We start from the raw sequence: 41,809 nt of genomic DNA on the forward strand, positions 1-41,809 counted from the left end.
CACCGTCCCGCTCATAGGCTTCCTTCCGGCGAGCAAGAAAATGGTTGTACACAAACCGGCAGCACCCGATGGTGCGCCGGATGTGCTGTTCCTGTTCTTTTGTCGGATGGAGACGGAAGGAATAGGCTTTGTGCATATCGTTCACCCGCGCTTTTTCTGAGCTTCGACGTACCGGCGGATTGTATCACTGGATACATTTCCTGCCGTACTCACAAAGAAGGAACGTGTCCATAAACTGGGAAGGTGTCTTAGATGCGGGAATTCGTCCCGCAACCGCTTTGATGTGATCCCATTGATCGTCGCCATCATTCCGGAAGGCGAATTCGCGGGGAGACAATTGAGAAACAAATGAACATGGTCTGGCATGACTTCCATTGCGAGAATCAGCCAATCGTTTTGGACGCAAATCTCGCTTACCAGTTCTTTGAACCGCGATTCCACTTGACCAACGAGAACTTTCCGCCGATATCGCGGACAGAACACGAAATGATAGTTGATGAGCGATACGGTTGTTTTCGTATGACGATATTTTTGTCTCATACCATGATTGTATTAGTTCAAATAAACTGTAACGAGTAGAAACGCACCTGTCAAGGAACAGGCTGGTCGCTCAGAAAGATTCTGACGGTGGAACCCGGGGGAACTTTCGTTCCCGCCGCCGGCGCTTGCGCCACAATGTGTTTTCCTTCCCCGACCGTTTCAACGCGCAGACTGGAGCTGCTCTGGATCATAACCTTCTGGGCTTCTTCAACCGGAAGGCCGGCCAATTGCGGAACCTCCACCGGGCGGATGTCCCCATATTGATATTCGCGGGCGATGCCGTTTTTCCTTGCCGGTACGTTCAGATAATGGAGCGAATCCGCCAGAATGTTTCCGACCACCGGCGCGGCAATGGTACCCCCGAAGATCAAACTCCCTTTCGGATTGTCCACGGCAACATACGCTACCAGTTGCGGATCGTCCGCCGGCGCCATCCCGACAAACGACACAATATAATGTCCCTGCTTGTAACCGCCCCCCGGAGCGGCAACCTGCGCCGTCCCCGTCTTTCCGGCGATGCGGTATCCTTCGCGGAATGCGTTCTTACCGGTTCCCTGCGCCACCACGCTTTCCAGCGTCTCGCGGACCGTCTTCGCCGTCTGTTCCGAGACCACCCGGTGCTTCACCTTCGGTTGGACGGTCTCGATCACCTTCCCGGTTTCCGGGTCGATCCACTCTTTGGCGACATGCGGCTCCATCAGAAGGCCGCCGTTCGCGATTGCGGACACGCCCATCACCTGCTGGATCGGCGTCACGGAAACACCCTGTCCGAAGGAAGTGGTCGCCAATTCCAAAGGGCCGACTCTGTTTAATTTAAACATGATGCCTTTTCCTTCCCCCGGTATGTCGATGCCGGTTTTCTGCCCAAATCCGAACTTGAAAATGTATTCGAACAATTTCTCCTTGCCAAGCCGCTGCCCCATCAGCATAAACCCGGGGTTGCAGGAGTTCTCCACCACCTCGAGAAACGTCTCCGAGCCGTGGCCGCCCGCTTTCCAGCAGCGGATTCTCCGGCCGGCCACCTCATAATAGCCGGGATCGAAAAACCTGTCTTGCAAATTGACCTTCTTTTCCTCCAAAGCGGCCGCCAACGTCACGATCTTGAAAGTCGATCCCGGTTCAAACGTTTTCCAGATCGCCAGATTGCGGTTGTAGACTTCCTGCGGATATTCCTTGTAATTTTCCGGCTTGAACGTCGGGTAATTCTCCATCGCCAGGATTTCTCCCGTTTTGGGGTCGGCTACGATCGCCATCACCCCGTCCGGATTGTACTTCACCACCACATTTTCGATCTCCCGCCGTACGAATGTGGAGATTTCTTTGTCGATTGTCAGCTTCAGATGCTGCCCGTTTTGCGGAGGGGTGTACGAATCGTTCTCATTTGGCATCGGTTCGCCTCTGGCGTTGGCAAAAAACGAAATGCTGCCGGGTTTTCCCCTCAGCCGCTCGTCATACCATTGTTCGAGCCCCGTCAGCCCCTGGTTGTCAATACCCGAAAATCCGAGAATATGAGCGGACAGCGATGCAAACGGATAATAACGCTTTCCCTCTTCCGTGATGTATATCCCCGGAAGCTTCAAGGCCCGGACTTCTTTCGCCTTTTGTTCGTCGATCTTCCGCCCGCCCGGCATCACATAGACCAGAAGGGTGCGCTTGCTGATCCTTGCAAACAGATCTTCCGCTTTCACGTCCAGCACTTTGGCCAGTTTTTCGGCCGTTCCCTGCTTGTCTTTAATCTGGGCGGGAATCGCAACGACCGTCGGGGCGCTTCCGTTATAAGCGAGCACCTCCCCGTTGCGGTCCATGATCGTCCCCCTTTTGGGTTCAACCGGAATGTTTCGCCGCCAGAGATCTTCCGCTTTTTCCGTCAACCACGGAGCCTGAATCAACTGAATATACGCCAGACGGCCAATTAACGCGAGCAAGACCGCGCCCAGCCCGAAAAGTATGACCACCAGCCGCTTCCGAAGAATCCCGTTGCCAGTGCGCACAGTAGAGCCTCCTCCCGTCGCCACAAATTCACTACCCATCATACGCTTGTCATGCTTGGGCTAGAATCGGAAAGCGGACGGCTGGAAGATTCCAGGCCGTCCGCTTTGCAACGCGAAGAGAGCTGCCGCAATTAATTGCCGCCGAAATTCAGTTTGATCTTCGTTCCCGCCGGTACGAACGACCCGCCTTTTGGTTCCTGGCCGACCACAAGCCCCACCCCCGGTTGATCGACACCGAGGTCGAGCATCGACAGAATCTCAACCGCTTCTCCCAAGGTTTTCCCGGTTAAATCGGGGACCTGGACGTTGCCCTGCGCGTCTTTGCTGTTGCCAGTGATCACGATGGCGGAAGTGCCTCCCGGCACCTTACTGCCAGGCTTGGGCCACTGTGCGGAAACTTTGTCTCCGCCGCCGATGACTTGCAACCGCAACCGGTTGGCGGATGCTGCCTGCAGCGCCTGATTGCGGTCCATGCCCGACCAATTGGGGACGATCGCGTATTTGAAAAGATTGTTGGTTCCGGTTTCCACCACCTTGCCGTCTTCCGCCTTCAGGCCGATGTGGGGCAGCACGTTCGCGAATACCTGTCTGGCAAACGGTGTGGCCACAATGTTGCCGAATTGCAGATCGTTATTCGGCGAGTCGACGGTGACATACACAAGAATCTTGGGTTTGTCGGCCGGCGCGAATCCGATAAACGAACAGATATAGCGGTTGCTTTCATATCCGCCCGTCGCCTTGGCGATCTGGGCCGTACCGGTTTTTCCGGCGATCCGGTATCCCTCGATGTAACCCGCTTTCGTCGTGTCGTTCTTGACGACCCCTTCCATCACATCCCGCACCGTCGCCATCACTTCCGGCGTCGCGACTTCACTGATAACGTGCGGCTTCTGTTCTTGAATCGTCGCCTCCGCTTTCGGATCGCGGATTTCCTTCATGACAAACGGCCGCATCACCTTGCCGCCGTTCGCCACCGCCGAGACGGCTGCCACCTGCTGCATCGGCGTCACGGATATCCCTTGCCCGAAGGAAGTGGTCGCCAAGTCCAAGTCACTCATCTTGTCCGGGTTGAACAGCACCGACTCTCCTTCCCCGGGGAGATCGACGCCCGTTTTTTGGTTGAACCCGAATTTGTAAATGTAATCATACAGCGTTTTCTTGCCGAGCCGTTGGCCGAGAATCACCATACCGACGTTGCTGGAATGTTCCACTCCCTGCCGGAACGTGATGCTTCCCCATCCGGTATAGTTCCAGTCGTGGATGGAAATGCCCTGTACGGCAATGCTGCCGGAAGCGAAATATTCGTTCAGATTGACCTTGCGTTCGTTCAACGCCGCCGTCAGGGTCACGATTTTAAAAGTCGATCCCGGCTCAAACGCGGCGTTCACCGCCCGATTGTTGTCAAGCACCTTTTGTTCCGATTCGTAAAACTTGTTGGGATTGAAAGTCGGCCGGTTCGCCAGCGCCAGGATCTCCCCGGTGTTCGGGTCGACGACCACGATCGAGGCGTTTTCCGGGTTGTATTTTTTGACCAGATTATCCAGCGCGTCTTCCGCGTAATGCTGGATCGTCTCATCGATCGTCAGCCATACGTCCTTGCCGTCGACCGCTGGTTTTTCTTCCGCTTTCTCGTAGGGCAGGGGATTGCCGCGGACATCCCGCAGATATCTGCGCGAGCCGTTTTCGCCGCGAAGCACGTCGTCATACTGCAACTCGATTCCGGCCGCGCCCTTAAGCGCTCCTTTTTCGTCCTTGGTGACAAATCCCAGGAGATGGGCGGCAAGCGAACCGTTCGGGTAATGGCGGGTGGTCGTTTTTGTCAAAAAGACGCCCTTCAACCCGAGCTTTTGGATTTTTTCCGCCGTATCCGCGTCGATCGTTTGTTTCAGCGGAACCCCGACCCGGTTTTCCTTTGGATCCGGCGTCAGTTTCCGATAAATCTCCGCTTCCGGCATTTGCAGCAGAGGGGCCAACTTCTGCGCGTAAATTTGCGGATCGCCACGTCCCGGGTCAAGTTCCTGCGGATTCTTGTTTTTCGGGTCTTCCCATGCTTTTTGGGCCGCTTTGATGATGTTGAGGTCAGCGTCCACATTGTAGGCGACTGTTGTATAGGCCAGCTTTTTCCCGTTGCGGTCGTAGATCGTGCCGCGAACGGCCTGGATCGTGTCGCTTTCCCGCCAGATTTTTTCCGCCGCCTTGGCCCAGGCTTCGCTTTTGAACAGTTGGATGTAGCCAAGCCTTACAACCAGAACCGCCATGCCTATCAACAGAAAAAGCCGCAGCCATCCGGATCGGACTCTGACTGTGTGATCGGCCATCCGCGATCACTCCTTGCCCGCCTTGGCAACAGCACCCGAGGTTGTCGACACCATCCCCATCTCGCGCGCTTTCGCAATGATACGCGCGGGAGAAGACAATTCGTTGACACGGTCATTCAGTTTTTGGTTTTTTTCCAGTTGCTCTTCAACCTGCTGTTTCATCCGTTCCACTTCGATGTTCTTCCGCGCGATTTCGGAGAATTGCCAGATAATCCCGCTCAGGATTCCCGTACAAAACAGGATGGTCGCGATCCATTTCAAACGTTCCCAGCTCGTCTTCTCTCTCGCCGCTTGTTGCACGCCCGGGCGGGAGATTTCAGCCTGCTTTTTCCAAGCCTTCGCTGTCGCAGTCGTGGTGTGTAAGGGTCTTGCTGCCAGCATGATGTAACTCCTCTCCAATTCCGTTATGTACGCATTCTTTTATGGACGTGCCTTATATTCGCTCCGCGATCCTCAACTTGGCGGACCGCGCCCGCGGGTTTTGCTCCAATTCTTCCCGCGAAGGCAAAATCGGTTTCCGCGTCAGAATCTTCACCTTCGGTTGATTGTTGCATTGGCAGACCGGCAGCTCGGGCGGGCAGAGGCAGCCTCTCGCCGCTTCTTGCAGAACGATCTTCGCGATACGGTCCTCCAGCGAATGAAAGGTGATCACCGCTATCCTGCCGCCTGGCTTTAAACAATCGATAGCGCCGCGAAACGCTTCTTCAAACACTTTCAATTCATCGTTGACCGCGATCCGAAACGCCTGGAACGTGCGTTTCGCGGGGTGCGGACCTTCCCGCCGGGCCGCCGCCGGGATGGCGGCCTTGATAATGTCCACCAGCTCTCCCGTGGTTCGAATCGGCCCTTTTTTTCTCGCTTTGACGATGAACTCGGCGATCCGTTTGCCCCAACGCTCCTCGCCGTATTGAAAAATCGCGTCGGCGATCGCTTTCTCGCTCCACGTATTGACAAGATCATACGCGCTGAACGATTGGGTCGTGTCCATCCGCATGTCGAGCGGGGCGTCCTGCATATAGCTGAATCCGCGCTCTTTTTCGTCCAACTGCGGCGAGCTTACACCGAGATCGAACAGGACCCCGTCAACGCCACCCGGCGCGTATTGTTCGACTATCTGAGTCAAGTGGCGGAAGTTTGCATGCACCAGTCGATACCGCCCTTCGAAACCGGCCAGCACCTTTTGCGCGTTCTCAATCGCCCGCATGTCTTGGTCGATCGCGATCAACTTTCCGTTCGGAGACGTGCGTTCCAAAATCCGTTTACTGTGTCCCGCTCCGCCAAGGGTGCAATCGACATAGACACCGCCGGCCCGTGGCACCAATCCCGCAACCGCTTCTTCGGCAAATACGGACACATGATGAAAATCAGGCATACGACACCCCACCATAACGCGCCGGAATCAGAAGTTGAGATCGGTGAGCTTTTCCGCGATAGAGGCGAATGAATCGGCCGCATTCCGGCTGTACGATTCCCAAGTTTCTTTCGCCCAGATCTCGACCCGGTTGGAGACGCCGATGACGACGCAGTCTCGAACCAGTTTCGCATACTCCCGAAGTGGTCCCGGGATGACGATTCGCCCCTGCTTGTCCAGTTCGCATTCGCCCGCCCCGGAAAAGAAAAAGCGGACAAACGCGCGGGCATCGGCGCTGGTTAATGGAAGACTTTTCAATTTCGCTTCTAGCGTCTCCCACTCCTTGCGGGGATATACGAACAGGCAGTTGTCAAGGCCACGGGTAACGACGAAGCCGGACCCCAATTCTTCCCGAAACTTGGCAGGAATGATCAGGCGCCCTTTTTCATCGACGCTATGCTGATATTCACCCATGAACACCCTGCGTCACCACCTCGAGGGAATATCCACCACTTTCCACCACTTCCCTCCACTTTCTGTATCTACAAATTCGTTGCCTAGAAACAGATTCCTGCTATCCACAGGGGAAATTTTTTGAAAAAGTTGTTCCAACGGGGAATTTAAGGAATAAAGACCTATTGATCCACAGGTTATCCACAGCCGCAATAGGTCTATTGTCCTGTTTTCGTTCGGTGGGGGAAAGCGGGGGAAACAGCGTGTGGGAAACAAAAAACCGGCGCAGCCTGCAAAAGGCAAACGCCGGTTTCAACTTCACTTGTTTTAAGGCGATCTTCACTTTGGTGGGATGCTCTTAGTATCCCATTCGATAGACGCCGGGCAGTTCCATTTCCGCCCCGAGCGTCAGAGCCGCTGTCTTGGCCCAGTGCGGGTCGCGCAGCAGTCCGCGCCCGACCGCCACCAGATCGGCCCGCCCGCTTTGCACCGCCTGTTCTGCCAATTGCGGGCTTTCCATCCGCCCGACGGCGATCACAGGGATCTCCACCTCTTTCCGAATCCGTTCCGCAAACGCCAGTTGATAGCCGGGATACTGCTTCGGCGCGACCGGAACGTTGCCGCCCGACGAAACATCCATCATGTCAACGCCCGCTTCCTTGAATTGCCTGACCATCCCGGCCATGTCATCGACCGTATAACCTTCCGGCGAGTACTCGTATGCTGAGACTCTCATCAATAATGGCATGCCAGCGGGAAGTTCCCGTTTCACCCGCCGGATCACTTCCAGAGCGAAACGCAAGCGGTTGGCCTGGCTGCCCCCGTATTCATCCGTCCGTTTGTTCGTGATCGGCGACAAAAATTCGTTGATCAGATAGCCGTGCGCCCCGTGAATCTCGACCGCGTCAAAGCCGGCTTCCACCGCCCGCCGAGCCGCCTGTCCGAAGGCTTCGACAATCTGTTGAATCTCCTCGACCGTCAATTCCTTCGGCACGCGATATTTTTCCGAAAATGCGATCGCGCTCGGCGCGACATTCGGTTCTTCCGCCACTTCCGACTTGCGCCCGGCATGCGCCAACTGAATGGCCACCTTTGCACCGTATGTATGGCAAAAATCGACGATCCGCTTCAGCCCCGGGATATGGCCATCGGAAAAAATGCCGATGTCCCGCGACGTAATGCGCCCCCGGCTTTCCACCCCGGACGCTTCCACCATCACCAGACCGACTCCGCCTACAGCCCGCGAACCGTAATGAACGTAATGCCAATCCGCCACGCTCCCGTCCCCGTTTGCCTGGTATTGGCACATCGGGGACATCATGATCCGGTTTCTAACCTGCAGGCCTTTGAGTTCGAAAGGATCAAACAACGACGGCAATTGGATCGCCTCCCCGAAAGTGATTTCCAAAAACTATCGTATCGGTTTTGGAAACGGAAGTAAAGTAAGCTCGATTACAGTAGGCAACGCAAAACTTCGCGGTCAGTTTCCTCTCTTTTCGCACAACACCATCCACTCGTCGACTTGCATGGTCCATGATCAAGTCGCCTCCTCACAAACACCCGCCAATATTCGCAACCCGGCGTGCCAGTTCCCGGTTGACCGGTGTTTCCACCGACAGTTCCTGTCCCAAACGTACCACGGCTCCGTTTAAAGAATCAATTTCCGTGCGCCGGCCCTTTTCCACATCCTGCAGCATGGAGGAACGATTGGCGGCCGTCTGTTCACATACCTGCAGCATCCGGCCGACTCCTTCCGCCGCCTCCGCTTCGTCAAGAACCCCGAGCGCTTGCGCCACGCGTCCCGCCTCTTTTACCGCCGCAACCGCCGTCTTCCGCAACTCCGGCCGCTCCAGCACTTCGCCGTTTGTCACCCGGTAAATCGCGGTCACCGGATTGATCCCGATGTTGACAAGCGCTTTTTTCCACACTTCTTTCCGCATATCCTCCCCGATCCGCACTTTCCAGCCCGCCTCCGCAAAAAGGGCCGACAGCTTGCCCGCCGCCGGGTGGTTCCCGCCATGCCCGCCCAGGACGAATTCCCCTTCGCCCCTTGCAGCGACTTCATGATCGGACAGGGAAGTCGCTCCGTAAGTGGCAAGCCCCAGCAATACCCGCTCCACCCCGAGTACGGAAGCGAGCGTCTCGCCGTTTCCAAGGCCGTTTTGCAGCGACAGAACGGCGGGAGTTCCCGGCATTCGGGCGATCTGCCGGGCGGCTTGTTCCGTATCGAAACTTTTGACTGCAAGGATCACGAGGTCGACGCTGTCTGCGGGCATATCGGTTGTGACCGCGACCGGCAAAACAATTTTTTCGCCGTCCGGGCGGATCAGAACCAACCCGTTGTCCCGCAGGCTCCGGGCCTGTTCCGGACGGTGCGCAAGCAACCGGACTGCACAGCCCGCCCGAAGCAAGCCGGCCGTCACCAATTTTCCGATCGCTCCCGCTCCCATCACGACAATTCGGCGCATGTCGGCGCTTTTCACGGAATCACCTCCATCTGTCAAAACTACACATCTACGCAATCGTCTGTCCGTTCATCCCTGTCTTTGCCGCCGCTTCTCCCGGGTTGCAAACGTCCCGCCCGCCGGGCGGCGTCCCGCAACAGGTATTCGATATGGGAATTCACGCTTCGAAATTCGTCGGCCGCCCAGCGCTCCAGCGCTTCGTATAGCGCGGCATCGATCCGGAGGGGAAACTGTTTCTTCTTCGCCATGGGAACCAACCGCTTAATAGATGGTTCCCGTATTGATCACAGGCTGCGAGGAACGTTCCGAGACAATCGCCACCATCAGGTTGTTGATCATCGTCGCTTTCCGTTCTTCATCAAGTTCGACAACACCCTCCTGCTGCAGTTTGTCGATCGCCATCTGCACCATGCCGACCGCTCCCTCCACTATTTTTCGGCGGGCGGCCAGAATGGCGGATGCCTGCTGACGCTGCAGCATTGCCCCCGCAATTTCGGTTGCGTAAGCCAGGTGGGTGAGCCGGGCTTCCATCACTTCCACCCCGGCAACAGACAGCCGATGTTGCAGATCGCTTTTCAGTTCCGCCGCAACTTCTTCTGTGTTCCCGCGAAGCGAATAACCCTCCTGTTCAAACAGATCGTACGGATATTGGCTTGCAATATGGCGCAACGCCGTTTCGCTCTGAATCTCCACAAATTGTTCATAGTTGTCGACCTGAAACAGCGCCTGCGCCGAATCCACCACTTTAAACACCACCACGGCGGCGATTTCGATCGGGTTGCCTTCCACATCGTTGACTTTCAGCTTCGCACTGTTAAAATTGCGCACTCGTAAGGACACAGTCCGGCGCCACGCGAGAGGAACCGACCACCAGAGGCCGCTTTCCCGCACATTGCCAAGGTAGCGTCCAAAGAAGGTCAGAGCGACCGCCTGATTCGGCTGCACCACAAAAATCCCGGTGGCAGCCAGCACCGCAAGAAGAATGGCGATAATGCCAACCAGTTCCCCGCCGAAGATATTGTAAACGCCCAATCCCAACAGCAGCGTTACGGCAAGGACTCCAACAAATCCGTTGATCGCCGGAGCTTTTCTTTCGTTCATAGAAAAATCACCTCTGTGGTTTGATACTAAAATGATATCATTTTGAAATGATTCTTGCAAATCTACCCCGCCCGCCGGCTTTTGTGGAGCGCGGCGACCAACAGGGTCACACCTGCCACGGCCAGAGCGCCCCAGACATATCTTCCGGCCAGTCGGGACAACCCCGCATCCTCGGCGAGAATTCGTCCCGCCGTCCAGGCGAGAATCGCCGAGCCGATCACCATCAACTGCGGGAACCGCTCCAAAACCGTACAGATTCCCGCACTTGCCAGCAACATAAACGCCATGCTGATCATCAGGCCGGTTGCAAGCAGCAGCAGATTTCCTTGCGCCATGCCGGCGATCGCCGCCACATTGTCGACGCTCATCGTCAAGTCCGCCAGCAGAATCGTACCTGCGGCCGGGAGCAGACCGCCTGCCTTGAAACCTCCTGACACAGTCGCCTGATCCTCTTCGTCCACAACCATCTTCAAGGCAATCATCCCCAACAGCAGGGCACCAAACGCACGCACATAAGGAACGGCCATGACTTCGGCAGCCAGGCCGGTTAACGCCACCCGGATGATTAAAGCGCCCAGGATGCCGAAGAGCATTGCCAGACGCCTCTGGCGACGCGGCAGTCCCGACGTCGTCATCGCAATCAGCAAGGCGTTGTCGCCAGAAAGCACAAGATTTACCAGCACAATCTCGCTTACTTGCAGCCAATCTCCCACCACCGCGATCGACTCCTCAAAATTTTATCGCCCTGTCTGAAGATATGCCATATGGCAGGACGAGTATGACCGCACCAAATTCAACCCCTTAGAAACAAAAAGCCGGTCCCGAAAAGGACGCTCGGCAAACCGTCATAAAAATTTCCAGATGGAGAAGAATAAACATCAAACTTCCAATTTTCGGACATTCCGCAAATGGGGAAAGGGGGGGGCACAGTTGATTCGAAAGTTGCTCAGGCGGCAAAGACACCCGATTAAACCGCAACCGACGGAACAACAACTGCCTGATCGACAGACGCCTCTTTCCGCGGACATCAACCGGAATATCAAAGATCTTCGCGCCGTCTACACAAACTGTTACGATGTGGTCTTCCGCCCTTTTCTGATCGGAGGGCGGACCAGGGCGTTTCTAATATATATCGACGGCCTGTCCGACATCGCGGAAATCGACAAGAACGTGCTTTCTCCTCTTATGCGGGAAGCGGCGGAATCGACCGACCCGAATCTGCTCTTTGAAAAAACGACGTCCGTTTCGAAAGTCACACCGGTACAGACGTTGGCGGATGCGGTCGACCAAATCTCCCAGGGAAACCCGGTCATCCTGATTGATGGGGAACAGCGCGGGATTTCCTTCGGACTGCCGAAGTGGAAGCAGCGGTCAATCGAGGAACCGGTTGCCGAATCGGTCGTCCGGGGTCCGCGGGAAGGATTTACCGAATCGTTGGCGGTCAACACATCCTTGCTGCGGCGGAAAATCAGGAGTCCCGGTCTGAAGATGCAATCGCTCACCGTCGGCCGGCAGACGCAAACCACAGTCGTCATCGCTTATATGGAGGAAATCGCCGACAAAACCCTGATCGAAGAAGTCACTAACCGGCTCAAGCGAATCGACATCGACGGCGTCTTGGAAAGCGGGTACATCGAAGAATTGATCGAGGACAACCCTTATTCCCCGTTCCCCCAGCTTCTGAACACAGAACGGCCCGACGTGGCCGCCGCCGGCCTGCTGGAAGGGCGGGTGGTCATTCTGGTGGACGGATCGCCTGTTTCCCTGATCGCGCCGATTACCTTTTTTTCCCTGTTGCAGGCGCCGGAGGACTATTACCAGCGGTCCCTTATCGGTTCTGCCATCCGTTTAATGCGCTATCTTTTCGTAGGTCTCTCACTTCTGCTCCCTTCGCTTTACGTCGCGATTCTTACATTCCATCAGGAGATGGTGCCCACTCCCCTGCTGGTCACCATATCCGCTTCCCGGGAAGGGGTACCGTTTCCCGCGCTCGTGGAAGCGCTGATCATGGAGGTGACATTCGAGGCGCTGCGGGAAGCGGGTGTCAGACTGCCCAAGCAGGTGGGTTCTGCCGTCAGCATTGTGGGAGCCTTGGTGATTGGTCAAGCCGCAGTGGCGGCTGGCATTGTATCGGCACCGATGGTCATGGTGGTGGCCATTACGGGCATCGCTTCTTTTATGATTCCCCGTTATACCGCCGGAATCGCGCTGAGGCTGTTGCGCTTTCCGTCCATTCTGCTGGCGGGGACGTTGGGTTTGCTCGGCATCATGCTTCTCATCATCTTGGTCGTCGTACACTTTTGCAGTTTGCGTTCCTTCGGGGTTCCATACCTGACACCGCTGGCCCCGTTAAAAATAAGCGAAATGAAAGACACGACCATTCGGGCTCCCTGGTGGTTGATGAACACTAGGCTGCACTTAACTGGGGAATCCAACAAATACAGACAATCTCCCGGTCAGAAACCGGGTCCCGCCAGAGAGGACGAACAGTAGGGGAAGAGGTGGCGACCGATGATCGAAAAAGGCAGAATCTCCGCATTTCAGATGGGAGTCATGATGTATCCGACAATCTTAGGAACCGCAATCCTGATCGTGCCGAGCATTTCGGGCAAATACGCGGGGCGCGACTTGTGGCTGTCGCCGGTTTGGGCTTCCACCGTTGGCTTTCTGGTCATGTATGTTGTACACAAACTGCACCAACGATATCCGGGACAAACGATCATTCAGTACGGCGAACAAATTCTCGGCGTGATTCCGGGAAAGGTGCTCGGATTTGTCTATTTGTTCTTTTTGCTGCACACGTCCGGCATCATCCTCAGGGAGTATGCCGACTTTGTTGCCATTGCTTTTCTCAACAAAACCCCGCCGATCGTTCTGATCGGGTCCCTTGTATCGGTCTGCGCCGTCGCGGTGCGCGGAGGGGTAGAGGTGCTGGGAAGAGCCGCCGAAGTGTTCTTTCCGCTTTTTGTCTTTCCCCTTTTGGTAATGATTCTAATGCTTACTCCCGAATTGAAGGTGAACAAAATGCTGCCCGTGCTGGAGAACGGAGTCGTGCCCTCTCTGCTGGGAGCCATCACACCGCAAGCCTGGTTCAGCGAATTTTTGCTCGCCTCGTTCCTGTTTCCCTGCTTGTCCGATCGTGAAAAAGGGCTAAAGTGGGGGATGCTGTCGGTAGCAGCCGTGCTGGTCACTTTAACAACCGTCAATCTGGTCATCCTTTTCCTGCTTGGAGAAAACTCCAAAAATTTTGTTTATCCGGTCCTGATCGCCGCTCGATACGTCAGCATCGCCGACTTTCTCGAACACCTGGAGTCGTTTGTGATGGCGATTTGGGTGACGGGCGTTTTTGTCAAAGTCACGGTCTTCTATTATGCGCTTGCGCTCGGTCTGGCGCAATGGATCAATCTGTCGGACTACCGGTCGACGGTCTTTCCGCTCGGACTGCTTTTGACGGCGTTCGCTTTCTGGTCCATTCCCAACCTGCCTGAACTGGCCCATTTTCTCGGCACGATACTGCCTTTTTACGCAACGCTGGTGTTCATGGTGATCCCCGCGCTGCTGTTGCTGCTTGCTATGATCCGAAAAGGGAAGTGCGAAAACGACAAGGGGAACATCCCATCACAACGCTAAGGCATCTTTGTGCGCCGAGAAGGGAGGAAAACGGTTGAACGGCACTTGGGCACGCAAGCTGGCAAAAGTGGTTGGCATCCTGTCCCTTTGCGCATGGACTCCGTTCCTGTCCGGCTGCTGGGACCGGATCGAACTGAATGATATGGCGTTAATTCTAGGGGCAGCCATTGATCAAGGAAAGGACCAACAGGTCAAGCTATCGGTGCAGCTCATTGTGCCGGAAACCATTTCGGGCGGACAAGCGATGGGCGGGGGAGGAGGAAGCGGCGGCAACGCCCCAAAAACCGTAACGCGATCGGCAAGCGGAATTACAATGGCAGATGCGCTGACGAACCTTCAGAAAAAGATACCCCGCCGTCTATTCTGGGGACACACAAAGATCTTTATTATTGGCGAAGAACTGGCCGAAAAAGGCATTCGCGACGAAATCGAGTTCCTGTCGCGCCATCCGCAGCCCCGTGAGCATGCGTATATGTTCGTCAGCAAAGGCAAAGCGTCGGATGTTTTGGAACTGAACCCGTTTGTCGAGCGCAGTTCGGCGGAAGCGCTCCGGGAAATGGCGAGATCCCGTCTTCTCTTGAGCGTAACGTTGAAAGAATTGCAGGAAATGCTAAAGAGCGAGACGGAAGCGGCAGCCATTCCCCGGATCGAAATACTGCCGCAGCGACCGGGCGAAGATCCCAAACGAACCCTTGCCTACATTAACGGAACCGCCGTCCTGAAGAAAGGGAAACTGGTCGGCCAGGTTGACGACAGTACGACACGGGGAATCCAATGGCTGCGAAACGAGATCAAAACGGCCACCATTACAATCTCTCCCGGGCAGGCGAAAGGTTTTGTGTCAGCGAATATGCTTCGGGCCAATACGCAACTGATTCCGCAAATTGAAAACGGAAAATGGAAAATGAAGGTAAAAGTGGTAACGGAGGACGATGTGGTGCAAAACGCGACCAATCTGAAATTGGCCGATCCGGAAGTGGTGAAAGGATTGGAAAAACAACTGGCACAACGGGTTCAGGACTATGTAAACTTGGCGCTGGACCGGGTGCAAAAAGAGATGGGGGCCGATGTCTTCAACTTCTCGGATGCCTTTCACCGCAAATATCCGGAACAGTGGAAAAGCGCGAAAGACCGCTGGGATGAAATCTTTCCCCGGATCGAAGTGTCGGTCGATGTCAGAACTTACATACGCAGGCCCGGTTTGACCACTTAACCGCCAACCCTGCCGGAAAAAGAGGTGAAGAAAAAGTGAAATGGGGAGCCGTACTGGGCATCACCTTACTCGTAGCTCTGATCATCTTCTACGAATGGCCGAAAATCAACCCGAACCAGCGAAGAGAGAAAGTCGCTTTTGCCGCATTGACCGCAATCGCGTGGGTGCTCGCCGTTTTGCTCGTCTTTTTTCCGGATATGCCGGGGCCGAGTCAGGCGGTGGAAATCCTGTTCAAGCCTTTCGGCAAGCTGCTGGAAAAATAACTGCAAGGGGATTTGTCGTTAATCCCCTCAGTTATGCACCAAAACGGGCAATCTGTTCGAACCACGCCAATTTTTCACGCAAACGCACCACTTCGCCGATGACAATGACGGCGGGATTTTGAAACCCGGCCGCTGCCGCCTTCCCGGAAATATCTGTCAACGTGCCTGTCAATGTCTCCTGCTTGTCGCTGTAGGTTCCCCAGCGGATGAGAGCGACGGGGGTGGCGGCCGGTTTGCCGTGCCGCAGCAAGTTCTCCGCAATCATCGCCAAATTGCCGATTCCCATCAGGACGACCAGTGTCTCGTCGCTCGCCGCATACCGCTTCCAGTCGATGGAGGAAACGTTTTTTTCCGGATTCTCGCAGCCGGTGATAACGGCAAAAGACGATGCAATCCCCCTGCAGGTTACCGGAATTCCCGCATAAGCGGGAACGGCGACCGCGGAAGTGACGCCCGGTATGATCTCGTATTCGATTCCGTGTTCCGCGAGAACCGCCGCTTCTTCACCGCCGCGGCCGAACACGAAGGGGTCGCCGCCTTTCAGGCGGGTCACAATTTTCCCCTGTAACGCCTTGCCGACAAGCAGCTTGTTGATCTCTTCCTGGCGAAGGGTATGCTTGTCCGGAAACTTTCCCGCGAAGATCCGTTCCGCCTTTGCGGGAGCATACTCCAGCAACGCCGGCGACACAAGCCGGTCGTAGACGATGACGTCGGCCCGTTGAATGCTTTCAAGACCTTTGACCGTAATCAACTTGGGATCGCCGGGACCCGCCCCCGTCAAATACACTTTTCCTTTTGCCATTTCTCTCCCTCCTCCCGCTTCCCGAGCATCCCCCCGTCAGTCCCCGCAGACAGGTTCCACACTCTTGCCGGAAACCGTATCGTCCCAGCGGAAGCCCGCGACCTCACCCTGCCGTTTCAAAAACCGGTGGAATCGTTCCTTCGGATGGGCGCTGGCCCGATACTCGTCGACGATCCGCTGCACATTTGCCGCCAGTTCTTCCGGCGGAATCCCTTCCGCCGCTTTTTGGCCCGCGTGCGGTGCGCAGCCGCCGCGTTTGCCGCCCAGATACAGCTCAAAAAAACCCCTGCGGTAGACGACGCCGATATCCTCCATCACCGCTCCATAGCAGGCCATCGCGCATCCGTTAAAGCCGATTTTCAACTCATGCGGCGTCTCGACGCCGTGCAGAAGCTGGTGCAGTTCTTCCGCGTACGGAATCGCCTCCGTTTTTTCGCCGTCGCAAAAATCGCAAGCCACGATCTGCGCTCGCAAGCCGACCGGGGAAATCAGAAGACCCATCTCGCGCAAACGCCGGCTGACCGTTTCCGGATCGCCGCCCGGAATCTTCAACACCATCTCGTGACTCGGCGTGTAAGCGAGACTCCCGTCCTCCCCCACCAGTTCAGCCATGCCGGCGAGTTGGGCGGGAGTGAAGTCTTTGTTGGCCACGCCGGGCGAAACTGCAACCTCCAGGACGGGAACGGTATCCGGGTATGCAGGAACCGCCGGATTGCTCCGAAACGATTCGTTTTTCACCCCGCTGCCAACCGGAACGGCGGCGTCCAGCGACCAGGGGCTCGGCAGCAAGCTCCGCGGCTGCTCCTCCGTCCTGCCGCCTTCTCGCGAAAGCGTGTATTTCCGCTGGTAGCCCCGGGGGGTCACGATCAAATCGTGATGGGTAAACGTTGAGGAATTTCCAATGATCACCGTCGTCAACATGCCGATTTCATGATTCAGCATGTCTTTAAGCGTTGTGACCGTCACCTGTTGCGCTTCCCGGTACGCGCTCTTGACCAATCCGACCGGCGTTTCCGGCGAACGGTACTTGAGCAGAATCTTTTGCGTCTCCACGATCTGGCGGGTGCGTCTGCCGCTTTTCGGATTGTACAGCACCACGACGAAATCGCCCATGCCGGCCGCTTCCACCCGTTTGGCAATCATCTCCCACGGGGTTAAATGGTCGGACAGCGAAATCGCCACAAAATCATGCATCAAAGGAGCCCCCAGCAAAGAGGCGCAGGAGGCAAGCGCCGGAACCCCGGGCACCACCTCGACCTCCGGATCGTCGCCCGGCTTCCACCCCTGTTCGATCAAAACTTCGTACACGAGTCCGGCCATCCCGTAAATTCCCGATTCGCCGGACGAAATCACCGCGACCGTGCGGCCCGACTTCGCTTGCTTGACCGCTTCCTGTGCCCGGGAGACTTCTTCCGTCATGCCCGTCCGCACAATCTGCTTGTCGGTAAGCAACCCGCTCACAATGTCGACATAGGTCTTGTATCCGATTACGATCTCGCTGTGCCCGATCGCGTATCTGGCCCGCTCCGTCATCTGCTCGTAGGCGCCGGGTCCAAAGCCGACCACAAAAATTTTTCCCATCCGGTTTCTCTCCTCCCTGTGCTATCGGTTCTTTGGCCTGACGACCGCATCGCTTCCATCCTCGTTACGGTTCTGCGAATCACCGTGAACGCCATGGCTGTGACCGTGATGTTGATGATAAGGGCCATGGTCATGCTGGTGATCATGGCGGTGATGATCATGGTGATGGTGAACCGCTTGCAGTCTGTATTTGCACAGATCGCAGTTCATCGTCGCCCCGCCGGCCGCGACTTCGTCAATCCGGTCCGCCACAATGCCGACCAGCTTGACATGGTATCCGAAATAATCGGCCATAACGAAGGAAACGGCCGGAAATTCCCGCGCGAGTTCCCTGAGCATCGATTCCATCCGTTTGATGAGAACGCCGGTGAACAGAAAATACGGCAGCACGACCACCCGCGACATCCCCATTTTGGCCGCCCGCCGGACGCCTGTTGGAAAATCGGGAAACGTCACCCCGATAAAGCAGGTTTCGATGCCCGCCACTCCGGTTCGCTCCCACAAGATCCGCGCCAATTTGTACAAGTCTCCGTTGGCGTCGGGGTCGCTTGAGCCGCGACCGACCAGAAGGATGGCCGTATCCTGGCGGTCCGCGGTTTTCCCTTCCGCCTGTTTCAGCCGTTCCTCCAGAATCCGCATGATCTCCTCATGCAACCCCAGATGTCTGCCGTACCGAATCCGCAATTGCGGATGCCGCTCGCGGGCCTCGTCCAGGATATGGGGAATCTCCACTTTCACATGCCCGGCAGCCAGCAAAATAACGGGGACAGCCGTGATGCGCGTCGCTCCTTCCGCCGCCAGCCGGTCAATCGTCTCGTCAATGGTCGGACGGGCCAACTCCAAATAGGCGAATTCAATGCGGGTGTCCGGTTTTTGACCGCGCACCCGTTCCACAAACGCTTCGAACTGCCGGTTTCCTTCCTCGTCGCGACTGCCGTGCCCGATCAGCAACACCGCTTCACTCACTTGCATCCCCTCCCTTGTTCTCTCAATTTTTGTGCCTGGATTCTTTGTATCTTTCGCACCGCTTAATCAGAGAGCGCACCATATCCGGATTGGACCCGAAATGCAGATGGGTGTAGCTGGCCAAAAGGTTCCCGTTGGCATACCCTTCCGGGGTCTCTCCTTTACGCCCGGACAATCGCCATGCCCACGGATAATCGTCTTCGTCAGGTGTCAACACGGAGTAATGGAACTCGTGGCCCCTTGCGCTTTCCCCTCTTGCCAGCAAGAGGTGATCGGTCGCGGCCGTCGCCTCCCGGTACCCCAAAGCCGCCAACCGGCGTTGCATCCGGACTCCGGCAGGAACCAAACCCGCCATCGGGAATTCAAATCCCTGCCGGTCCGTTAAACTGCGGCACAGAAACATCAGCCCGCCGCACTCGGCATAGATCGGCATTCCCGCCTGATGTGCGCGACGAATCTCATCGAACAGCGCCTTCTTGGCGGATAACTCCGCCGCAAACTCTTCCGGAAATCCCCCGCCGAGATAGAGGCCGTCAACGCCGGACGGGAGCCGATCGTCGTGCAGGGGAGAAAAAAACACCAACTCCGCCCCATAAGCCTCCAGCAGTTCCAAGTTTTCCGGATAGTAAAAGTTGAAAGCGGAGTCCCGCGCCACTCCAATCCGCACGCGCAAATCGGCTTTCTTTGCGGGAAAAACGGAGGTTTCCGGCGGGAGCACGTCGGGAGCCGCCTCCGCGATCTGCAGCAGCCGGTCGAGATCGATTGCGGAACTCACTTTGTCCGCCAAAAGCTCAAACAGGCCTTTTAACTCCCCGCGCTCCACAGCCGGGACCAAGCCGAGATGGCGCTCCGGCATCGTCAATGCCTCGTCCCGTTCGAGATATCCGAGGCAGGGGACGCCGCATTCCTGCTCAATGGCCGCTTTCACGATCGCAAAATGCCCTTTCGAACCGACTTTGTTCGCGATCACGCCGGAGATCCGCACGGCAGGGTCCAATTTTTGAAATCCAAGAACGACAGCCGCCGCTGAACGGGCCATGGAATGCGCATTGATGACAAGCACGACGGGGGATTCGAGCAGTTTCGCGATTTCCGCGGTACTGCCCTGATCGCCAAGCGGGTTTTTCCCGTCGTAAAGCCCCATAACCCCCTCGACAATCGCCAGATCCGCGCCGGCGGCTCCCCGCAGGAAGCATTCGCGCATCGCGTCGCGGGTTAACATCCATGTATCCAGGTTGCGGGATTGTCTCCCGGTCACGGCGGTATGGTAGGAAGGGTCGATGTAATCGGGGCCTGCCTTGTAGCCTTGAACCGTATACCCTTTGCGTTGAAAAGCGGCCATCAGCCCGACGCTTACCGTGGTTTTCCCCGTGCCCGAACCTGTGCCGGCGATGACCAGCCGCGGAATCCGGCTCATGCGGTCACCCCCTCGGTTCCGGCGGATACTTCCTTACCCGACGGCGATTTACCGCTCGCCGGGGACGCTTCCGCCGCCGGCAGGTCCGCACCCGTTTTTTTCCGGAAATCGATCCGCGCCAAGGCGATTGTCACATTGCCGCTCGCAGTCTTCTCCAGCAGAAGGCGGTCGGTGCAGGCCGCCAACAGGGCTGCCGGTTCGCTGACACCGTATGCGCCGGTGAACTTGAACACCGTTTCCGAAGGATTGGGGATCGCCACGCTGTTCAATTGCCCGGGTTCATAAGCCAGCAGCGGCCAGCCGTATTTTTCGGAGAGGGCGAGCAGTCCCGGTTCGTCTTGTTTCAGCGTGATCGTCGCGATAGAAGCTACGCTTTTCCACGACAATCCCTGCCGTTCCAAAACGGTGAATACCACGTTCTCGATCTCTTCCATCGAAGTGCCGCGATTGCAGCCAAGCCCCAGCACGATCGATTTCGGACGGTAGATCACCCGGTAAGGGGCGATCGCAAGTTCGTGTTCCGCCAACAACCGGTCCGTCACCCAGAGCACCGCATGGAAGCCCTGCGGCCGGATCGCGCGGGCTTCCTCCAAACTCCCGCAGACTTGAATCTGCTTCGGAACCGGCGTTTGCCGCTTCCACCAACCGGTCTCACCCGTTTCCTGAATCACGGCGACCGGTTCTTCGTTCACCACCGCCGCCGACGCGGGGGTTACCTGCCGATCGTCGTCAATCTCCCAGCCGAATTCCCGTCCCAGCAGGTCTACCGCAATCGTGCCCGACACATCCGAAGCGGTCGTTACCACCGGAGTCGCTTTGAGAATCCCGGCAACCCGCTCCGTCAACGCGTTTGCGCCGCCAAGATGGCCCGACAGCACGGAAATGGCGAATTGCGCCCTGTCGTCGACAACAACAACCGCCGGATCGACTTTTTTGTCTTTCAGGAGCGGGGCGATCATGCGGACAACCGCCCCGAGCGACACCAGAAGAATCCAGCCGTCATATTTGTGAAAAGCCTCTTCCAGCACCAACTTGACATTGGCCGGGAAAGCGCGTACCGCGTCCCCGTCTTCCTCCCGCACAAACTTCTCGGACAAATAGACATCCGCGTCGGGCATTGCCGCCGCCAGCCGGCGGGCGTGCTCCGCTCCGTGCTTGGTTATGCCGACGATCGCATACGGTTTCGGATTGTCTGCGATTCCCATTACACCCCACCTCCGGTTGCCGGTTTCGCTGCGTCAACATCGGCCGGCGTTTCGTCCGCATCCGCGCTCTTCCCGGAAGTCTGCCGCCCGGGCCCGGTGGCATTCTCTTCTTTTGCGGCGCGTCGATACCGATGGGCAAACGTCTTGTCGTACAGTTTCGATTTGTGCCCGTGGGAGTACTGCAGCTTCGGATCGAGCGCCCAGCCGGCCAAAACCATCGCGTGGGACCGGATGCCGAGGCGCTTCATTTCGCCCGCGACCTCCCCCAAAGTAGAGCGCAGCACGAGCTGGTCCGGCCAGGTCGCTCTCTGCACCACCGCCACCGGGGTGTCGTCGCTCCATCCCGCCTCCCGCAGTTCCGACACCACTTTCTCCATCAGCGCGGCCGACAGGAAAAGCGCGATCGTCGCCCCGTGCTTCGCCAGATCCTGCAATTTCTCCCCTGCAGGCACCGGCGTCCGCCCTTCGGCCCGGGTCAAAATCAATGTTTGCGTCAATTCCGGTATCGTCAGTTCCGCGCCCAGCACCGCCGCCGCCGCAAACACGGAAGACACGCCGGGCACGATCTCCCATTCGATTCCCGCTTCGTTCAGGTGTACAATTTGCTCCATGATGGCCCCATACACCGCCGGGTCGCCGGTATGCACCCGTGCCACCGTTCCTCCCGCCCCGGCTGTTTGCACCATGCGGGCCACGATTTCTTCCAGGGTGAGGCCGGCGCTTTTTTCGACGACGGCGCCCGGCTTCGGGTTCGCAACCAATTCTTCGTTCACCAGCGAATCGGTGTACAAAATCAGATCCGCCTCTTCCATCAGCCGTTTGCCTTTCACCGTGATCAGTTCGGGATCGCCGGGTCCGGCGCCGATGAAATACACCTTGCCTGCCACCTCGTCACGCCCCTTTTTTCACGATCATCAACGTGAGGTATTCAAGCTCCTGCCCTTCCAGCGCGGCAACGTCGGGATAGACGACCTCCTCCGGCGAACCGGCTTTGGTGACGACCGTCGCCTTGTCGGCAAGGTTCATTTCTTTCAGCAAGCCAATCATCTCGCTCAGCACCTTTGCCACTTTCAAAAACACGACCGTATCGTGCTCTTCCAGCGCTTTCCGCATCGCATCCAGATCCTGGGTGGCCGGAATGATGCCCAGCTTCTGGTCTCCATCCGCCAGTGGGACATCCACCCTCGCCGCGGCGCCGTTGATCGAAGAGATGCCGGGTACGATTTCGATCTCGACTTCCGGATGACGCTCTTTCATCAATCGGGTGAGGTGGATCGCCGTGCTGTAGAGATACGGGTCGCCTTCCGTCACAAACGCCACGTCTTTGCCGTTTGCAAGCTTTTCCCACACTTCCTGCACGATCGCTTCCCACTTCGCTTTCAACAATTCCTGATCGCGCGTCATCGGGAAGTGCAGGCCCAGCCGCTCCACCCCTTCCGGCAGATACTCTTCCACGATCGCCAGCGCGTAACTGTCCCCGTTCAATTTTCGCGGGTACGCGATCACATCCGTGGTTGACAGGATACGGAAGGCCTTCAACGTGACCAATTCCTTATCTCCGGGGCCGACGCCCATCGCATGCAATTTGCCGATCTTCATTCTTCTTCCGTCTCCTCTCGGTCTTCCATTCGCACCGCTTTTACGATGTAAACAGGATCAAACGATTCAAACCTCGTCAAGTTCAAAATCGGCTTGCTCCTCGCCACTTGCAGCAGGGTGATCTCCACATGCATGCCAAGCCGCTTGAACCCTTCCAGCGCTCCGTTCAAATTCTCGATCGTCGCGGCATTCAACACGATCCGCCCGCCGGGTTTCAATTTGCGCGCGCACAACTCAAGCAGCGGCTGCATCTGTCCGGAGGTGCCGCCGATAAAAATCGCGTCCGCGTCCGGCCACTCTTCCAGCCCTTCCGGCGCCTTGCCGCAGCGGATGGTCACGTTCGTCCGGCCGAACTTCTCCACGTTGGCGCGAAGGATTTCCATATCCTCCTCGTTTTTCTCGATCAAATAAGCGTGCCCGTAAGGAGCCAGCATCGAAGCTTCGATTCCGACCGACCCCGTCGCCGCCCCGATATCCCAGATGATGTCGGCGGGCCGGATCTGCAGCTTGGCGAGGCTCACCGCCCGCACTTCCGATTTTGTAATCAAGCCGCGTTTCGGCTTTCGCTGGTGAAACTGGTGATCGGGAATCCCCATCGGAAAAAAACGGTCCCTACCCGTCTGCCCGCGAGTTCCAATCACAGTGCCTCCGTCCCCGGGAGACGCCGGCCGCGCGGTCGCCGCAACCTCCGTTTCCGCCGGAACGACAGCTTCGTCACGCAGCAGCACCACCACATTCAGCGGCGAAAATGCCGTCTCCGCCATCTCTTCCAGGGTATAAAATCCGGTCCGCTCGTCTTCCCCGCCGAGGTTCTCCCCGACGAACGCCTTGACGCCGCAGATTCCGGCGGCGATCAAATCGTTCGCGATGGTGGAAGGAGAATTTTCCGGATCGGTCAACAGGGCCACTTTCGCATGCTGTCTGACCCAGTCCGCCACGCGATCCCGCGTCTTCCCGTGAACCGAGCCCAAAAACGCGTCATGCCAGCTCTCTTTCAACCGGGCAAACGCCAGTTGAATCGACGACAGACCGGGATGAATCTCGATCCGCTCCTTGCCGAGCTTCTTGCCGATATATCCCGCGATGCCGTAGAAATTCGGATCTCCCGACGCCAGGACGACAACCTTTTTCCCTTCCGCTTGCGCGGCGTCGATGATCTGCACCGCTTTTGCCAGCCCTTCCTGGACGGCCAGCTTGTCGGCCCCCACTTCCGGAAAAAAGCCGAGATGCCTTTCGCCTCCGACCAGCAGATCCGCTTCCTCCACCCGTCTTAACAGCGTCTGCGGCAAACCCGCCGCCCCGTCATCGCCAATCCCAATAATTCGGACTGGATTCATCCGTTGCCCCCCTTCCGAGAATGCGCCCGTCAAACTCCGCCAAAATCGTGTCGACTTCGAATACGCCGCCGCCGTGTTTCTTGCATTCCTCGCTGATCAATCTCGACAATAGCGCAAAAAACTTTTGATATCCCGCCGCCTCCAACAGGTCCCCCACCTGTTTTGCCGTGTTGGCCCGGCGAATTTCGGCCAGCAGCTCTGCGGGAACCCCCGCTTGGCTTGCCACCCCGGCGAGGAATTCAAAGTCGACCTGCGAACCCCTGGCGTGCAGGTTCATGTGACCGGCCGCCAATTTTGAGAATTTGCCGATCATCCCGGACATCGTAACCTTCCTGACGCCCTTCTTGGCACAGTGTTTGAGGGCGATTCCGGCAAAATCGCCCATCTGGACAAAAGCTTCCTCCGGCAGTTCCGGCAGGTCCTCCTGCGCAACCCGTTCGCTCCGCCCGCCGGTCGTAAGCACCACATGGTCGCACCCGTTGGCCACCGCCACATCGATCGCCTGGATCACGCTGGCGATATAGGCCGCCGAGGAAAAGGGCTTGACGATCCCGGTCGTCCCGAGAATCGAGATGCCGCCGAGAATGCCGAGCCGGGCATTCAGCGTTTTTTTTGCGATCTCTTCCCCAGCGGGGACGGAGATCACCACTTTGAGCCCCCGGTCCGTCAACAATCCGCCTGCCTCCTGCGCGACCGCTTCGCGGATCATCTGCCGCGGCACCGGGTTGATCGCCGCCGCTCCGATCGGCAATGCGAGCCCGGGCTTGGTGACGCGGCCCACTCCGGTGCCGCCGTCCAATTCGATACCCGGCTGTTCACTGTAAGTAACGGTGGCGAAGATATGAGCGCCGTGCGTCGCGTCCGGGTCGTCGCCCCCGTCTTTGATCACCGAACAGGCGGCCCTATCCCGCGAAAATTCCAGATTGTGCACTTCGAATGTGACATCCTGCCCCGCCGGAATACGAATTGTCACATATTTCCATGCTTCTCCCGTCAACAACGCATGGGTCGCGGCTTTGGCGGCGGCCGTCGCACACGCTCCCGTCGTATACCCGTGCCGCAGCGGTTTGCCCTTCTCTGCCTCTTTTGCCATACGGCTCTACTCCCGAACCGCCAACAAAGAAATCGCGTTGACAATCGACACCGCCACCGGCGACCCGCCCTTGCGGCCGATGTTCGTAATAAACGGAACCCCTTTCAGTTTGCTGAGCAATTCCTTCGATTCCGCTGCGGAAACGAATCCGACCGGCACGCCGACGATCAGGCCGGGCTTCGCTTCTCCCGCTTCCACCAACCGAATCAGTTCGAGCAGCGCGGTCGGCGCGTTGCCGATGGCAAAGATCGCGCCTTCATAAAGTTTCGCCGCCTTGCGGGTTGCGACAATCGCCCGGGTCGTGTTCAGTCTCTTCGCTTCCTCGATCACGTCGGGGTCTGAGATAAAGCAATGCACCGCACCTCCAAATTTCTCCAGACGCGGTTTGGAAATCCCGGATTCCACCATCTGCACGTCCGCCACAATGGGCCGGCCGGATCGGATCGCGCGAATCCCCGCCTGCACGGCATCGGGTGAAAACACAAGCGACCGCCCCAGCTCAAAATCGGCAGAAGCGTGGATCACCCGCTGCACAATCGGAAACTGTTCCTCGGTAAACGGATGCTCTCCCAGTTCCTCCGCGATAATCCGAAAACTCAACGCTTCAATCTCTTGCGGCTGGGTTGTGGACGGTACAAATGACATTCGGTTCACTCCTCCTGTTTGATCTTTTGTTCTTGTTTGATCTCTTTACGTCAACACGGCTTTCCGCCGCCTGGCGGCCGCCACTCCGATTGCAAAACCCCCGATCACCGCCGCCAGCATCAGAATCCCGGCCCGGATCTGGGCGCCAAGGTTCGGATGGACAGGCGGCACTTCAAACGAAAACTTGCTGTCAAACGGCGCCGAAAGCGTCGATTGCGGCGAATTCGGCGCCGCATGCACGACGATTTCGAACTCCGCCGTATCGGGGAACGCATAGTCGAATTCCAGTTGGCCGTTTTGAATCTGGGTGCGGGTGGCAAACATCGTCAGATTGTCGTCCACATGGTTCAACTCTACGGCCGCATCCATCCCCCGTATCGGTTGCCCCGTTTTCGCGTCTTGAAAGGTCAGCGTAAAATGCGCGGGTTCCCCTTTTTGCACGGGTTTTGCCGGATTGATTTTCAATTCGGCGCGAACGCCTGCGCTTTCCTGTTGAACCGTTTCAGCGGGACCGGCCGGGGTGCCGCCGCCATGCGCCAAAGCAAACGGCACGCTGCCAAACAATGCGATTCCCGCCGCCAGCAGGAACACGGCTGTCGCCGACGATTTACGCAGACCGGAACCGCTCGTTTCCGATCCGTTCTTTCGGAACGGATTATCCAGCGAACCGGCGACATACCCGCTAATCGCGGCGGCAAGCAAAATCAGGACAAACAGAAGGACCGTCCGGACCAGTTGCCCAAACGGAACTTTCACCTCAACCGGGATTTTCACGTCAATCGGCGCTTGCAATCCGGGTGCGTCGGCGCGAATCGACACCCTATACTTGCCCGCATCCCAAAAATTCGATTTCAGTTCGACCTTTCCGTCATAAAGCATGGAGTCCATTTCGTAGACAAGCCCCGTCCCCTGGTTGTCCTCCCGCAAATATCCGGCATACAGCCAGGGATTGAGCGCCTCCGTTTTCTCGACCGCCAGACGGACGGAAGCGTTTCGCAGCGGCTCTTTGCTGACCGGATCGGTCAGTTGGTAGGAAAAATGGGCCGGTTCATGGGCAACCGGATGTTGCGGGACCAGGAATTCCCCTTTTTCCCCGTAACTTTCCAAAACGGCCGTCCCAAAAACGACCGCCGCGACAATCGCGACCGGCAAGGTTAAGAAGACCAAAAACCGGAACAAATTGAATCTCATGTTTGCCAGCTCCTTTTTCGAGTCCAAGTCCAATTTCTCGCACAATCTGCCGCTGAAATATTCAGGCATGCGGGGGCATGCGGAAAAAACGATACCTCGTTTAGTGGCAGGGAACCATCGTCACGCCGTGGCGCGCGGGATGAACCGCGTCATGCAGCGGCGCGATGGGAGAAAAAAACAAGCCGTACAGTGTAAACGGAATCCACCCGATTAAAAGAATCCACTGCAGAATATACAAAACCTTCGCTGCCGCCGGACTGACCCGCAGCGCGACAAGCTTGTGAACTACCGCACTCATCGATCGCACCTCCTTCCCAGCCGGAATCCATTCGCCCGCTCCCCCGCACGCCTGAATATTCAGCAAACCCCCCCGGCCGAAAAGGCCGGGACGGGAACAAGCATACAGCCTGCTTCCTGATCATCGCGCCCGGTCGCCTTCCCCGCGTGTTTGCAATTTTTCGGAGATTTCCCGCAATCTTTCCTTCAATTCGGCAATCGTGCGGGGTCTGGCGGGGAAAGGGAACCCCTGTTGTTGCGTTTGTCGCAACAGTGTCTCCCACATGTCAAACAGCAGAGGAACCCCCAGCTGCAGTTCCGTCATGAACCCGCGCCGCGAAAACACCTCGTCGGGCGTCCCTTCAAGCGCAATTCGCCCGCGGTGCATGACAAAAATCCGGTCTGCCCATGCATACGCAACCTCAAGATCGTGGGTCGCCATCACGACGGTTGTTCCCTCGCCGGCGATCCTTGCCAGTTCCTGCATCAGATTGCCCAACTGCCGCCTGTCCAAAAATGCGGTCGGTTCGTCAAGCAACAGAAGTTCCGGCCGCAACACCATGACTCCCGCCAGAGCCACTCGTTTTTTCTGTCCCAAACTGAGATGATGGACGGGCGTATCCGCCAGATCGGCAAGATCAAAACGGTCCAAAGCCTGCCGAACACGGTGAGCGATTTCTGCCGGCGGCAGTTTCCGGTTGCAAAGTCCGTACGAAAGATCCTCCGCCACCGTGTTTGCCACCAATTGTTGTTCGGGATCCTGAAACACCAGCCCGATCTTCTGCCTGAGATCCGCCAGGAAACGGCGCTCGTAGCGAATCGGTTGCCCCTGCCAGCGAACCGCGCCGCGCTGCGGCCGGTAAATCCCGTTGGCATGCAGGAACAGAGTCGATTTTCCGCAGCCGTTATGCCCGAGAATGACGCTTTTCTGTCCGGCCGGAATCCGCAGCGTCAACCCGGCAAGTGCCTGTCGCTCGGACCCCGGATATGTATAATGCACATCTTCAAACTCCAACAGCCATTCCGTTTGCTTATTCATCTCCTTAACCACCATTCGAACGCCAGCAGGAAGCAGCAGCCAACGATTGCTTCCCATACGTGCCGCATGGATCTCGTGTGCACAGACGTTGACAGAACATGCAGGTCACCGGTAAATCCCCTTGCGGCCAACCCGATGGACAATTGCCTGTACCGGTGCAGCATCCGCCTGAAGAGCTGGGCGACAAGGAGACTCGCGTCTTGCATCCGGTTGCGGAATCCCCTGTGTCCCCCGCGCGCCTTTTGCGCAATCCACAACCGCTCCGCCGATTCAAGCAGGACAAACAGAAAACGGTACATCACCAAAGCGATTTCAAGCAAAACAGCCGGCATTCGCACGCGGCGCATCGTTTGCAGCACTTCCGCAAAGGGCACGGTCAGCAGAATAAAATACAAGCAGGACAAACAAGCGAGGGAACGGCATACAACCAGCCCAGCCTGGGCCACCCCCCGGGCGCTGGCGTACACCTGAAAAGAAGCCAGGGAAACCGACGCCACCGCGTCTTCCGGCAAAGCGGACAGGCTCCCACCGGCCGCAATCCCAATCATGAGCGGCGGCAAGCCGAACAGCAGAAACGCCAGCGCCAGGCCGACCAAACGCAGATAGACGGCAAAGGGAATTTTGGCATAAACGACAATCCAAATGCCCATCCACAAAAATATGACAACAAGGACAGGGATATGCGAGACAAAAGCGAGCGCCATCACACCCGCCGCAAACGTCACTTTCATCCCGGGCGGCAACCGGCGCAGCCGGTTGCCGTAAGCGAGCGCGTCAAGCCTCATCTTTCCGGATGCTCCCTTTGCAGAGCACGACCGCGATAAAAGCCGATACCATACCCGATCACGCCCGCACCGGCGGCCGCTTGCAGAGCAAACAACAGGCTTTCCGTTTCCGGCCCTGGCAGCTCCAGCAGCGACTGAAACCACGGTTTGTAATCCGGCGACACTTCGGCGATGGCAGCCTCCGCCAAACCGTCAGCCCCCGCAAATTCCGCATCTTTTACAAAAATCAGGGGAGCCGCAATGAGCGCCGCAACCGCCAAGAGGATCCACCCGTTCATCCATTTGTCCAGCCTTTTCACAGTCCTACGCCCCTTTCATTTCCTGCAGTTGTTGTAATTCCTCGCGATTGTATGTTTGCAGCCAGTTCCATACGAGAACCGTCAACAACCCTTCGCTGATCGCAAGCGGAATCTGCGTAACCGCGAAGATGCCGGCAAATTTGACAAACGATGCCGGAATGCCGCCCGTTGCCGCCGGGAACGCAAGGGCCAGTTGGAAGGAAGTCACAACATAGGTCGTCAAATCGGCAATCGCCGCCGCCAGAAAAACGGCCAGCTTCCGCTTGCCTCCCCATCGTGCGGCGATCCGGTAAACCCCATATCCGGCGAAAGGACCCGCCACTGCCATCGAAAAAGCATTGGCCCCCAATGTCGTCAATCCGCCGTGCGCCAGAAAGAGAGCCTGAAACAGCAGGACCATGCTGCCCAGCACACTCATCGCCAAGGGGCCGAACAGGATGGCGCCCAATCCCGTCCCCGTGGGATGCGAACTGCTTCCCGTCACGGAAGGGATTTTCAGGGCGGATAGGACAAAACTGAACGCTCCCGCCAGTCCCAGCATTAACTTTGCCTCGGGACACCGTTTGACCGTGCGTTGAATGGAACGAAGCCCAAGGAGAAAAAAGGGCAGAAACGCCAGCCACCAGAAACCGGCCCACCAAACGGGCAAAAATCCTTCCATGATATGCATCCCGTAGGCGGCTTGCGGCGCGGCAACAAGAAAATACAAAACAAACCCGGAAATTAAGACAAAACTAGACACAAAACGTCGTTTTCGCATTCCAGCAGCCCGGCAACCTTTCCCCATTGCATTAAAAAATGCACAAAAAAATGCAATGGAAGAAGCTGCGGTATCCTCCCTTCGTGTAAAAAATTTCATGCCCCCGCAAAAAACCCCGGCCGAAAAGGCCGGGGTCGCGAAAACGACGGAAATTTGCAGCAAGGGGAACATCCGCCACATCCGCAAGGTTTTTATCCAACACCGAACCTTTTCCTCGAAGGCTGAGCAGGTGTACTCGTTTAGGTAGGTCTCCTGGCTTCCGGTTCATCGCGCTCTTTCGCCTTCCCTGATGACTCAAGTGGCATTTCCGAAAGAAAGCTCGCCGGTTACAGTGGCGGGACCGCTCGGGATTTGCACCCGATTCCCTGTTACCCCTTGTTCCCACAAGGGCACCTAGACGAGAACAATATGCCGTTTTTATGACAAACAGGATTGCAATATTTAAAATTAGGATACACGTACCCAAGACGGTTTGTCTATATCAATTTTTGCAAAAGAAACTGGCAGGATTTTCGCAAGGATGTTAGAATACATCAAGCAACACAAATTTTTGCCGATTTTGCCGAAAACAAATTTTTGCTTTGGGAACAGGTCCCCGTAAATCACCTGTCCGGGGACAAGAGGGAAGTCCGGTGCAAAGCCGGCGCGGTCCCGCCACTGTGACGAGGAGTCCTGTACGGAAAACCACTAGGCATAGCCCCGGGAAGGGAAGTGCAGGGCGATGAATCGAAGCCAGGAGACCTGCCTGTTCCAACGGCACCGCCGGGTATGCGGTCATGCCCGATCACCTACGGGAGATAGGGAGGTGCCACGCAAGGCTTTTCGCTCGCGGTTTGCGGCCTTGGCGTGTCCTCCCCTCCCTCGCGAGGGGATTTTTTATTGGGAGGGGCGACGAATGATCTTTTTTTTGGCGGGCACCAGCGATGCCCGTGAATTGGCGCTGGAACTCAAGGCCCAAGGCTACCCGTTGCTGGCGTCGGTGGTCACGGATTCGGCGGCCGGTTCCCTGCGGGAGGCGGGGATTGACGTATCAGTCGGGAGAAAAACGGCCGGGGAGATGTACGACCTCCTCCGGCAAAAAAAAGCCGCCGCCGTCGTCGACGCCAGCCACCCGTTTGCCGAAATCGCGTCGCAAAACGCGATGCAGGCGGCCCATCTGGCCGGGATTCCCTATTTTCGCTATGAACGCCCCGGCACCCTCCTCTCCGATCATCCGCTGATCACATATGTACGGGACTACCGGGAGGCGGCCGAGGTCGCGTTGGAGCAAAAAGGAACGGTTTTTCTCACAACAGGTTCCAAAACGCTGCACATTTTCGCAAAACTTCTGAACGGTGTCGAAGGGGTTCGCATGATCGCCCGCATGCTGCCGACAGAAGAGAACATGCGAAAGTGCTCGGAACTCGGAATTCCGCAAAAAAACATTGTGGCGATGCAGGGCCCCTTCAGCGAAGAACTGAATCTGGCTTTCTACCGCCATTACGGAGTCACCGCCGTCATCACCAAAGAATCCGGAGCGGAAGGCTCCGTTCGGGAGAAGGTCAAGGCGGCGTTGGACAACGGGATCCGGGTGATCGTCATCTGCCGGCCCGGAATCGATTACGGGCGGGTGTACGAAACGGCAAGCGATGTAATCCTGGCGTTAAAGGAGGCGGTTTCCCATGAGCATCTACACGCGCAGCGGTGACCGGGGCAGGACAGCCCTTGTCGGAGACCGCCGGGACAAAGATGACTTGCGGGTGGACGCCTACGGGACGGTGGACGAAGCCAACTCCTTCGTCGGCGACGCGCTCGCGCTGCTTGAAGAGACGCCGTTTGATTTGCAGGATATGGCGGATGTTCTGCACGATATCCAACAGGAACTGTTCGATGTCGGCAGCGATCTCGCAACCGTCGGCGGGGTCCGCCCTTACAAGGTGACAGCGGACATGGTGGACCGTCTTGAACCGTTAATCGATCGCTACATGCAACAGACCGTTCCGGTGAAAAAATTCATCGTGCCGGGCGGTTCCCGTCCCGCCGCCAAGCTTCACATCTGCCGCACCGTGACCCGCAGAGCGGAACGGCGGGTTGTCGCCCTGGCCAAAGTGGAATCGGTCAACCCTGAATGCCTGCGGTACCTCAACCGGCTGTCCGACCTGTTCTTCGCGATGGCCCGTGCCGCCAACGCGAGATGCGGGCGTCCGGACCGCGAGTATGTCCGCTCCCGCCATGTGTTCCGGCACGCGATGGGAAAAGGAAAGGAGTTGGATTCCGTATGAAACGGCACGCATTCAGCCAGGCGGAACGGGCCGCCGTTTACAAAGCGATCTACGAACGGCGGGACATCCGCTCATTTTTACCCGACCCGATTGAGGAAGAGGCGCTGTTGCGCATTTTGGACGCGGGCCACCACGCCCCTTCCGTCGGTTTCATGCAGCCGTGGAATTTTATTTTGATCCGTTCGGAAGACGTCAAACGGCAATTGCGGGACGCCGTGGAGAGGGAACGAATCGCCGCCTCTCTGCATTTTGAGGATCGGCAGCGGGACTTGTATTTGAAGTTAAAAGTCGAGGGTATTTTGCAAGCGCCGCTGACCATCTGCGTCACCTGCGACCCGACCCGCGGCGGACGCCACGTATTGGGCCGCAACTCGATTCCCGAGACGGACGTGTTTTCCGTTTCCTGCGCGATTCAGAACATGTGGCTCGCCGCCCGGGCGGAAGGGATCGCCATGGGCTGGGTGTCGATTTTCAAAAAACAAGACATCCGGCACATCTTGTCCATCCCGCCGCACATCGATCCGGTCGGCCTCATCTCCCTTGGCTATACGGAAGAATTCCCGCCGCGTCCGTTGCTTGAAAGCTCCGGCTGGAGACGGCGCATCCCGCTTGCAGAATTGATTTTTGAAGAGCAATGGGGGCAGCGGTCGCCCTTATAACAAATTTTGATCCCGCATCGCGTCAAACAGGACTTTGTATCCGTCCAATCCCTCGCCTTCCGCCCGGACCCATTCGTTCAGCCCTTCCATTTCCATCATTTTGCGGATTTCGGGCTGATTCGGGTCCATCGCGAAGAGCAGTTCGGCAAACCGGTTGCCAAGCCCCTCGTCAAAATCCGGCAGTACGGTGAAATTGCAGTGGGAATAGCCGGGCGAAGTCCATATTCCCCGGATCTGACGGGTATCCGCCAATCCCTGCTCGAGCATCCGAATCCACGTGGATTCGCCGACCGCTCCCGCATCCGCTTCCCCTTCTTTTAACGCCCGCAGGACTTCATATTCGCTGGTGCCTGTGTCGCCATGCTTGCCGACATCCAGATTATACCGGATGAGGGTCACATCCGTTTCGGGATTGATCCCGTTTTGCTTGAGGAAATGGTACGGCAGGATCGCCGCCTGCCCCGAATCGGCACTGCCCAGCGCAAACCGCTTGCCTTTCAAATCCTGCAGCGAGTCGATGCCCCGGTCGGTTCTGGCAATGATCTTCGATGTGAACCCGATGTCGGTGTCGCGCATTCCCAAAACTTTCGCCTTTCCTTCCAATCTGTGTTGGATTCGCACGTACGCCACGTTCGTGTTCCAGGCAATATCGATAAAACCGCTTAACAATGCGTCAACCTGCGCTTCATAGTTGGAAAACAAAACATAATCGATCGGAAACCCGTTCTTCTGATAATACTCCCGTATGATATCCCAGATTTGAATGACTTTCGGATCGTAAGCGACCGCTCCAACCATGACGGCTCTGTCTCCCCCGCTCATACAAGACCTCCCCATCCTTTTCCGAACCATCCTTTGCCAAAAAAAAGATTTCTAGAACAACGGCAGCCCGGCAACCGATTTTCCAATCCACTCTTTCAACACTTCGACCGTGGGCGCCATGACGGACCCGGCCCGGGCATCCCGCAAATATCTTTCGACCGGAAGGGAACGGGTGTATCCCTGCCCGCCGCATACCTGCATCGCCAGATTGGTGACCCGGATCGCGCTTTCCGAGGCGATGATTTTCGACTGCATCACCTGCAGAACGGCACCCTCCTCTCCCCGGTCGGCCGCTTTTGCCGCATTTTGCAGAAAGAGAGAGGCAGCCTCCACACTGCCGTGCATCTCCGCCAGATAAAATTGAATCGCCTGCACCTCCGCCAAAGAGCGTCCGTCCGCGTACTTTCTGGTTTTGGCGTGTTCCAGCGCGGCCAGGTAAGCCCCTCTCGCCAGTCCGACATTCACCCCCGAACCGCCCAAAATAAACGTGGGAGCGACCACCTGAAAGACCATGTCCATGCCGTCCCCTTCCGCTCCGACAAGATTGGAGAGAGGAACTTTCACGCCTTCCAGCAGCACGTTGATACTGTTGTTGCCGGCGAGGCCGATTCCGTCCCAGGTCCCTTCGAACCGTACGCCGGGCGCATCCGTATCGACGATGATCATGTCGAGCCCCTTGTCCGGAGAGGAGGCGTTGGTCAACACAATCAGAAAATCCGCCCGGTCCCCATTTGTGACAAAGCTTTTCTTGCCGTTCAGTATCAACTGGCCGTCCGCAAATTCGGCTTTGATTTCCGGCGAATAAAAATGCGCCCCGGTGCCCCGTTCGCTGAAAGCGAGGGTGCCGATTTTTTCGCCCCGGGCAATCGGGTGCAGATACCGCTCCCGCTGATCGGGGGTCGCTTTCGACGCAATCACCCGCGTCGCGCATGAATGCATCAAAAAACACATCGCTGTCGAACCGCAGCTTTGGCCGATCACTTCTGTCACGGCAGCCAGGTCGGACAGGGAGCCACCAAGCCCGCCCGCTTCCTCCGGCACAAGCAGTCCCAAGAGCCCCGCCTTGCCAAGCGCATCAAACGCTTCCTGCGGGAACCGTTTTTCCCGATCGATCTCCGCCGCCAGCGGGGCGATCACCTCGTTTGCGATTTGCCGCGCCAATTCAACCGGATTTCGTTCCACCGCAACTGTCATGTTGCTCAACTCCCCTCCATGTTTGAATCACATAAAATTTGGCGTGTGAGATTCCGAAATTTTCCGAGCCGTTTCCGGATCCAGACCGATTTGCAGCATGCGCTGGATGCGGTGTTCGTGCATGAGCTCCTGCAGCCGGTTCACTCTGTCGAACCCGGTTTTCAGGTTGTCGGGAGTGCGGCCGCCGCCCGCAAGAACGGCCAGCGCTTCCAGCAGGTGAGAATTGTCGCTGGCGGCCGCCGAATTCAGATATTCGTTTCTTTCTTCCGCCGCATCGACCAGAGATTGGCTCCGTTTCGGGTTCCGAGACAAAATGTGCCGCACATGCCCGATTCCGTAAGAAACGTGGCGTCCTTCGTCGATTTTCGCGAGATGGACGATTTTCTTCGTCACCGGGTCGGGCGCGTATTCTTCCACAAAGTGCAGCAGGTCGAGAAACGTCCCTTCTCCCAGAACATGCAGCAGGAACGAGGATTTGAAATAGTCCTCCTGAATATACAGGCTGTGCAGCGAACGCTCGGTCAACGCGGAGGAAAATTGCAGCCCGCCGCCGCCCGCCAGCGCCCGTTTCGTAAACGCTTCAATGTGCCGGGCCTCGTCTTGCACCAGCGTGGACAGATACATCAGGACCTCGATGTAATGCGGGTTGATTCGGGCCATGAACTTTGCCGGGATGTACAAAGCGGAGTATTCGTTTTCCGCCAGAAAGGTCATGATCTGGCAGACCGCCCATTCCATCTCGTCCGGCAACTCCGGCAGCCGGTCCCAGGGGATATCGGTCGTCGCGTTCCACTGGTTTTCCTTGGCCTGTTCATACAGATCGGCCAAATTGTCGGCCCACACTTCATCTTTCCGGTTGATCGCAAACCCAAAATCCGGCACTCCCGGTTCCGCCACGGCGCCGCGCGGCACAAACCCGATATAGGCGGGCGCCTGTTCCAGCAGTTCGCCGGCCCGCCCCCGGAACCAGTCGCGAACCTCCAGCCGTTTGCCGTTCCGCAGAGGAATTTTAATGCCCCAGTCCGGCTTCTCCGTTGCCGCCGCATGGTTTTTGCGGATCAGATACCGGTAATGGTTTCCCCCGTCCAGCGCCATGAGGAATGTGTGTCTGTGCAGCCGGCACCAGCTTTGCAAATCCTCTTTCACGTGCCGGTGGGTGCTGATCACTTCCAGGAGCTGGCCCTCTTCCAGACGATCGAGCGCATTTTTCACGAGCAGAAAAAAGCTGGAACCGCCCGGCAGGTCCCCAATGTTCAGTTCTCCGTCGGGAGTGATTCCCAACAGTTCGTACGCTTCCGCTGATCGGTCATTCATGCCTGTCACATCCTTTCCCGGCGCTCCCCGATAATCCCGGTGCTTCCCGCTGCGGCTTCCCATTCTGCGGCTGCTTCCATTCTGCGAAAGCCGGCGGACAATTACCGCCGGAATTGATATAATAATATTTTATTTTTGTAATAATAATAAGTTATGTATAATGTAGCACCGGTATTCATGATATGTAAAGACCTCAGTTTCAACTTCGGTTCCGGCTGTATCATCACACACCCAATCGGGACCCGGTGAGTGGAGATCAATCCTTGTTATTCTACTCCGGGTTTCTTGTTTCCGGATTGCGGACCCCGTTGAGAAAAATATCGATCATCAACCCGATCTCCCTGTCTTCCTCCAAAGCTTTCGCTTCTTCCGGGAACAAAACGTGTTTAAAAACGATATAGCCAAGCATCATGGAAAATGCCGCTCTGGCTACGGCCAGAGTGGGAAGCCGCCGGAATTCCCCCTCCTCCATTTTTTTCGCGATAAACATTTCCATCATCGCTCTCGCCCGACGGGCAATGTGCTCGACAACAGCTTCTTTGATCTCCGGATGAAAAGTCGCTTCCTGCAAGAGGATCCGCACCCGGTCCCGGTTTTTGTCGATCAACTCCAACCTGTTTTTAAACAGCCGCCTCAGCATTTCTTCCGTCGGAATGGCGGAATCATCCGTAATCTGTTTGACATCTTTCAGGATGTAGGGAGACAGCCATTTCATAACCAACGGAACGATCAGGGTCAGCAGAATGTCCTTTTTCGTTTTGAAATGGCGAAAGATGGTTCCCTCCGCAACCCCGGCCTCTTTCGCGATTTCACTGGTGGAACTGGCGTGGAACCCTTTCTCCGAGAACAGTTTGATCGACGCTTCAAGGATCCGGCGCTGCTTCTCGGTCATTTGATCTTCCGCTTTGATTTCTTCCAGCCAGCCGGCCATCATGTCTTCAAATTTCGATTCCACCACAAGCGCCTCCTTTTGACGTAGTCTTTATTCCAATCTTTTCCTGAAACGCAAAACGGCAACCGCGCAGATCAACACAGCAAAACCGGACAGAATCAACGTTTCCCGCCAGAGATAATCAAGGGCGACGCCTTTCAAAAAGATCCCCCGCAAAATCATCAGAAAATACGTCAGCGGCAGCATCCCGCCCAGTCCCTGGATCCATAGCGGCATCGTCTCCCTGGGAAAGACAAACCCGGACAACAGAACGCTTGGCAAAATGATGGCAAACGCCATCTGCATCGCCTGCAGCTGCGTTTTCGCCACTGTCGAAATCAACATTCCGATCGCCAGGGTGGTCACCAGAAACAACAGCCCCAGCGCAAGAAGCAGCGTGAAACTGCCTTTCACCGGTACGCCGAACCAAAGGACCGCCGTCAGCAACACAAGCGTAAAGGAAAAAAGGCCGATTGCCACATAAGGAAACAACTTTCCAAGGATCAGTTCGACCGGTTTGACAGGGGTCACGACCAGTTGCTCCATCGTCCCCCGTTCCTTTTCCCTGACCAGAGAGAACGCGGTAAGCAGAGCGGTCACGTTTTGCAGGATGAGACCGATCAAACCCGGAATGTTGAAGACCGTGCTGTCCATGTCCGGATTATACAGCACTCGCGGCTCCGCCTGAACGGGCAGATGGATCTCTTGGAATCCCTGCTTCTTCAAGAATTCCTCCTGTACCGCCAACGCCTTGTTTTGCGCGATCATCTGCGCGGCCGACAAAGCGGTTCTGGCGGCTGTCGGATCGGTTCCGTCCAGCAGGATCTGCACCTTCGCCTCGCGGTTCTCCTCCAGCCGGTAGGCAAAGTCGGGCGGGAACACCAAACCCGCTTTGATCTTTCCCGCATCCATCAGATCCTGAAGTTCTTTGTAGCCGGAAACTTCATACCGGATGTCAAAATACCGCGATACCTGAAACTTTGCCGTCAATTCCCGCGACATTTTCGATTTGCTTTGATCCCATACCGCCGTCGACAGGTGTTCGACATCGGTGTTGATCGCGTATCCGAATAACAGCAGAAGCAAGAGCGGCATGGCAAGTCCGATTCCGAAACTCGCCGGGTCCCGCCGGATCTGCAGGAACTCTTTTTTGAGAATGGCAAGGAATCTTTGGAAGGAAAATTTGCCGTTCATCTCCTAGTTGCCACCTTCTTTTCCTCTTCCTGCACAAAATGGATGAAGACATCGTCCAAATTGTTTTTTCCTAGCCGTTGCATCAACTCGCGGGGAGTCCCGACAGCCAGCAGCCGTCCGTAAAAAATAAACCCGATCCGGTCGCAGGCGGCCGCTTCGTCCATATAGTGGGTGCTGACCAGAATGGTGATCCCTTCTTTCGCCATCTGCTGAATGATATCCCAGAAAATCCGGCGGGACACGGGATCGACACCGGCGGTCGGTTCGTCGAGAATCAACAGTTCCGGTCTGTGCAAAAGGGCGCACGACAGCGCCAAACGCTGTTTCCAGCCGCCTGACAACGTTCCGGCCAGTTGGTCCTCCCTCCCTCGCAGGCCGGCCAACTCAATCAACTCTTGTTTCCGGATGGCCGCTCTCTGCCGGGAAAGTCCGTAAATTCCGGCGTAAAAGTCTAAATTTTCACCGACGGTCAAGTCTTCGTACAAACTGAATTTCTGCGACATGTAGCCGATATGCTGCTTGATTGTTTCCGATTCCTTGAGTATGTCATACCCAAGCACCCGTCCGGACCCCGAGGTTGGAGCCAGAAGCCCGCACAACATCCGAATCGTCGTCGATTTTCCCGAGCCGTTCGGCCCCAGGAAACCGAAGATGCTTCCTTTCGGGATAGCAAGGGTCACACGATCGACGACCCGGTGCCTCCCGAAGTCTTTGGTCAGATCTTGGCATGCGATCGCCGTTTCCATAGTTAGCGGCCCCCTTTTGCGCCGTCCGCAGCGACCAAAATGTCGGCCGGCATCCCCGGTTTCAATTCCCCCCATCCGTCGGTCAGCTTGACGGTCACGGCAAACACCGTTTTCGCCCGTTCTTTGGGCGTTTGCACATTTTTCGGGGTGAATTCGGCTTTCTCGCTGATGCGGCTGACCCGGCCGTGAAATGTTTTGCCGGGATACGCGTCCACCCGGACGCTCACTTCTTTGCCGGTCTGCACCAGATGCAAGTCCGTTTCCGGTACGTACATGGTGATTTCCAGATCTTTGGGGTCCAGCACCGTAAAGAGGAGGGTGCCCGGCTTGACGAGTTCGCCAACTTCCACGTGCCTGCGCAAAATGATCCCGGGAACCAACGGGTAAATCCGGGTATTCTCAAGCTGTTCCCTGAGTTGTTCGACTTTTGCTTGGGCCTGGTCTTTTACGGCCAGCAAATTGCGCAGCGTGTACGAAGTCGAACCTTCCTCCAACAGGGAGAGTTGGGCCCGCGCCGCCGCTTTTTGCGCCTCTGCCGCTCCCAGTTGGGCTTGTGCCGCTTCCGCTTCGTTTTTGGCCGCCTCATATTGGGCCAGTCCGGCGCGGTACTGGGCTTCCAATTGATGAACCCGGGTCTGCGCCTGGTTCAACAGTTCCTTTTGCGCCTCCCAGTCTTTTTCCGGAACCGCTCCGGCGGCATGCAACGCTTCCAGGTTCCTGGTTTGCTTCTCTTGGTACGCCAGCGTGTTTTGGGCGCCTTCCAACTGGCTTTTCAGCTGGGCCACCTGCGCCTCCATCTGCGCCAATAGGGCGTTCGCCTGTTTCACTCTGGCTCTCGACTGGGATCCGAGGGATTCAAACTGGTCGACATTGGCCATGGCCTGTTGAATCTGTTGGTTACGCGACCCTGCCTGCGCTTCTTCCCATTTTGCCAAAGCCGCGTCTCTCGCCGCTTCCGCCTCTTTTAACTGCCAGCTTAAAACCTTGTCGTCAATTTTCGCCAGGCGGGTATCGGGGGATACGGAATCGCCCTCGTCCTTGTCGAGAGCGACAACAGTTCCCGACACTTGGGAAACCACCGGAATTTCCCTTCCTTCAATCGTTCCCGAGAATACAACCGGATCGTCGGAACGACAACCGGCCAAGGGGAACATGAAAAGGCCAACCAGTAAAATTTTGGCGTTTCGGATCGTCATGTGAACCTCTCCCTATTGAAAGTGAGTAATCACTCGCTATCTGTTTTTAAAGTATACTCCCGGTGGTTTCCAGTCAAGTTTTTTGTTGACGATAGCAAAGATCAGAACTTAAGGGTCAGAACTTAAGTGTTGCCGCTGTAACAAAATGCATGTTGAAATCACCCGGGATAGCAGAAACATGGGTTCAAAAAATGTAAGCGTCAAATAACCCCCACCTGTAAACGATCCGTCATTCATGAGACAATGCCCTCAAGCAAATCAAGGAGGAGGCCAACATCTCATGAATCGTGAACAACGGATCCGGGAATGGGTTTCCCGCATTGAAGAGTACCGAACCAGCGGACTGACGATGGCCGCGTGGTGCGAGGCGCAAGGCGCAAGGCATTTCCCTCCATCAATTGAAATACTGGCTGAAACGTTTGAAACGGCTATCCGATTCGAACCGGACAACGACTTCCCTTACGGGTTGGACGCCGGTGACCGTGACATCCTCCCCTGAAAACCGCAAACCGGAACCAGGGGTTGTCATTCGGATCGGCCAGGCATCCATCGAGGTCGCAAACGGTTTCGATCCCCATCTTCTCCGTCAGGTTGTTCAGACCTTGATGACCCTGTGCTAAGCATTCCAAATTCGGTCCGCGTCTATCTTGCCTGCGGCAGCACCGATCTCCGCAAATCGATCGACGGGTTGGCCGCCCTGGTGCAGGAAGGATTCGAGCTGGATCCGTTCTCTCCCGCGCTGTTTGTTTTTTGCAACCGGCAACGGGACAAAGTAAAGATTCTGTTCTGGGACCACAACGGCTTCTGGCTCTTCTACCGCCGGTTGGAGCGGGGGAGATTTCAGTGGCCGATGGCTCCATCCGGACGGCCGCTTGAGATGAGTGGCCGCGAATTGCGCTGGTTCTTGGACGGCCTGTCGCTGGAACAACAGCAGGCGCATCCTGCCGTTCGGGCAAGGCATATCATTTAAACATGAAATCGGAATGTGGATAACTCAATCCTGTGGATAACCCGCCATCGCACCACGGAATGCCTGTTTCAATGAGTTTTTGGGGCCGGGCTTTTAAGTCTTCTTACGTTCTGATGTGATCCTGCGTTTTTTTTGCACAGCCCAAAGAAGACCTGACTTTTACAGGTCGAAATGCCGTTATGGCCAGGGATGAATCGAACAG

At 56.7% G+C, this 41,809-nt stretch carries 45 protein-coding genes and 2 riboswitches; of the genes, 10 read left to right on the forward strand and 35 right to left on the reverse strand.

What is annotated here, in order from left to right:
- The 12 genes from AC4ED1_RS13515 to AC4ED1_RS13570 form a co-directional block, all read right to left on the reverse strand.
- Positions 1–136, reverse strand: a 136-nt coding sequence (locus AC4ED1_RS13515) for a helix-turn-helix domain-containing protein (RefSeq protein WP_490939546.1), incomplete at its 3' end; no start/stop codon positions are given.
- Between the two features lie 5 nt (positions 137–141).
- Positions 142–540, reverse strand: coding sequence for an IS200/IS605 family transposase (gene tnpA / locus AC4ED1_RS13520; protein ID WP_490939467.1), 399 nt, complete (start codon positions 538–540; stop codon positions 142–144).
- A gap of 50 nt (positions 541–590) precedes the next feature.
- Positions 591–2,531, reverse strand: a complete 1,941-nt coding sequence (locus AC4ED1_RS13525) for a stage V sporulation protein D (RefSeq protein WP_490939469.1) — start codon at positions 2,529–2,531, stop codon at positions 591–593.
- Between the two features lie 131 nt (positions 2,532–2,662).
- On the reverse strand, positions 2,663–4,849 hold the full coding sequence (locus AC4ED1_RS13530) for a penicillin-binding transpeptidase domain-containing protein (protein ID WP_490939471.1): 2,187 nt from the start codon (positions 4,847–4,849) through the stop codon (positions 2,663–2,665).
- 6 nt (positions 4,850–4,855) lie between these two features.
- The gene (locus tag AC4ED1_RS13535) at positions 4,856–5,230 is read right to left on the reverse strand and encodes a septum formation initiator family protein (RefSeq protein WP_490939473.1); all 375 of its coding nucleotides are present in this window, start codon (positions 5,228–5,230) and stop codon (positions 4,856–4,858) included.
- Between the two features lie 52 nt (positions 5,231–5,282).
- Positions 5,283–6,221 (reverse strand): 16S rRNA (cytosine(1402)-N(4))-methyltransferase RsmH, encoded by a 939-nt coding sequence (rsmH, locus tag AC4ED1_RS13540; RefSeq protein ID WP_490939475.1) that lies wholly within the window; start codon positions 6,219–6,221, stop codon positions 5,283–5,285.
- Positions 6,222–6,248: 27 nt separating this feature from the next.
- Positions 6,249–6,680, reverse strand: a complete 432-nt coding sequence (mraZ, locus tag AC4ED1_RS13545) for a division/cell wall cluster transcriptional repressor MraZ (protein ID WP_490939477.1) — start codon at positions 6,678–6,680, stop codon at positions 6,249–6,251.
- A 331-nt stretch (positions 6,681–7,011) separates the two neighbouring features.
- On the reverse strand, positions 7,012–8,031 hold the full coding sequence (namA, locus tag AC4ED1_RS13550; protein WP_490939479.1) for an NADPH dehydrogenase NamA: 1,020 nt from the start codon (positions 8,029–8,031) through the stop codon (positions 7,012–7,014).
- A 172-nt stretch (positions 8,032–8,203) separates the two neighbouring features.
- Positions 8,204–9,136, reverse strand: coding sequence for a ketopantoate reductase family protein (locus tag AC4ED1_RS13555; RefSeq protein ID WP_490939481.1), 933 nt, complete (start codon positions 9,134–9,136; stop codon positions 8,204–8,206).
- 23 nt (positions 9,137–9,159) lie between these two features.
- Positions 9,160–9,366: a type II toxin-antitoxin system antitoxin gene (locus tag AC4ED1_RS13560; RefSeq protein ID WP_490939483.1), complete on the reverse strand. Its 207-nt coding sequence runs from the start codon at positions 9,364–9,366 to the stop codon at positions 9,160–9,162.
- A gap of 13 nt (positions 9,367–9,379) precedes the next feature.
- Complete coding sequence (locus tag AC4ED1_RS13565) at positions 9,380–10,219, reverse strand: SPFH domain-containing protein (protein ID WP_490939485.1); 840 nt, start codon at positions 10,217–10,219, stop codon at positions 9,380–9,382.
- Positions 10,220–10,281: 62 nt separating this feature from the next.
- Positions 10,282–10,935 (reverse strand): YjbE family putative metal transport protein, encoded by a 654-nt coding sequence (locus AC4ED1_RS13570; protein ID WP_490939487.1) that lies wholly within the window; start codon positions 10,933–10,935, stop codon positions 10,282–10,284.
- 145 nt (positions 10,936–11,080) lie between these two features.
- Here AC4ED1_RS13570 and AC4ED1_RS13575 point away from each other — a divergent pair, with 145 nt between their 5' ends.
- The 4 genes from AC4ED1_RS13575 to AC4ED1_RS13590 are packed head-to-tail and all read left to right on the forward strand — an operon-like array spanning position 11,081 to position 15,325.
- Positions 11,081–12,712, forward strand: a complete 1,632-nt coding sequence (locus tag AC4ED1_RS13575; RefSeq protein WP_490939489.1) for a spore germination protein — start codon at positions 11,081–11,083, stop codon at positions 12,710–12,712.
- A gap of 18 nt (positions 12,713–12,730) precedes the next feature.
- The gene (locus tag AC4ED1_RS13580; protein WP_490939491.1) at positions 12,731–13,849 is read left to right on the forward strand and encodes a GerAB/ArcD/ProY family transporter; all 1,119 of its coding nucleotides are present in this window, start codon (positions 12,731–12,733) and stop codon (positions 13,847–13,849) included.
- Positions 13,850–13,883: 34 nt separating this feature from the next.
- Positions 13,884–15,062 (forward strand): Ger(x)C family spore germination protein, encoded by a 1,179-nt coding sequence (locus tag AC4ED1_RS13585; RefSeq protein WP_490939493.1) that lies wholly within the window; start codon positions 13,884–13,886, stop codon positions 15,060–15,062.
- Positions 15,063–15,097: 35 nt separating this feature from the next.
- Positions 15,098–15,325 carry a hypothetical protein gene (locus AC4ED1_RS13590; RefSeq protein ID WP_490939495.1) on the forward strand — a complete coding sequence of 76 codons (228 nt, stop codon included), beginning with the start codon at positions 15,098–15,100 and terminating at the stop codon, positions 15,323–15,325.
- A 31-nt stretch (positions 15,326–15,356) separates the two neighbouring features.
- Here AC4ED1_RS13590 and cobA read toward each other — a convergent pair whose 3' ends face one another.
- From cobA to AC4ED1_RS13670, 16 genes are all read right to left on the reverse strand, one after another.
- Positions 15,357–16,127: a uroporphyrinogen-III C-methyltransferase gene (cobA, locus tag AC4ED1_RS13595; protein ID WP_490939497.1), complete on the reverse strand. Its 771-nt coding sequence runs from the start codon at positions 16,125–16,127 to the stop codon at positions 15,357–15,359.
- Between the two features lie 36 nt (positions 16,128–16,163).
- Positions 16,164–17,708 carry a precorrin-3B C(17)-methyltransferase gene (gene cobJ / locus AC4ED1_RS13600; RefSeq protein WP_490939498.1) on the reverse strand — a complete coding sequence of 515 codons (1,545 nt, stop codon included), beginning with the start codon at positions 17,706–17,708 and terminating at the stop codon, positions 16,164–16,166.
- A 21-nt stretch (positions 17,709–17,729) separates the two neighbouring features.
- The gene (locus tag AC4ED1_RS13605) at positions 17,730–18,674 is read right to left on the reverse strand and encodes a sirohydrochlorin chelatase (RefSeq protein ID WP_490939500.1); all 945 of its coding nucleotides are present in this window, start codon (positions 18,672–18,674) and stop codon (positions 17,730–17,732) included.
- Between the two features lie 22 nt (positions 18,675–18,696).
- Positions 18,697–20,091: a cobyrinic acid a,c-diamide synthase CobB gene (locus AC4ED1_RS13610; RefSeq protein WP_490939502.1), complete on the reverse strand. Its 1,395-nt coding sequence runs from the start codon at positions 20,089–20,091 to the stop codon at positions 18,697–18,699.
- On the reverse strand, positions 20,088–21,296 hold the full coding sequence (locus AC4ED1_RS13615; RefSeq protein WP_490939504.1) for a cobalt-precorrin 5A hydrolase: 1,209 nt from the start codon (positions 21,294–21,296) through the stop codon (positions 20,088–20,090). The genes AC4ED1_RS13610 and AC4ED1_RS13615 overlap by 4 nt, the downstream gene beginning before the upstream one ends.
- The gene (gene cobM / locus AC4ED1_RS13620; RefSeq protein ID WP_490939506.1) at positions 21,296–22,183 is read right to left on the reverse strand and encodes a precorrin-4 C(11)-methyltransferase; all 888 of its coding nucleotides are present in this window, start codon (positions 22,181–22,183) and stop codon (positions 21,296–21,298) included. Before cobM ends, AC4ED1_RS13615 begins: the two co-directional genes overlap by 1 nt.
- A 4-nt stretch (positions 22,184–22,187) precedes the next feature.
- Positions 22,188–22,895, reverse strand: a complete 708-nt coding sequence (gene cobI, locus AC4ED1_RS13625; protein ID WP_490939508.1) for a precorrin-2 C(20)-methyltransferase — start codon at positions 22,893–22,895, stop codon at positions 22,188–22,190.
- Complete coding sequence (gene cbiE, locus AC4ED1_RS13630; protein ID WP_490939510.1) at positions 22,892–24,232, reverse strand: precorrin-6y C5,15-methyltransferase (decarboxylating) subunit CbiE; 1,341 nt, start codon at positions 24,230–24,232, stop codon at positions 22,892–22,894. Before cbiE ends, cobI begins: the two co-directional genes overlap by 4 nt.
- A complete protein-coding gene (locus tag AC4ED1_RS13635) occupies positions 24,198–25,325 on the reverse strand; it encodes a cobalt-precorrin-5B (C(1))-methyltransferase (RefSeq protein ID WP_490939512.1) in 1,128 nt (375 codons plus the stop codon). Before AC4ED1_RS13635 ends, cbiE begins: the two co-directional genes overlap by 35 nt.
- A 6-nt stretch (positions 25,326–25,331) precedes the next feature.
- The gene (locus AC4ED1_RS13640) at positions 25,332–25,970 is read right to left on the reverse strand and encodes a precorrin-8X methylmutase (protein WP_490939514.1); all 639 of its coding nucleotides are present in this window, start codon (positions 25,968–25,970) and stop codon (positions 25,332–25,334) included.
- 45 nt (positions 25,971–26,015) lie between these two features.
- The gene (locus AC4ED1_RS13645) at positions 26,016–27,161 is read right to left on the reverse strand and encodes a hypothetical protein (protein ID WP_490939516.1); all 1,146 of its coding nucleotides are present in this window, start codon (positions 27,159–27,161) and stop codon (positions 26,016–26,018) included.
- A gap of 100 nt (positions 27,162–27,261) precedes the next feature.
- The gene (locus AC4ED1_RS13650; protein ID WP_490939518.1) at positions 27,262–27,459 is read right to left on the reverse strand and encodes a CbtB domain-containing protein; all 198 of its coding nucleotides are present in this window, start codon (positions 27,457–27,459) and stop codon (positions 27,262–27,264) included.
- A 120-nt stretch (positions 27,460–27,579) separates the two neighbouring features.
- Complete coding sequence (locus AC4ED1_RS13655; protein ID WP_490939520.1) at positions 27,580–28,476, reverse strand: energy-coupling factor ABC transporter ATP-binding protein; 897 nt, start codon at positions 28,474–28,476, stop codon at positions 27,580–27,582.
- On the reverse strand, positions 28,473–29,261 hold the full coding sequence (cbiQ, locus tag AC4ED1_RS13660; protein ID WP_490939522.1) for a cobalt ECF transporter T component CbiQ: 789 nt from the start codon (positions 29,259–29,261) through the stop codon (positions 28,473–28,475). Before cbiQ ends, AC4ED1_RS13655 begins: the two co-directional genes overlap by 4 nt.
- Positions 29,258–29,539, reverse strand: coding sequence for an energy-coupling factor ABC transporter substrate-binding protein (locus AC4ED1_RS13665; protein ID WP_490939547.1), 282 nt, complete (start codon positions 29,537–29,539; stop codon positions 29,258–29,260). The genes cbiQ and AC4ED1_RS13665 overlap by 4 nt, the downstream gene beginning before the upstream one ends.
- Positions 29,540–29,564: 25 nt before the next feature.
- Positions 29,565–30,320, reverse strand: a complete 756-nt coding sequence (locus tag AC4ED1_RS13670) for an energy-coupling factor ABC transporter permease (RefSeq protein ID WP_490939524.1) — start codon at positions 30,318–30,320, stop codon at positions 29,565–29,567.
- Between the two features lie 225 nt (positions 30,321–30,545).
- Positions 30,546–30,732: riboswitch (cobalamin riboswitch) on the reverse strand.
- 160 nt (positions 30,733–30,892) lie between these two features.
- A riboswitch (cobalamin riboswitch) is annotated at positions 30,893–31,083 on the forward strand.
- Between the two features lie 132 nt (positions 31,084–31,215).
- On the opposite strand from AC4ED1_RS13670, the gene cobK reads away from it, so the two are divergent.
- Genes cobK through bluB form a run of 3 tightly spaced genes read left to right on the forward strand, consistent with a single transcriptional unit; the run spans position 31,216 to position 33,240 of the window.
- The gene (gene cobK / locus AC4ED1_RS13675) at positions 31,216–32,007 is read left to right on the forward strand and encodes a precorrin-6A reductase (RefSeq protein WP_490939525.1); all 792 of its coding nucleotides are present in this window, start codon (positions 31,216–31,218) and stop codon (positions 32,005–32,007) included.
- Positions 31,982–32,581, forward strand: coding sequence for a cob(I)yrinic acid a,c-diamide adenosyltransferase (locus AC4ED1_RS13680; RefSeq protein WP_490939527.1), 600 nt, complete (start codon positions 31,982–31,984; stop codon positions 32,579–32,581). The genes cobK and AC4ED1_RS13680 overlap by 26 nt, the downstream gene beginning before the upstream one ends.
- Positions 32,578–33,240, forward strand: a complete 663-nt coding sequence (gene bluB / locus AC4ED1_RS13685) for a 5,6-dimethylbenzimidazole synthase (RefSeq protein ID WP_490939529.1) — start codon at positions 32,578–32,580, stop codon at positions 33,238–33,240. The genes AC4ED1_RS13680 and bluB overlap by 4 nt, the downstream gene beginning before the upstream one ends.
- Here bluB and AC4ED1_RS13690 read toward each other — a convergent pair.
- From AC4ED1_RS13690 to AC4ED1_RS13720, 7 genes are all read right to left on the reverse strand, one after another.
- Positions 33,235–34,062 (reverse strand): phosphate/phosphite/phosphonate ABC transporter substrate-binding protein, encoded by an 828-nt coding sequence (locus AC4ED1_RS13690; protein WP_490939530.1) that lies wholly within the window; start codon positions 34,060–34,062, stop codon positions 33,235–33,237. The two genes, bluB and AC4ED1_RS13690, sit on opposite strands and share 6 nt — an antisense overlap.
- Before the next feature lie 51 nt (positions 34,063–34,113).
- Positions 34,114–35,256 (reverse strand): acyl-CoA dehydrogenase family protein, encoded by a 1,143-nt coding sequence (locus AC4ED1_RS13695; protein ID WP_490939532.1) that lies wholly within the window; start codon positions 35,254–35,256, stop codon positions 34,114–34,116.
- A gap of 27 nt (positions 35,257–35,283) precedes the next feature.
- The gene (locus AC4ED1_RS13700; RefSeq protein ID WP_490939534.1) at positions 35,284–36,570 is read right to left on the reverse strand and encodes a sulfurtransferase TusA family protein; all 1,287 of its coding nucleotides are present in this window, start codon (positions 36,568–36,570) and stop codon (positions 35,284–35,286) included.
- Positions 36,571–36,841: 271 nt separating this feature from the next.
- Positions 36,842–37,525, reverse strand: a complete 684-nt coding sequence (locus AC4ED1_RS13705; RefSeq protein WP_490939536.1) for a TetR/AcrR family transcriptional regulator — start codon at positions 37,523–37,525, stop codon at positions 36,842–36,844.
- A 27-nt stretch (positions 37,526–37,552) separates the two neighbouring features.
- Complete coding sequence (locus tag AC4ED1_RS13710; RefSeq protein ID WP_490939538.1) at positions 37,553–38,695, reverse strand: ABC transporter permease; 1,143 nt, start codon at positions 38,693–38,695, stop codon at positions 37,553–37,555.
- Positions 38,692–39,441 (reverse strand): ABC transporter ATP-binding protein, encoded by a 750-nt coding sequence (locus AC4ED1_RS13715; protein WP_490939540.1) that lies wholly within the window; start codon positions 39,439–39,441, stop codon positions 38,692–38,694. Before AC4ED1_RS13715 ends, AC4ED1_RS13710 begins: the two co-directional genes overlap by 4 nt.
- Positions 39,442–39,443: 2 nt before the next feature.
- Positions 39,444–40,637 (reverse strand): HlyD family secretion protein, encoded by a 1,194-nt coding sequence (locus AC4ED1_RS13720; protein ID WP_490939542.1) that lies wholly within the window; start codon positions 40,635–40,637, stop codon positions 39,444–39,446.
- 280 nt (positions 40,638–40,917) lie between these two features.
- Between AC4ED1_RS13720 and tnpA (AC4ED1_RS13725) the strand changes: the two genes are divergently transcribed.
- Genes tnpA (AC4ED1_RS13725) through tnpB form a run of 3 tightly spaced genes read left to right on the forward strand, consistent with a single transcriptional unit; the run spans position 40,918 to position 41,607 of the window.
- Positions 40,918–41,136, forward strand: coding sequence for an IS66 family insertion sequence element accessory protein TnpA (gene tnpA, locus AC4ED1_RS13725; RefSeq protein ID WP_490939551.1), 219 nt, complete (start codon positions 40,918–40,920; stop codon positions 41,134–41,136).
- Positions 41,057–41,257, forward strand: a complete 201-nt coding sequence (locus AC4ED1_RS13730) for a hypothetical protein (protein WP_490939549.1) — start codon at positions 41,057–41,059, stop codon at positions 41,255–41,257. Before tnpA (AC4ED1_RS13725) ends, AC4ED1_RS13730 begins: the two co-directional genes overlap by 80 nt.
- Positions 41,251–41,607 carry an IS66 family insertion sequence element accessory protein TnpB gene (gene tnpB / locus AC4ED1_RS13735; RefSeq protein WP_490939544.1) on the forward strand — a complete coding sequence of 119 codons (357 nt, stop codon included), beginning with the start codon at positions 41,251–41,253 and terminating at the stop codon, positions 41,605–41,607. The genes AC4ED1_RS13730 and tnpB overlap by 7 nt, the downstream gene beginning before the upstream one ends.
- The last annotated feature ends 202 nt before the right edge of the window (positions 41,608–41,809 follow it).

Source organism: Effusibacillus sp. SKA8, from assembly GCF_058273125.1.

Coding starts and splice junctions, on each gene's coding strand:
- AC4ED1_RS13710 (WP_490939538.1), bottom strand. CDS start 38,695: ATGAACGGCAAATTTTCCTTCCAAAGATTCCTTGCCATTCTCAAAAAA.
- AC4ED1_RS13580 (WP_490939491.1), top strand. CDS start 12,731: ATGATCGAAAAAGGCAGAATCTCCGCATTTCAGATGGGAGTCATGATG.
- AC4ED1_RS13670 (WP_490939524.1), bottom strand. CDS start 30,320: ATGCGAAAACGACGTTTTGTGTCTAGTTTTGTCTTAATTTCCGGGTTT.
- AC4ED1_RS13645 (WP_490939516.1), bottom strand. CDS start 27,161: ATGAGATTCAATTTGTTCCGGTTTTTGGTCTTCTTAACCTTGCCGGTC.
- AC4ED1_RS13650 (WP_490939518.1), bottom strand. CDS start 27,459: ATGAGTGCGGTAGTTCACAAGCTTGTCGCGCTGCGGGTCAGTCCGGCG.
- AC4ED1_RS13535 (WP_490939473.1), bottom strand. CDS start 5,230: ATGCTGGCAGCAAGACCCTTACACACCACGACTGCGACAGCGAAGGCT.
- rsmH (WP_490939475.1), bottom strand. CDS start 6,221: ATGCCTGATTTTCATCATGTGTCCGTATTTGCCGAAGAAGCGGTTGCG.
- AC4ED1_RS13665 (WP_490939547.1), bottom strand. CDS start 29,539: ATGAACGGGTGGATCCTCTTGGCGGTTGCGGCGCTCATTGCGGCTCCC.
- cbiE (WP_490939510.1), bottom strand. CDS start 24,232: ATGAATCCAGTCCGAATTATTGGGATTGGCGATGACGGGGCGGCGGGT.
- AC4ED1_RS13615 (WP_490939504.1), bottom strand. CDS start 21,296: ATGGGAATCGCAGACAATCCGAAACCGTATGCGATCGTCGGCATAACC.
- tnpA (WP_490939467.1), bottom strand. CDS start 540: ATGAGACAAAAATATCGTCATACGAAAACAACCGTATCGCTCATCAAC.
- AC4ED1_RS13720 (WP_490939542.1), bottom strand. CDS start 40,637: ATGACGATCCGAAACGCCAAAATTTTACTGGTTGGCCTTTTCATGTTC.
- AC4ED1_RS13690 (WP_490939530.1), bottom strand. CDS start 34,062: ATGAGCGGGGGAGACAGAGCCGTCATGGTTGGAGCGGTCGCTTACGAT.
- AC4ED1_RS13635 (WP_490939512.1), bottom strand. CDS start 25,325: ATGGCAAAAGAGGCAGAGAAGGGCAAACCGCTGCGGCACGGGTATACG.
- cobA (WP_490939497.1), bottom strand. CDS start 16,127: ATGGCAAAAGGAAAAGTGTATTTGACGGGGGCGGGTCCCGGCGATCCC.
- AC4ED1_RS13655 (WP_490939520.1), bottom strand. CDS start 28,476: ATGAATAAGCAAACGGAATGGCTGTTGGAGTTTGAAGATGTGCATTAT.
- AC4ED1_RS13530 (WP_490939471.1), bottom strand. CDS start 4,849: ATGGCCGATCACACAGTCAGAGTCCGATCCGGATGGCTGCGGCTTTTT.
- tnpA (WP_490939551.1), top strand. CDS start 40,918: ATGAATCGTGAACAACGGATCCGGGAATGGGTTTCCCGCATTGAAGAG.
- AC4ED1_RS13695 (WP_490939532.1), bottom strand. CDS start 35,256: ATGACAGTTGCGGTGGAACGAAATCCGGTTGAATTGGCGCGGCAAATC.
- AC4ED1_RS13565 (WP_490939485.1), bottom strand. CDS start 10,219: ATGAACGAAAGAAAAGCTCCGGCGATCAACGGATTTGTTGGAGTCCTT.
- AC4ED1_RS13715 (WP_490939540.1), bottom strand. CDS start 39,441: ATGGAAACGGCGATCGCATGCCAAGATCTGACCAAAGACTTCGGGAGG.
- bluB (WP_490939529.1), top strand. CDS start 32,578: ATGAAACGGCACGCATTCAGCCAGGCGGAACGGGCCGCCGTTTACAAA.
- cobI (WP_490939508.1), bottom strand. CDS start 22,895: ATGAAGATCGGCAAATTGCATGCGATGGGCGTCGGCCCCGGAGATAAG.
- AC4ED1_RS13575 (WP_490939489.1), top strand. CDS start 11,081: ATGGAGAAGAATAAACATCAAACTTCCAATTTTCGGACATTCCGCAAA.
- AC4ED1_RS13640 (WP_490939514.1), bottom strand. CDS start 25,970: ATGTCATTTGTACCGTCCACAACCCAGCCGCAAGAGATTGAAGCGTTG.
- AC4ED1_RS13560 (WP_490939483.1), bottom strand. CDS start 9,366: ATGGCGAAGAAGAAACAGTTTCCCCTCCGGATCGATGCCGCGCTATAC.
- AC4ED1_RS13610 (WP_490939502.1), bottom strand. CDS start 20,091: ATGAGCCGGATTCCGCGGCTGGTCATCGCCGGCACAGGTTCGGGCACG.
- cobK (WP_490939525.1), top strand. CDS start 31,216: ATGATCTTTTTTTTGGCGGGCACCAGCGATGCCCGTGAATTGGCGCTG.
- AC4ED1_RS13700 (WP_490939534.1), bottom strand. CDS start 36,570: ATGAATGACCGATCAGCGGAAGCGTACGAACTGTTGGGAATCACTCCC.
- cbiQ (WP_490939522.1), bottom strand. CDS start 29,261: ATGAGGCTTGACGCGCTCGCTTACGGCAACCGGCTGCGCCGGTTGCCG.
- AC4ED1_RS13680 (WP_490939527.1), top strand. CDS start 31,982: ATGAGCATCTACACGCGCAGCGGTGACCGGGGCAGGACAGCCCTTGTC.
- cobJ (WP_490939498.1), bottom strand. CDS start 17,708: ATGGGAAAAATTTTTGTGGTCGGCTTTGGACCCGGCGCCTACGAGCAG.